The sequence below is a fragment of the Ruegeria sp. G2 genome, assembly GCF_056533505.1.
The window spans coordinates 1-54,891 of record NZ_JBQFON010000014.1 but is presented as its reverse complement, the minus strand read 5'-3'; the positions used below and the strand labels follow the sequence as shown (position 1 = coordinate 54,891).

General features: G+C 55.9%; 60 protein-coding genes (1 of these 60 only partly in view). 35 read left to right on the top strand and 25 right to left on the bottom strand.

Annotated elements, in window-relative coordinates:
* From ACR0DU_RS20005 to ACR0DU_RS19990, 4 genes are all read right to left on the bottom strand, one after another.
* A protein-coding gene (locus tag ACR0DU_RS20005; RefSeq protein ID WP_480876996.1) for a lytic transglycosylase domain-containing protein crosses the window boundary here: on the bottom strand, window positions 1-349 show its 5' portion. 329 nt of this gene lie to the left of the window's left edge; the window shows 349 of its 678 coding nt (coding positions 1-349); it begins with the start codon at window positions 347-349; its stop codon lies beyond the left edge, outside the window.
* Between the two features lie 72 nt (window positions 350-421).
* The gene (locus ACR0DU_RS20000; RefSeq protein WP_170473559.1) at window positions 422-850 is read right to left on the bottom strand and encodes an Lrp/AsnC family transcriptional regulator; all 429 of its coding nucleotides are present in this window, start codon (window positions 848-850) and stop codon (window positions 422-424) included.
* A gap of 56 nt (window positions 851-906) precedes the next feature.
* The gene (locus tag ACR0DU_RS19995; RefSeq protein ID WP_480876992.1) at window positions 907-2,226 is read right to left on the bottom strand and encodes an MFS transporter; all 1,320 of its coding nucleotides are present in this window, start codon (window positions 2,224-2,226) and stop codon (window positions 907-909) included.
* Window positions 2,227-2,229: 3 nt separating this feature from the next.
* On the bottom strand, window positions 2,230-2,487 hold the full coding sequence (locus ACR0DU_RS19990; protein ID WP_480457625.1) for a metal-sensing transcriptional repressor: 258 nt from the start codon (window positions 2,485-2,487) through the stop codon (window positions 2,230-2,232).
* Between the two features lie 133 nt (window positions 2,488-2,620).
* Here ACR0DU_RS19990 and ACR0DU_RS19985 point away from each other — a divergent pair, with 133 nt between their 5' ends.
* The 7 genes from ACR0DU_RS19985 to ACR0DU_RS19955 all read left to right on the top strand — a co-directional run bounded on the left by ACR0DU_RS19985 (window position 2,621) and on the right by ACR0DU_RS19955 (window position 7,399).
* Window positions 2,621-3,235, top strand: a complete 615-nt coding sequence (locus ACR0DU_RS19985; protein WP_480876989.1) for a ribonuclease D — start codon at window positions 2,621-2,623, stop codon at window positions 3,233-3,235.
* Window positions 3,232-4,194: a KpsF/GutQ family sugar-phosphate isomerase gene (locus tag ACR0DU_RS19980; protein WP_480876986.1), complete on the top strand. Its 963-nt coding sequence runs from the start codon at window positions 3,232-3,234 to the stop codon at window positions 4,192-4,194. The genes ACR0DU_RS19985 and ACR0DU_RS19980 overlap by 4 nt, the downstream gene beginning before the upstream one ends.
* A gap of 4 nt (window positions 4,195-4,198) precedes the next feature.
* Window positions 4,199-4,807, top strand: coding sequence for an LPS export ABC transporter periplasmic protein LptC (locus ACR0DU_RS19975; protein ID WP_170546741.1), 609 nt, complete (start codon window positions 4,199-4,201; stop codon window positions 4,805-4,807).
* A 3-nt stretch (window positions 4,808-4,810) separates the two neighbouring features.
* A complete protein-coding gene (locus ACR0DU_RS19970; RefSeq protein WP_010442513.1) occupies window positions 4,811-5,302 on the top strand; it encodes an LptA/OstA family protein in 492 nt (163 codons plus the stop codon).
* The gene (gene lptB, locus ACR0DU_RS19965; RefSeq protein WP_170473598.1) at window positions 5,302-6,060 is read left to right on the top strand and encodes an LPS export ABC transporter ATP-binding protein; all 759 of its coding nucleotides are present in this window, start codon (window positions 5,302-5,304) and stop codon (window positions 6,058-6,060) included. Before ACR0DU_RS19970 ends, lptB begins: the two co-directional genes overlap by 1 nt.
* A 252-nt stretch (window positions 6,061-6,312) precedes the next feature.
* The gene (gene hpf, locus ACR0DU_RS19960; protein WP_010442515.1) at window positions 6,313-6,876 is read left to right on the top strand and encodes a ribosome hibernation-promoting factor, HPF/YfiA family; all 564 of its coding nucleotides are present in this window, start codon (window positions 6,313-6,315) and stop codon (window positions 6,874-6,876) included.
* 58 nt (window positions 6,877-6,934) lie between these two features.
* Window positions 6,935-7,399: a PTS sugar transporter subunit IIA gene (locus tag ACR0DU_RS19955; RefSeq protein ID WP_170473601.1), complete on the top strand. Its 465-nt coding sequence runs from the start codon at window positions 6,935-6,937 to the stop codon at window positions 7,397-7,399.
* A 582-nt stretch (window positions 7,400-7,981) separates the two neighbouring features.
* Here the strand turns inward: ACR0DU_RS19955 and dalA are convergent.
* Window positions 7,982-8,497: a divisome-associated lipoprotein DalA gene (dalA, locus tag ACR0DU_RS19950; RefSeq protein ID WP_029622094.1), complete on the bottom strand. Its 516-nt coding sequence runs from the start codon at window positions 8,495-8,497 to the stop codon at window positions 7,982-7,984.
* Window positions 8,498-8,666: 169 nt separating this feature from the next.
* Between dalA and ACR0DU_RS19945 the strand changes: the two genes are divergently transcribed.
* Window positions 8,667-9,266, top strand: a complete 600-nt coding sequence (locus ACR0DU_RS19945; RefSeq protein WP_010442519.1) for a L,D-transpeptidase — start codon at window positions 8,667-8,669, stop codon at window positions 9,264-9,266.
* A 139-nt stretch (window positions 9,267-9,405) separates the two neighbouring features.
* The gene (locus ACR0DU_RS19940; RefSeq protein ID WP_010442520.1) at window positions 9,406-9,588 is read left to right on the top strand and encodes a hypothetical protein; all 183 of its coding nucleotides are present in this window, start codon (window positions 9,406-9,408) and stop codon (window positions 9,586-9,588) included.
* A gap of 76 nt (window positions 9,589-9,664) precedes the next feature.
* On the opposite strand, the gene hemH is transcribed toward ACR0DU_RS19940, so the two are convergent.
* Both hemH and ACR0DU_RS19930 read right to left on the bottom strand, forming a co-directional pair.
* Window positions 9,665-10,714, bottom strand: coding sequence for a ferrochelatase (hemH, locus tag ACR0DU_RS19935; RefSeq protein WP_480876980.1), 1,050 nt, complete (start codon window positions 10,712-10,714; stop codon window positions 9,665-9,667).
* Window positions 10,715-10,769: 55 nt separating this feature from the next.
* Window positions 10,770-11,600 carry a methyltransferase domain-containing protein gene (locus ACR0DU_RS19930; protein WP_480876977.1) on the bottom strand — a complete coding sequence of 277 codons (831 nt, stop codon included), beginning with the start codon at window positions 11,598-11,600 and terminating at the stop codon, window positions 10,770-10,772.
* On the opposite strand from ACR0DU_RS19930, the gene ACR0DU_RS19925 reads away from it, so the two are divergent.
* The 5 genes from ACR0DU_RS19925 to ACR0DU_RS19905 all read left to right on the top strand — a co-directional run bounded on the left by ACR0DU_RS19925 (window position 11,581) and on the right by ACR0DU_RS19905 (window position 14,650).
* On the top strand, window positions 11,581-12,345 hold the full coding sequence (locus ACR0DU_RS19925) for a double zinc ribbon domain-containing protein (protein WP_480876975.1): 765 nt from the start codon (window positions 11,581-11,583) through the stop codon (window positions 12,343-12,345). The two genes, ACR0DU_RS19930 and ACR0DU_RS19925, sit on opposite strands and share 20 nt — an antisense overlap.
* A 37-nt stretch (window positions 12,346-12,382) precedes the next feature.
* A complete protein-coding gene (grxC, locus tag ACR0DU_RS19920; protein ID WP_010442524.1) occupies window positions 12,383-12,640 on the top strand; it encodes a glutaredoxin 3 in 258 nt (85 codons plus the stop codon).
* The gene (locus ACR0DU_RS19915) at window positions 12,640-13,470 is read left to right on the top strand and encodes a carbon-nitrogen hydrolase family protein (RefSeq protein ID WP_480876971.1); all 831 of its coding nucleotides are present in this window, start codon (window positions 12,640-12,642) and stop codon (window positions 13,468-13,470) included. The genes grxC and ACR0DU_RS19915 overlap by 1 nt, the downstream gene beginning before the upstream one ends.
* A 15-nt stretch (window positions 13,471-13,485) precedes the next feature.
* Window positions 13,486-13,926, top strand: a complete 441-nt coding sequence (locus tag ACR0DU_RS19910; protein ID WP_010442526.1) for a MarR family winged helix-turn-helix transcriptional regulator — start codon at window positions 13,486-13,488, stop codon at window positions 13,924-13,926.
* Between the two features lie 91 nt (window positions 13,927-14,017).
* The gene (locus ACR0DU_RS19905; RefSeq protein WP_480876968.1) at window positions 14,018-14,650 is read left to right on the top strand and encodes a hypothetical protein; all 633 of its coding nucleotides are present in this window, start codon (window positions 14,018-14,020) and stop codon (window positions 14,648-14,650) included.
* A gap of 74 nt (window positions 14,651-14,724) precedes the next feature.
* Here the strand turns inward: ACR0DU_RS19905 and ubiG are convergent, their stop codons facing one another.
* On the bottom strand, window positions 14,725-15,471 hold the full coding sequence (gene ubiG, locus ACR0DU_RS19900; protein ID WP_480876965.1) for a bifunctional 2-polyprenyl-6-hydroxyphenol methylase/3-demethylubiquinol 3-O-methyltransferase UbiG: 747 nt from the start codon (window positions 15,469-15,471) through the stop codon (window positions 14,725-14,727).
* 48 nt (window positions 15,472-15,519) lie between these two features.
* Here ubiG and pip point away from each other — a divergent pair, with 48 nt between their 5' ends.
* The 6 genes from pip (at window position 15,520) to infB (ending at window position 22,808) form a co-directional block, all read left to right on the top strand.
* Window positions 15,520-16,497: a prolyl aminopeptidase gene (gene pip, locus ACR0DU_RS19895; protein WP_480876962.1), complete on the top strand. Its 978-nt coding sequence runs from the start codon at window positions 15,520-15,522 to the stop codon at window positions 16,495-16,497.
* Window positions 16,494-17,312, top strand: coding sequence for an ABC transporter substrate-binding protein (locus tag ACR0DU_RS19890; protein ID WP_480876959.1), 819 nt, complete (start codon window positions 16,494-16,496; stop codon window positions 17,310-17,312). The genes pip and ACR0DU_RS19890 overlap by 4 nt, the downstream gene beginning before the upstream one ends.
* A 160-nt stretch (window positions 17,313-17,472) precedes the next feature.
* Window positions 17,473-18,063: a ribosome maturation factor RimP gene (rimP, locus tag ACR0DU_RS19885; protein WP_010442531.1), complete on the top strand. Its 591-nt coding sequence runs from the start codon at window positions 17,473-17,475 to the stop codon at window positions 18,061-18,063.
* Window positions 18,063-19,676, top strand: coding sequence for a transcription termination factor NusA (gene nusA, locus ACR0DU_RS19880; protein ID WP_010442532.1), 1,614 nt, complete (start codon window positions 18,063-18,065; stop codon window positions 19,674-19,676). Before rimP ends, nusA begins: the two co-directional genes overlap by 1 nt.
* Before the next feature lie 22 nt (window positions 19,677-19,698).
* Window positions 19,699-20,322 carry an RNA-binding protein gene (locus ACR0DU_RS19875; RefSeq protein ID WP_170473632.1) on the top strand — a complete coding sequence of 208 codons (624 nt, stop codon included), beginning with the start codon at window positions 19,699-19,701 and terminating at the stop codon, window positions 20,320-20,322.
* 8 nt (window positions 20,323-20,330) lie between these two features.
* Complete coding sequence (infB, locus tag ACR0DU_RS19870; protein WP_010442534.1) at window positions 20,331-22,808, top strand: translation initiation factor IF-2; 2,478 nt, start codon at window positions 20,331-20,333, stop codon at window positions 22,806-22,808.
* Window positions 22,809-22,870: 62 nt separating this feature from the next.
* On the opposite strand, the gene ACR0DU_RS19865 is transcribed toward infB, so the two are convergent.
* The 5 genes from ACR0DU_RS19865 to ACR0DU_RS19845 form a co-directional block, all read right to left on the bottom strand.
* The gene (locus ACR0DU_RS19865; RefSeq protein ID WP_480876954.1) at window positions 22,871-23,701 is read right to left on the bottom strand and encodes an alpha/beta hydrolase; all 831 of its coding nucleotides are present in this window, start codon (window positions 23,699-23,701) and stop codon (window positions 22,871-22,873) included.
* A 3-nt stretch (window positions 23,702-23,704) separates the two neighbouring features.
* On the bottom strand, window positions 23,705-24,586 hold the full coding sequence (locus ACR0DU_RS19860; RefSeq protein ID WP_480876952.1) for a tryptophan 2,3-dioxygenase: 882 nt from the start codon (window positions 24,584-24,586) through the stop codon (window positions 23,705-23,707).
* A 63-nt stretch (window positions 24,587-24,649) separates the two neighbouring features.
* Window positions 24,650-25,678 carry an L-threonine 3-dehydrogenase gene (gene tdh / locus ACR0DU_RS19855; protein WP_480877121.1) on the bottom strand — a complete coding sequence of 343 codons (1,029 nt, stop codon included), beginning with the start codon at window positions 25,676-25,678 and terminating at the stop codon, window positions 24,650-24,652.
* Window positions 25,679-25,692: 14 nt separating this feature from the next.
* The gene (locus tag ACR0DU_RS19850; RefSeq protein ID WP_480876949.1) at window positions 25,693-26,877 is read right to left on the bottom strand and encodes a glycine C-acetyltransferase; all 1,185 of its coding nucleotides are present in this window, start codon (window positions 26,875-26,877) and stop codon (window positions 25,693-25,695) included.
* A gap of 109 nt (window positions 26,878-26,986) precedes the next feature.
* Window positions 26,987-27,550: a helix-turn-helix domain-containing protein gene (locus tag ACR0DU_RS19845; RefSeq protein WP_480876946.1), complete on the bottom strand. Its 564-nt coding sequence runs from the start codon at window positions 27,548-27,550 to the stop codon at window positions 26,987-26,989.
* Window positions 27,551-27,667: 117 nt separating this feature from the next.
* Here ACR0DU_RS19845 and ACR0DU_RS19840 point away from each other — a divergent pair, with 117 nt between their 5' ends.
* Window positions 27,668-28,843: an acetyl-CoA C-acyltransferase family protein gene (locus ACR0DU_RS19840; RefSeq protein ID WP_170781808.1), complete on the top strand. Its 1,176-nt coding sequence runs from the start codon at window positions 27,668-27,670 to the stop codon at window positions 28,841-28,843.
* A gap of 96 nt (window positions 28,844-28,939) precedes the next feature.
* On the opposite strand, the gene ubiB is transcribed toward ACR0DU_RS19840, so the two are convergent.
* Together ubiB and ubiE are read right to left on the bottom strand one after the other, a co-directional pair.
* Window positions 28,940-30,469 (bottom strand): 2-polyprenylphenol 6-hydroxylase, encoded by a 1,530-nt coding sequence (ubiB, locus tag ACR0DU_RS19835; RefSeq protein WP_170781809.1) that lies wholly within the window; start codon window positions 30,467-30,469, stop codon window positions 28,940-28,942.
* Window positions 30,470-31,222 (bottom strand): bifunctional demethylmenaquinone methyltransferase/2-methoxy-6-polyprenyl-1,4-benzoquinol methylase UbiE, encoded by a 753-nt coding sequence (ubiE, locus tag ACR0DU_RS19830; protein WP_170473657.1) that lies wholly within the window; start codon window positions 31,220-31,222, stop codon window positions 30,470-30,472.
* Window positions 31,223-31,308: 86 nt separating this feature from the next.
* Here ubiE and mutM point away from each other — a divergent pair, with 86 nt between their 5' ends.
* From mutM to recF, 6 genes are all read left to right on the top strand, one after another.
* Window positions 31,309-32,160, top strand: a complete 852-nt coding sequence (mutM, locus tag ACR0DU_RS19825; RefSeq protein WP_480876942.1) for a bifunctional DNA-formamidopyrimidine glycosylase/DNA-(apurinic or apyrimidinic site) lyase — start codon at window positions 31,309-31,311, stop codon at window positions 32,158-32,160.
* A 66-nt stretch (window positions 32,161-32,226) separates the two neighbouring features.
* Window positions 32,227-33,003, top strand: coding sequence for an enoyl-CoA hydratase (locus ACR0DU_RS19820; RefSeq protein ID WP_010442544.1), 777 nt, complete (start codon window positions 32,227-32,229; stop codon window positions 33,001-33,003).
* A gap of 230 nt (window positions 33,004-33,233) precedes the next feature.
* Window positions 33,234-33,497, top strand: a complete 264-nt coding sequence (gene rpsT / locus ACR0DU_RS19815; protein ID WP_142638226.1) for a 30S ribosomal protein S20 — start codon at window positions 33,234-33,236, stop codon at window positions 33,495-33,497.
* A 542-nt stretch (window positions 33,498-34,039) separates the two neighbouring features.
* Window positions 34,040-35,416, top strand: coding sequence for a chromosomal replication initiator protein DnaA (gene dnaA / locus ACR0DU_RS19810; RefSeq protein ID WP_010442546.1), 1,377 nt, complete (start codon window positions 34,040-34,042; stop codon window positions 35,414-35,416).
* A gap of 222 nt (window positions 35,417-35,638) precedes the next feature.
* Complete coding sequence (dnaN, locus tag ACR0DU_RS19805; RefSeq protein ID WP_170473666.1) at window positions 35,639-36,760, top strand: DNA polymerase III subunit beta; 1,122 nt, start codon at window positions 35,639-35,641, stop codon at window positions 36,758-36,760.
* Between the two features lie 39 nt (window positions 36,761-36,799).
* On the top strand, window positions 36,800-37,897 hold the full coding sequence (gene recF / locus ACR0DU_RS19800; RefSeq protein ID WP_480876939.1) for a DNA replication/repair protein RecF: 1,098 nt from the start codon (window positions 36,800-36,802) through the stop codon (window positions 37,895-37,897).
* Here the strand turns inward: recF and ACR0DU_RS19795 are convergent.
* Complete coding sequence (locus ACR0DU_RS19795; RefSeq protein WP_480457597.1) at window positions 37,894-38,460, bottom strand: carboxymuconolactone decarboxylase family protein; 567 nt, start codon at window positions 38,458-38,460, stop codon at window positions 37,894-37,896. The genes recF and ACR0DU_RS19795 overlap by 4 nt on opposite strands.
* Window positions 38,461-38,558: 98 nt before the next feature.
* Here ACR0DU_RS19795 and ACR0DU_RS19790 point away from each other — a divergent pair, with 98 nt between their 5' ends.
* Together ACR0DU_RS19790 and gyrB are read left to right on the top strand one after the other, a co-directional pair.
* Complete coding sequence (locus ACR0DU_RS19790) at window positions 38,559-39,131, top strand: TetR/AcrR family transcriptional regulator (RefSeq protein ID WP_480876936.1); 573 nt, start codon at window positions 38,559-38,561, stop codon at window positions 39,129-39,131.
* Between the two features lie 102 nt (window positions 39,132-39,233).
* Entirely contained in the window at window positions 39,234-41,651 is a 2,418-nt protein-coding gene (gene gyrB / locus ACR0DU_RS19785; RefSeq protein WP_480876933.1) for a DNA topoisomerase (ATP-hydrolyzing) subunit B, read from the top strand.
* Between the two features lie 238 nt (window positions 41,652-41,889).
* Here the strand turns inward: gyrB and ACR0DU_RS19780 are convergent, their stop codons facing one another.
* The 4 genes from ACR0DU_RS19780 to ACR0DU_RS19765 all read right to left on the bottom strand — a co-directional run bounded on the left by ACR0DU_RS19780 (window position 41,890) and on the right by ACR0DU_RS19765 (window position 44,940).
* Entirely contained in the window at window positions 41,890-42,159 is a 270-nt protein-coding gene (locus ACR0DU_RS19780; RefSeq protein WP_480876931.1) for a hypothetical protein, read from the bottom strand.
* A gap of 147 nt (window positions 42,160-42,306) precedes the next feature.
* On the bottom strand, window positions 42,307-43,218 hold the full coding sequence (locus ACR0DU_RS19775; protein ID WP_480876928.1) for a PhzF family phenazine biosynthesis protein: 912 nt from the start codon (window positions 43,216-43,218) through the stop codon (window positions 42,307-42,309).
* 54 nt (window positions 43,219-43,272) lie between these two features.
* Window positions 43,273-44,253: an alpha/beta fold hydrolase gene (locus ACR0DU_RS19770; RefSeq protein WP_480876925.1), complete on the bottom strand. Its 981-nt coding sequence runs from the start codon at window positions 44,251-44,253 to the stop codon at window positions 43,273-43,275.
* Window positions 44,254-44,313: 60 nt separating this feature from the next.
* Window positions 44,314-44,940 (bottom strand): pyridoxamine 5'-phosphate oxidase family protein, encoded by a 627-nt coding sequence (locus ACR0DU_RS19765; RefSeq protein WP_480876922.1) that lies wholly within the window; start codon window positions 44,938-44,940, stop codon window positions 44,314-44,316.
* Window positions 44,941-45,058: 118 nt separating this feature from the next.
* Here ACR0DU_RS19765 and ACR0DU_RS19760 point away from each other — a divergent pair, with 118 nt between their 5' ends.
* Entirely contained in the window at window positions 45,059-45,988 is a 930-nt protein-coding gene (locus ACR0DU_RS19760; RefSeq protein ID WP_480876919.1) for a LysR family transcriptional regulator, read from the top strand.
* 19 nt (window positions 45,989-46,007) lie between these two features.
* Here the strand turns inward: ACR0DU_RS19760 and ACR0DU_RS19755 are convergent, their stop codons facing one another.
* The 4 genes from ACR0DU_RS19755 to ACR0DU_RS19740 form a co-directional block, all read right to left on the bottom strand.
* Window positions 46,008-46,577, bottom strand: coding sequence for a carboxymuconolactone decarboxylase family protein (locus ACR0DU_RS19755; protein WP_480876916.1), 570 nt, complete (start codon window positions 46,575-46,577; stop codon window positions 46,008-46,010).
* Window positions 46,578-46,714: 137 nt separating this feature from the next.
* Entirely contained in the window at window positions 46,715-47,200 is a 486-nt protein-coding gene (locus ACR0DU_RS19750) for a YHS domain-containing (seleno)protein (protein ID WP_113789121.1), read from the bottom strand.
* A gap of 48 nt (window positions 47,201-47,248) precedes the next feature.
* Window positions 47,249-48,115 carry a cysteine hydrolase family protein gene (locus tag ACR0DU_RS19745; RefSeq protein ID WP_058282012.1) on the bottom strand — a complete coding sequence of 289 codons (867 nt, stop codon included), beginning with the start codon at window positions 48,113-48,115 and terminating at the stop codon, window positions 47,249-47,251.
* A gap of 161 nt (window positions 48,116-48,276) precedes the next feature.
* Window positions 48,277-49,287: an AraC family transcriptional regulator gene (locus ACR0DU_RS19740; protein WP_170485340.1), complete on the bottom strand. Its 1,011-nt coding sequence runs from the start codon at window positions 49,285-49,287 to the stop codon at window positions 48,277-48,279.
* A gap of 194 nt (window positions 49,288-49,481) precedes the next feature.
* On the opposite strand from ACR0DU_RS19740, the gene ACR0DU_RS19735 reads away from it, so the two are divergent.
* Window positions 49,482-50,354, top strand: coding sequence for a bile acid:sodium symporter family protein (locus ACR0DU_RS19735; protein WP_480876911.1), 873 nt, complete (start codon window positions 49,482-49,484; stop codon window positions 50,352-50,354).
* Window positions 50,355-50,873: 519 nt separating this feature from the next.
* Here the strand turns inward: ACR0DU_RS19735 and ACR0DU_RS19730 are convergent.
* Window positions 50,874-51,455: a TetR-like C-terminal domain-containing protein gene (locus ACR0DU_RS19730; RefSeq protein WP_480876908.1), complete on the bottom strand. Its 582-nt coding sequence runs from the start codon at window positions 51,453-51,455 to the stop codon at window positions 50,874-50,876.
* Between the two features lie 124 nt (window positions 51,456-51,579).
* Between ACR0DU_RS19730 and ACR0DU_RS19725 the strand changes: the two genes are divergently transcribed.
* The 4 genes from ACR0DU_RS19725 to ACR0DU_RS19710 form a co-directional block, all read left to right on the top strand.
* Window positions 51,580-52,170 (top strand): YceI family protein, encoded by a 591-nt coding sequence (locus ACR0DU_RS19725; RefSeq protein ID WP_010443186.1) that lies wholly within the window; start codon window positions 51,580-51,582, stop codon window positions 52,168-52,170.
* Between the two features lie 65 nt (window positions 52,171-52,235).
* Window positions 52,236-52,775 (top strand): luciferase domain-containing protein, encoded by a 540-nt coding sequence (locus tag ACR0DU_RS19720; RefSeq protein WP_480876905.1) that lies wholly within the window; start codon window positions 52,236-52,238, stop codon window positions 52,773-52,775.
* A 478-nt stretch (window positions 52,776-53,253) separates the two neighbouring features.
* Entirely contained in the window at window positions 53,254-54,618 is a 1,365-nt protein-coding gene (locus tag ACR0DU_RS19715; protein ID WP_480876902.1) for an alpha/beta fold hydrolase, read from the top strand.
* Between the two features lie 49 nt (window positions 54,619-54,667).
* A partial coding sequence (locus ACR0DU_RS19710; protein ID WP_480876899.1) for a hypothetical protein occupies window positions 54,668-54,891 on the top strand: 224 nt, incomplete at its 3' end.

Genomic DNA, 54,891 nt, shown 5'->3' with positions numbered 1-54,891 from the left:
AGGCCTTGCCGTGCCAGCGGTAATTAATCTGGAAGCATCCCACATCAAAATTGCGAGTGCCGGATTTGAAGATGTCGAACACGTAAGATTTTGCTTCGACCTCAGAGGCGAACCAATAGCCTTGCCCCTCGCGATTGACGGTCCAGGGCCAAGGTTCCAGTCTACCGTCCAGCGTACGGCCTGTTTCGACCCGAGCAATTGCCCTGAGGACGTCAAGAGGAACGCCCTCGGCCTGAGCTGCGCGGCGCGCGGCGTGATCGCACAGCGCGGCTGTCGATGTTGCATGTCCGGTGTGGGCTAGAAAGACATGCGCCAAAAGCGCAGCAATGAGAAGTTTATGAATTGGCATTCTGCCGGTCCGGGATTCTGGTCAGTCCCTCTCAAGCTAGCCAATTATCTGTTTACAGAGGGTTAGCGCATCTCAGTTTCGATCAATCTTACGGCCGAAAACAACGCTGGTGTTAGTGCGCAAAACACCGGGGATGCGCGCGAGCTCGTCAACCAGAATATCAAGGTCCTCGATTCGTGGGGCTTCGGCTGACAGCAACAGGTCAAACTCACCATTGATCGACAAGCACAGCTTCACCTCGGGATAGGCTTCAAGCCGTTTGATGATGCGCGTGGTTTCCTTTTGCTGCACTTCTAGCAGCACAACGATCTGTACCTTCGGAGTGTCTTCGTTTTCTCGCAGCACGACGGAGTAACCAGCAATGACACCTCGCTCTTCCATGCGATTAATGCGTTCATGCACAGTTGTCCGGGCAACACCCAGCATTGCCGCGATGCGCGTAGTCGAGTCGCGCGCGTTGTGTTGGAGAGCGGCGATGATGCGTCGGTCAAGCTGGTCCATGCGGTCTCCGGGATGAGGCAGGTGTGTCCGGGTTTAAGGTAGATGCCGGGCAAAGCTCAAGGTTCATGAGGAATGCGAGGGTGCAACTCGTCAATGATGATCGGATGGGCATGCGGTTTGGGTCCAGCGAGATGCGGATGATCCGGCGGCAGTTCCGGATGGTTGTGGACCACAGATTTTGCGTCGGTGCGAGGCCAAACCCTCATCACGAAGATAAGGCCCAAAACGGCAGCGGTGGCCATCCCGGCCATGGCGACCGTCGAACCAAACCAGGTCATCAGCGACCCGGCTAAGGGATACAGCACCAACCAGCAGGCATGAGACAGTGTGAATTGAGCGGCGAAGACTGCCGGGCGATCTTCGGGATGTGCAGATCGGGTCAGCAGGCGGCCCGATGGTGTCAGTGTGCTGGAATATCCAAAGCCAACCAGTATCCAGATCGCAGTCAGCACGCTTAGAGTCATCGGTATGGTAGCGGTCAGAATAGCAGCCACCGCCATGGTTCCGGTTGCCATTGCGGCACCACTCAGCATGACACGCCGATCAGGGATCCGATCCAGCAGGCGTGGCAGCGCGAACGCGGCCAACATTGAACCACCACCAAAACCGGCCAGTGCAATGGCAACAGCGCTTTCAGACAAGTCGAGATCACCACGCACGATCACCACGGTATTAACGATCACCATCGAACTGAGGGCCGCTGCGCTCCAGCTCAGAGCCAACAGGCCACGTAAGCGGGGGGTGTTGAGGTATATTCTGATACCACGGGTGGTTCGGTCATAGATGCCGCGTGGTTTTTTCGGTTTTGGGGAAGGCAGTGTTGCAGACACCACAAGCAGGGCGGAAGCGACAAAGCCTATGCTTGTGCCCAGGAACAGACTGTCGAAACTGACGATCAATAAGAGTGCGGCGGCCAGTATCGGGCTTAGAAGACTTTCCAGATCGTATGCCAGACGCGACAGAGACAGGGCTTTGGTATAGTCCTGTTCGTTTGTCAGAACGTCGGGAATCGTCGCCTGAAAGGCCGGAGTGAACCCGGCAGAAGCCGATTGCAGGACGAAGATCAGCACATAGACCTGCCAAATTTCAGTGACGAATGGCAAACACAGAGCGACGATTGCGCGCACGATGTCCAATGCCACAAGCATTCTACGCCGGTCCAAACGTTCGGCAAAGGCTGCGGCAAGAGGAGCCACAGTGACATAGGCTACCATCTTTATGGTTAGCGCGGTGCCTAGAACCAACCCTGCTGAATCTCCGGCCAGATCAAATGCTAAAAGCCCCAGCGCCACTGTCGCCAGACCGGTGCCTGTCAGGGCCACAATCTGGGCAGCGAGCAGATGCCGATAGGTGCGATTTGTCAGGACGCTGAGCATTGGTCAGAGGTACTTGGTTATGGTTTTGAAGTCTTCGATGGCAGTCTGATCCGCTTCACCAGACAGGCAGTGATCAACATGATCATGGATCAGCACGCGCTTTGCGTTTGTGATAGCTTTCTCCACCGCAAAAAGCTGCTGAGCGATGTCAGCGCAGGGGGCTTCATCTTCGAGCATGGTGATCACCTTGGCCAAATGCCCGTGCGCGCGTTTCAGGCGCGCGGTGATCTGCAGGTGAGAATTATGAGTATGGGATGTCATGGCGTATCCTTATCCCCCCCATAGGGATATTGTCAAGATAGTCGCGACGCTGTCGCCGCGCGCGTGCCGAGGACGTTGAGTTTGGCTGCGAAACCTCCTATCTCGGGGTCGAGACCGCACAAAGGAAGTCGGCGTGGCGAATTACCTCTATAAAAACGATCTGCCCGGAGGGTTGGATATGGGCCCGGTCGTGGCCATCGATTGCGAAACCATGGGGCTGAACCCGCACCGGGACCGGCTGTGTGTCATCCAGATGTCGGGTGGGGATGGAAACTGTCACATCGTTCAGGTCGAAAAGGGTCAATCATCAGCTCCGAACCTCTGTGCGATGCTTGAAGACCCCAATGTGTTGAAGCTGTTCCATTTTGGCCGCTTCGATATTGCAGCCATGTATCATGCGTTCGGTGCGCTTGCAGCGCCGGTCTATTGCACTAAGATCGCCAGCCGGTTGGTGCGCACCTACACCGACCGCCATGGCCTGAAGAACCTGTGTCAGGAATTACTGGGTGTCGATATCTCGAAACAGCAGCAAATGAGCGATTGGGGTGCGGACACCCTGACCGATGCTCAGCTGGACTATGCTGCATCGGATGTATTGTATCTGCACCGCCTGCGCGATGCGCTGGACGGTCGGCTTGCCCGTGAAGACCGTACCGAGATGGCACAGGCCTGTTTTGAGTTCCTCCCGACGCGTGCGAAGCTTGACCTCGCAGGCTGGCCCGAAACCGATATTTTTGCGCACTCATGACCGATATTGAGTCCTTTTTGAAAACTGCACGCCAGGTCATCACCGATGAGGCCCGTGCCTTGGACGTCCTTGCCGAAGGCTTGGACGAGCATTTTGCCGAAGCTGTGCAGCTGATCCTGCAGGCCACAGGCCGCATCATCATTAGCGGTATCGGTAAATCCGGGCATATCGGCCACAAGATCGCGGCGACCTTGGCTAGTACCGGTACGCCAGCCTATTTCGTCCACCCGGCCGAGGCCAGCCATGGTGATTTGGGCATGGTCTCGAAAGGGGATGTGGTTCTGGCTATCTCGAACTCAGGTGAAGCGCCGGAACTTGCCAATCTGCTGGCCTTTACGAGGCGTTTTGGAATTCCGCTGATTGGTCTGTCCAGCAAGCCCGAAAGCACGTTGATGAAGCAGGCTGACGTGCACCTGCTTATTCCATCGATGGGAGAAGCCTGCGGATTTGGTATGGTTCCCTCGATCTCGACCACTCTGACACTGGCGATGGGCGATGCGCTGGCGATTGCGCTGATGAAATACCGCGATTTCAGGCCTGAGGATTTTCGTGCCTACCACCCAGGAGGCAAACTGGGGGCGCAATTATCTACCGTGCGCGATTTGATGCACAAAGATATGCCTCTGGTAACTGCCGGTACTCCGATGAGCGAGGCACTGCTGGTTATGAGCCAGATGAGCTTTGGGGTCGTTGGCGTTACTGATGAGGCCGGATGTTTGCTGGGCATTATCACGGATGGTGACCTGCGTCGGAACATGGACGGGCTACTGAACAAAAACACCACCGAGGTAATGACCGAAAATCCTCTAACCATCGCGCCAAACGCAATGGCAGAAGAGGCGGTTGCGATCATGAATGATCGCAAGATCACTTCTCTTTTTGTGGTGGATCCCGAGACCAATGGTCCGACATCGGGGCTGTTGCATATCCACGATTGTCTACGTGTGGGGCTGGGTTAGGGAAATGGCCGAAGTGGATCGCCATTCCCGTTGGGTGCAGTTTCTGAAAGTTCTGCTACCACTGGCGGCGATTCTTATATTGTCCTCTGTGTTTTTGCTGTCCCGCAGCATCGACACCAATGTGTCGGTGCCCTTCAGTGATCAGGATATTGGAGAGCGACTGACAGATCAGGTCGTTACCCGCCCCGACTACAAAGGTGTAACCCGCAAGGGCGAAGGGATTCGGGTCGAGGCTCGTCGTGCCAGCCAAAGCGGTGAACTAGAAACCCCAACGGCGTCTGAGGTTCAGGGGCGATTTGAGTTGAGCAGCGGTGGCGAGATTACACTTGAATCGAATACAGGCATGATCCGGCCAGACAAGGGCACCGCGACATTTGTGGGCGATGTAGTCATCACGACGGCGGATGGTATTCAGGTAACGACTGATCTTTTGAATACATCTTTGGATGAAATCCGCGGCGACAGCCCAGGTCAGATTGACGGAACGGGTCCGATTGGCGACTTTACCGCAGGGCGAATGATTTTTGGGACTGTAAAAAAGGACGGTCCGGTCCATATTCTTTTTACAGGCGGCGTGAAGCTGATATACGAGCCGCAAAAAGCAGAAAGATAACTTGTGTTCGATTTACGTGTCGCCGTTTTGTGTTGTGCCATCGCAGTTGGGGCCACGCCTGCATTTGCGCAGGAGGCTCAGGTGGCATTTGGATCGGTCAACGCTGACCCGACCCTGCCGGTTGAAGTCACGTCCGAGACTCTGAACGTAAATCAGGAAGACGGCTCTGCCGAGTTTATCGGCAACGTGATCGTCATACAGGGTGAAATGCGCCTGACCGCAGATCGCGTTCTTGTCATATATAACGAAGAACGTTCGGCCATTGATCGGATGGAGGCGACGGAAAATGTCGTTCTGGTCAGTCCACCTGACGCTGCCGAAGGTGATTGGGCGGAATACACCATCGATTCCGGTGTGATCGAAATGAAGGGCAATGTGCTGCTGACTCAGGGGCCCAGCATTATCAGCGGTGATCAGATGATCGCAAATCTGACGTCCGGAACCGCAACGATGTCGGGGCGCGTCAAGACGATCCTGCAGCAAGGTGGCAACTGATGAACCGTCCCGAATTGTCCATCGCTGAAGGCTCTTCCGGTCTGAAAATCGAGAAGCTGCGCAAGTCTTATCGCAAGAAGACCGTCATCCGTGACGTGTCTATGGAGCTGAACCGATCTGAGGTCGTGGCGCTGCTGGGGCCGAATGGATCGGGCAAGACCACCACGTTCTATTCCGTCGCAGGGCTGGTTTTTCCCGAGGCAGGTACCGTGACCATTGACGGGCAGAACGTCACGACTCTGCCAATGTATCGCCGTGCGCGGTTGGGTATTGGTTATCTGCCACAGGAAATGTCAATTTTCCGCGGTATGAGTGTCGAGGACAATATCGCCTCGGTTCTGGATATCACGGTCAAACACGCTCATCGCCGGAAAGAGCGGCTTGAAGAGCTGTTATCGGATTTCTCGATCGAACATCTGCGCCGCGCGCCAGCGCTTGCTCTCTCTGGTGGAGAGCGGCGCCGGGTTGAGATCGCGCGCTGTTTGGCTGCCGATCCGAATTATTTGCTGTTGGACGAGCCCTTTGCAGGGGTCGATCCGATCAGTGTCGGTGATATCCGGCATTTGGTGGCTGATCTGAAGAAACGGGGTATCGGGGTTTTGATCACGGATCACAACGTCCGGGAAACGCTGGAAATTGTGGATCGCGCCTACATTCTGCATGATGGTCAAGTTCTGATGTCCGGCACCCCAGACGAGGTGGTGGAGAACGAAAATGTGCGTCGGGTCTATCTGGGCGAAAACTTCCGTATTTCATAAGATTACGCGGAAATGCGCCGGGCGCATGGCGGAAATCTCGCATAAACACATCTGTTTTGATTGACTCTCCCGTCGTCCCTTGCATCAATTGGGACATGGCATTGCTTCGGTTCCAGTCAGGATCTCGATGTCCCTTCTTGGAAGGGCAGGATCAGCGGCAACCGCAGAAAATGCCGATACCCCCCACCCGATAAAAACAAGTCAGTCGCGTTACGCGGCGTCAGAATGGGTGTGAATTGTGAAGGAGATCACATGCGTTACCAAATCAGCGGAAAACAGATCGACATCGGTGCGGCGCTGCAGACCCACGTGCAGACCGAACTGGGCGAGGTCGTGGGCAAATACGCCCAGCGACCGACTGACGCCAACGTCGTCTTTTCCCGTTCGGCGCATGAATATGTATGCGAAACCACTGTGCATCTGTCGACTGGCCTGACCGCTCAGGCTAAGGCTCATGCAACCGAGATTTATGCGGCGTTTGAAGGCTGCTGTGACAAGATGGAGACACAACTGCGGCGTTACAAACGGCGCCTCAAAGACCACCATAAGGATCGATCCGAGCCGGTTGAACTCTTTGGCGCGTCCTCTTATATCCTCGCCTCTGACGAATCGAACACGGCGGATGAACCCGAATCGCTGCAGCCAATGATTGTGGCTGAGATGGAGACCAAGATCCCATCGCTCAGTGTTGGGGAAGCTGTTATGCAAATGGAACTTGCCGGTGCCCCGGTGCTGGTGTTCCGGAATGAGAACAAGGACGGATTGAATGTCGTATATCGTCGTGAGGACGGCAATATTGGCTGGATTGATCCGTAACAGGCAAGAATAGTCGGAACGCCCCCTCGCAGAGGGGGCACGGCTTAGGAGCAGATTGATGGAGCTTTCGAGTATTCTAAAGCCCGAAGCGGTGCGTGTATTGTCCGCTGCGTCCAGTAAGAAGCGATTGTTTCAGGAAATTGGCGACGTAGGTGCTGCGACGCTTGGGCTGGATGCGCAGGCCATCGTTGAAAGCTTGCTCGAGCGGGAGAGCCTTGGCCCGACTGGCGTTGGCCATGGTGTTGCGCTTCCACACGCTCGGTTGTCGGAACTGGAATCGGTCTCGGGTGTGTTTGTCATGCTCGAGAAACCCATCGACTTTGGCTCGGTCGACCGTCAGCCTGTTGATCTGGCGTTTTCGCTGTTTGCCCCTGAAGAAGCCGGGGTCGAGCATCTGAAGGCGCTGGCGCTAGTCTCGCGCACATTGCGTGAGCAATCGGTCTGCGCGAAGTTGCGGGCAAATCCTGATCCGGTAAAGCTGTATGCTATTCTGACCGAAGCTCAGTCGATGCAAGCGGCTTAAGGTACTAAGAAACGAAGAATGCGTTGAGCGACGGCAAGGTAATCATCTTTGGCGCCGCCTTTTGCGGGCAATACACGGCTGATCAGTCCAACTAAAGATGATCCCAAAGAAAACTGAATATGGCGGCTAGGTAGAGGCCGGCGATCACATAGATTTTGTGTCCTTCATCCACCCATTCCTGCATTGTTAATGTAAAGCACTTTAGGCGACATGCGTCGTGCGAACCTGTAAACTCGCCGCCGAGCATCAGGAATGTCGCGATTCCGCCGAACAAAATCAGCGATATCCATTTTCTGTTTTGTCTGGGTATCTTAATTCGCATTGGGATTGCTTAGAGGAACACGATGGATATCACCGTGAACTATGTCACGCTTTAGCAGATGCCGAGTAAGCAGCGTTAAAACCCAATGCAAGTTGCTATCCAACGCCACCACCTTTTTCGGATTGCCCTCTGTGCTCACTCATTATTTTGACCAAAATAGCGTCTCTGAAATGACAGCACCCTCGCAAAAGTCTGCGAGGGTGCTCGTTTCGCAAGGGTGATAGACAGTCAAAGGTTCGTTCGGCCTGCGACCGGAATACTCAGCCGCCGGTGCCCATCTCCAATGTCCACCAGATTTTACCGCCTTTTTCCTGATGCCAGGCAAAGCCCATCTGTGTGGCTTTAGGGTCCATTATTACCGCGCGCGATCCAGGTTCCTGCATCCAAGCAGCTAGCGTTTCCGTCTCGGTCTCATAGGTCTCCGAGATCGCTTCGCCCAGGAAGGTGCCATAATACCCAACCCGCGAAGCCCGATCCAGGGGGGAAGACCCATCCGACCCAAAATGCCAGGGCCGATTTTGGCGGGCCATGTCCTTCGAGTGAGTCTCGGCGGCTGCGTTCAGCTGTGCGTTCAACTGAACTTGCTGCAAACCCGAGGCTTGCCGCAGTGCGTTTACTGAATCCAGCATCCGGAACTGCAACTTCTCTGGGTTGCCGCGGATTTTATAGACGCTCGGCAATGGCCTGCCATCTGCACCAAGAGTTGTCGTACCCGAATCAGTACATGCGGCAAGTGCGACTAAACAAATCGCTAGAAGAGAAAGAATACGTGTCATGATGGGCCTGAATTTAGTGTCGACCACGGAAATAGCCTGCCTGAGCGCCCAGAGCAAACGTTCAAAGGTCCAACCTTGCGTGATTCTGCCGGTTTGATTTGCGACTGAAGCATTCTGGCCATAAAATATCACAGAAATTGCATTTACCCATAACAAAGGACCGCACAACATGGTCAAGAAAACTCTTTTGTCTCCGACGCGTCGCGGCTTTCTGGCGGCTGCCACCGCCAGTTTGGCTTCGCCTGCGTTAGCCCAATACATTCCCGGTGATCCGTTGCGCCCTGCGCCCGAACCTGAGCCTCAGGTACGACGCAATGTATCCGGATTCAGGGCGTTGGATTGGCAGCCTTACTTTTCCAATACCAGAAACGGGGCCATTCTAGTCGATACGGTATCCCGAGCGCTGCATTATTGGTCAGATGATCAATCCGTATACAAACTGTACCCCTCGTCAGTGCCATTGACCGAAGAACTGACCCGTCGTGGGCGCACCAGTGTCATTCGCAAAGTCGAGGGTCCAAGTTGGTCACCGACGCCATCGATGAAAAAACGCAACCCCGAATGGCCTGATTACATCCCGCCGGGGCCCGATAACCCATTGGGAACGCACGCTTTATATCTGAGTTGGAAATATTATCGCATTCACGGCACCCATGATACACGCAAAATCGGCCGTCGGTCTTCGAACGGGTGCATTGGTTTGTTCAACGAAGATATCGCTGAGTTGTTCTCAATGGCCAAGGTTGGCACGCAAGTGTTGCTAATTTGACGACATTTTCGCGCACGAACCTGCCATTTACGTAAGTTGCAATTGCAATCCATGGGGATAGCTGATTAGAAAAACTCACGAGGTAAGTCTTAGATGTGCGGTTTCGCTATTGGGAATCGCGCAAATTCTGGAGGTTAATATGAAGAAACTCGTTCTCGCTGCTGCTCTGACTGCTGCTGCTTCGACCGCATATGCTGGCAACCTGGAAGAGCCGGTTGTTGAAGCACCTGTTGTTGTCGAAGAAACCCAAGGTTCGTCGCAGGGCATCATCCTGCCGCTGATCCTGCTGGTTGTAGTTGCCGCAGCTGTTGCAGCAAGCTAAGTCGACGAGACTTTATCAATTTAAAAAGGCGGTGGTGCAAACCACCGCCTTTTTTTGTGCTTGGTTAAGTGGGCCGTCATTCCAACCAGCCGCGCAAATTGTCTTGGATCACCTTGCTCAGTGCCGCGATATGCGAATCATCATCGTTGAGGCACGGGATATAGGTGAACGATTCGCCACCCGCATGTTCGAAGCTTTCCTTGATCTCTTCGTTGATCTCTTCCAGCGTTTCGATGCAGTCGGCAGAGAATGCAGGCGCGATAACGGCGATATTTTTCTTACCTGCCCGAGCAAGATCGGCCACATGATCGACGGTGTAGGGTTTCAGCCACTCTTCCGGCCCAAATCGCGATTGGAAGGTTGAGACAAGCTGGTCATCTGACCAACCCAGACGCTCTTTCAGAAGTCTTGAGGTTTTGACGCACTGGCAATGGTAGGGATCACCTTGCTGCAGATAGCGTTCCGGCATGCCGTGATAGGAGCAGACGAGAACATCCGGTTTGGTCTCCATCACTGCATAGACCCGCTCGACCGAACTTGCCAGTGCGTCGATATAAGAGGGTTCATCGAAATAGGCCGGCACAGTCCGGCTGGCCGGCTGCCAGGCCTCTTTCATCAATGCACGGAAGAACTGATCATTCGCTGTGGCGGTCGTAGCCCCGGCATATTGCGGGTAGAGCGGGAAGAAAAGGATGCGATCACAGCCTTCTTCCACCATCTGGCGCACCTTTGAAGGGGTCGAAGGATTGCCGTAGCGCATACAGAATTCGACAATGACCTGATCGCCGTACCGTTCGTGCATCGCCTCGCGTATCTTGGCGGTCTGGTCCTTGGTGATCGTCATCAAAGGGCTTTCACCCTTGTCGTGATTCCAGATCGACTTGTACGCTTCGCCCGAACTGAAAGGGCGTTTGGTCAGGATGATGCTTTGCAGAATGGGCTGCCATTTCCAGGCTGGATAGTCGATCACGCGCTTATCCGACAAAAATTCGTTCAGATAACGCCGCATGGGCCAATAGCTATAATCGTCAGGTGTGCCCAAGTTGGCCAGCAGGACACCGACACGTCCCATTTTAACCTTGGGGTGCTCTGCGGGCGCGTGGGTAGGACGAGTGGCATCAAACATGTGAAGCTTCCTGAATTTATGTGTCTGGCCTGAGATAACGGGAAAAGGCCGGTCGTCAATCGGGCAGTTTGCCCTCATCCGTGCCCAACGCATCGGCAAGGCGCATTTGGGCCGATCCCGGACGCAAAGGTTTGGGCTGACTGTCATCAGGGGACCAGCCTGTCAGGCAGACCAGTTCGTAAGTTCCCCTCAAACGGCCTTGGGAGGTTGTGAAATGAGCGGCATAGATTTCCTGCGCTTTCTCGAAAACAGCCCGCCGGGTCGGTTGTTTCAGACGATCTTGCAGCGCATTGGTTTCTCCCATCGCGCGCAAATCATGCATCAGATGGTTAAGATCGCGGTATTCGGCAGATAACGTTGCCTTGTCTGCAACGGGCAAAGCCAAACCAGCCCGTTGCAGCAACGCGCCCAGATCACGTAATTCTGCCATCGGTGCAATACGCGGGCTTAGACCGCCCGTAACCTCAATCTCCGCCTGACCCAGTGCCGCACGCAATTCCTGAAGGGTGTCACCTCCCAAGCAAACGACCAAGAGCAAACCATCGGGCTTCAACGCACGATGGCATTGGATTAATTGGCCAACCGGGTCGTTTGCCCAATGCAACGCCATCGCGTGTATCGCCAGGTCATGCGCGCCTGGCGTCAGGTCCAGAACCTCATCATCCAGGACGATCCGGGTCTCGGTCCATAACTCTTCCCAGATGTGTGGGAACGGGGTCACGACGACAGGCGCCTTAAAGATTTTATTAACCATCGATAGACGATCCTGCACCTCGTCAACGGCGGCGCGATGCAGAAACAGCGCCTCATCCTGCGCGCGGCTGCGGTGGAGCGCGAGGGCAGCGCGGTCAAACAGAGAGGGTGCAGTGTCGGACGGCAGTTTCATAAGCCGCAAGTATCGCATTCGTCAGGGGATTCAAACCGTTGTCGAGATGATCTATCCCCCGCTTTGCCTTTCATGCGGTGCGCTGACCGAATCCGACTTCGGCCTCTGCGGTCCATGCTGGCGAGACACACCATTTATCGGCGGCTCAGTTTGCGAAAGTTGCGGCGTGCCGGTCCCCGGCGCACGGGATGGGTACAGAATCGAGTGCGACGACTGCCTCACAAGGCCGCGCGCTTGGCAGGACGGTCGGGCAGCTCTGTTGTATCAAGGGGGCGCCAGATCTCTGATACTGGCGTTGAAACATGGGGATCGTACGGAATTGGCGCGCCCGGCTGCGCGCTGGATGGCACGAGCCGGGTCCGAAGTGTTTCGCCCCAACATGTTGATCACGCCAGTCCCGCTGCATTGGTCCCGAATGATCCGCAGGCGATATAACCAATCCGCACTGCTTGCGCATCATCTGGGTCAGGAAACGGGTCTGGCCGTATGCCCTGATCTCTTGGTTCGAACCAGACGCACGCCTGTCCTGGATGGCAAAACAGCGGTTGAACGCGCGGCAGCACTCGCCGACGCCATAGCTGTACATCCGAAACGGGAACGTATGACACAGGGCCGTGATATTCTTCTGGTCGATGACGTTATGACCTCGGGTGCGACACTGGAGGCCTGCGCGCGTGTCTGCCGTGCTTCAGGAGCAAATCATATTTTCGTGTTGGTACTGGCGCGCGTTGCCAAGGATGCCTAATTCGCCCAAGAATGTGCGAAACCCAAAGGGATGGAATATGAAGCCCGTAGAAATCTACACCTCGCCGCTGTGCGGCTTTTGCCACGCTGCCAAACGGTTGTTGAAGCAGAAAGGCGTCAAGTTCTCGGAAGTCGACGTGCTGATGCATCCCAAACGCAAACCCGAAATGATTCAGCGGGCGGGTGGGAAACGCACTGTGCCGCAGATTTTCATCGGCCAAACTCATGTTGGCGGTTGCGATGACCTCTACGAGCTTGAACGTCAGGGCAAGCTGGATCGTCTGCTCGCGGCCTGATGCAGACCGCTCTGCTGCAAATCAACTCGTCGGACGACCCGGTCCAGAATCTGGACATGGTGCGCGCCATGATGGCCGAGGCTGCAGAGCGGGGTGCGGGCTTTCTCCTGACGCCCGAGGTGACGAACTGCGTCTCGACCAGCACCACGCGGCAGCGCGAAGTTCTGCAGCATGAAGAGGATGACATCACCCTGGCTGGCCTACGCAAGCAGGCCGCTGATTTGGGTGTTTGGCTGCTGATCGGCTCTTTGGGGATCAAGACCCACGATGCCGATGGCCGCTTTGCCAACCGTAGCTTCATGATCAACCCGCAGGGGCAGATCGTGGCGCGATACGACAAGATCCACATGTTTGACGTGCAGGTCAGTGAGACCGAGACGTTCCGCGAATCGAAGAACTATCGCCCCGGCGAGAATGCCGTGATCGCAGATACGGATTTCGGGAAAGTTGGTATGACGATCTGCTATGATATCCGCTTTCCGCATCTTTATGCAGCGCTGGCGCAGGCTGGTGCGCAGATTCTAACCGTCCCGGCAGCGTTTTCGCCGGTCACAGGTGCTGCACATTGGGAATCCCTGCTGCGCGCGCGGGCGATTGAAACCGGCTGCTGGGTGCTTGCCCCGGCGCAGGCTGGCGCGCATCCAAAGACGCGCGGCAAGACCCGATATACCTATGGCCACAGCATGGTCGTGGCCCCTTGGGGAGAGGTCGTCATCGACGCAGGCACCGATCCGGGCATTCACTTTTTCGAATTGCGTGATAGTTCTGTGTCCGAGGCGCGCCGACGCGTGCCCTCATTGACCCATGTACGGCCTTTCAAAGGTCCCTGATCCAGAACCGGGCTTATGACGGACGAGAAAAATGCCCTGGCGGTCACGCTGTTCAGCGAAATCCTGACCGCCGACCAGCTATTGCGCAACCGGCTCAGCCGGGTGCTGCCCAAGGGCATGGAAATCTCACATTTTTCGGTGCTGAATCATCTGGTCTTTGTCGGAGACGAGCGCAGCCCGGCGCAGCTGGCCAACACGTTCCACGTGACCCGAGGGGCGATGACCAACACTTTGGCCAAGCTGGAATGGGCCGGATACATTCACATACGCCCCGACTGGGACGATGCCCGCCGCAAAATGGTCGCCATCAGCCCCGCCGGTCGCCGCGCGCGCGATCAGGCGATTTCCTCGATTGCCCCGCTGATCAACCGCGTGGTCGGAGAGCTGGGGCTGGAGCGCGTCCGCAGCACGCTGCCGGTGCTGCGGGATTTGCGGTTGCAGTTGGAGGGGGAGTAGGGTTTCTTCCATTTGATTGATTTGATCAAGCGGAGGATCAACCTCGGCGGGAAGAATTAGGTTGAGATTTTATATAGTTTTATTCGCTGTCATGGCCGTTGCGTTGACCGGCTGCGCCAAAAAAGCGGACTGGCATCAGAAAATGGTGCTGTATTTCGATACGCCTAACGGTCCCATGACCGCGTCGAGCGTTATCCGCGTGGATTTCACCGGTGCTATGGAATGGGCTGGCGATCTGGATCATGATCACACTGACCTGACAGGTGAAGCAGTGGTCGCTGATCTCGGCGGTCGGTATTTGTTTGCGTTGATAGAAGAAGACGCAGGCAGGATGATTGTGCGTACGCTGCCTCCAGACAAAAAGGGGCAGTCATTTAAAAGCTCTATTCGCTGGATTACAAAACAGACCGAGCCCTTAGATTTGCACATGAAGCTTTGGCCGCGAATGGTGACTTACAAAGATATTAACGACCCGAAGTCGGTTCAGCTTGTCAGTCCTGAAGATATCGTGACGAAATTTGGTGAAGGTTATGCGCTCAAGAAAGTTACAATTCAGTCGACTAACGAACCGGTGACTGGAGGCCGTGTGGAAGCGGTGTTAGGTGAGGGCTTCTTTAAGGCTGGAGCTGCAACGAGAAAAGCGGCTCTGGCGCGCGCGTCCAATGACAAATATTTCTATTCGATTGCTGCCGAGTTGACGCGAGACAAATTCATTCGAAGATAACAGCGAGAATAGGAAGGGTGCTTGCACCTATCGCGCCCGATTTGTCGTCGGAAATATGGGTGCAAGCACCCATCCTACCCCGGCTTCACACTCGCCGTCACGTAATTCACGCTCAGATCCCGGTCCGAGATCGACCAGCTCAACAGGATCGGGTTGAAGACGAACCCCTTGCGGTCCACCGGCTCCAACCCGGCCTGGCGCAGCAGGTCGAACAGCTCGTCAGGCGTGATGAACTTGTTCCATTCATGCGTGCCGCGCGGCAGCCAGCGCATGATGACCTCGGCCCCGAAAATGGCCATCGCATAGGATTTCGGGTTGCGGTTGATGGTCGAACAGATCAGCAAGCCGCCGGGTTTCAGCAAATGCTGCGACGCGGTCAGAAAGCCCAACGGATCGGCCACATGCTCGACCACCTCCATGTTTAGCACCACGTCGAATTGCTCGCCCGCGGCGGCCATGTCCTCGGCGGTGGTGTGGCGATAGTCGATCTGCAAGCCAGACTGCTCGGCATGGATGCGTGCGACGGGCAGGTTGCCCTCGGCGGCGTCGGCCCCCACGACCTCGGCCCCCAAACGGGCCATCGGTTCGCTCAGCAGCCCGCCGCCGCAGCCGATATCCAGCAGGCGCAGGCCCTCGAACGGGTGCGGGGCCTTAAGATCACGGTCAAATTCGCCCGCAATCTGTTGGGTGATATAGTCCAGACGGCACGGATTCAGCATGTGCAAAGGTTTGAATTTCCCATGTGGGTCCCACCATTCGGCGGCCATCGCCTCGAATTTTGCGATCTCGGACGGGTCGACCGTGTTCGGATGCGCTTGCATTCCTGTCTCCGTGTGCTCTTTTACGCTTAAGGACTATATAGGGCCGTAATGGATAAGTACCCGGACCAAAAGCGCGCAGTTCAATATCTTTACCCGCCGATCGATCCGTTCGATCAGCGCGTCGTTGATATGGGCGATGGGCACCGCATTTATGTGGAACAATGCGGTAATCCCAATGGGATACCGGTCGTGGTGCTGCATGGTGGGCCGGGTGGCGGTTGCAGCCCCGCGATGCGGCGCTATTTCGACCCGGATGTCTACCGGGTGATTCTCTTTGATCAGCGCGGTTGTGGCCGTTCAAGGCCCACGGCCTCGGTCGAAGACAATACGACCTGGCATCTGGTCGCGGATATCGAACGGTTGCGAACGCTGTTTGGTATCGAGGACTGGATTGTCTTTGGCGGCAGCTGGGGTGCAACACTGGCTTTGATTTACGCGCAGACACACCCGGATCGGGTCAATCGTTTGGTGTTGCGCGGCGTGTTTCTGGCGACACAGGCCGAGCTCGATTGGTTTTATGGTGGCGGTGCGGGCAAGTTTTGGCCGGAACAGTGGGCCAAGTTTGCATCCCTGTTGCCCGAGGCCGAACAGTCTGACGCGATCAATGCCTATCACAAGCGCCTCTTTTCGGGCGATCGTGCGACCGAGATCCTCTTTGCGCGCGCTTGGTCTCATTGGGAGAACGCTCTGGCCTCAATCCACACCAACGGATCGGTTGGGGAAAGCCCCGGGGAATACGCCCGTACCTTTGCACGGCTGGAAAATCATTATTTCAGGAACGGCGCGTTTCTCGAGTATGATGGCCAGATCCTAGACCAGATCGACCGTATCGCACATATTCCCGGCCATATCGTGCAGGGAAGGTATGATATGATCTGTCCACCGCAAGCGGCCTGGAACCTGGCGCAGCGATGGCCTGGCGTTGACTTGAAAATGGTGCGCCAGGCAGGGCACGCCTTGTCAGAACCGGGTATAAGCGTTGAGCTGGTCCGGATTATGGACCGCGTGGCGGAGGGTACGGCATGACCAGGATCGACCGTCGTGCATTGTTTGCCTCGGGTGCTGCCGCCGCCTTGCTGGCGGCGACGGGCGGGTCGCTGGCGGATACACCAAAGACAGGTGGCAAGCTGCGGCTTGCGGTTCCGCGCGATGAGAGTTTGGAAATATTAGCGCGCGGGGCCGTGTTCGACACCCTGACCGAAGTCGCATCAGATGGGACCTTGCGCGGCGAACTGGCAAAAGCTTGGCAGGCTGAAGAACACGCGCGTGTATGGAGCTTTGATCTACGCGACGACGCGATGTTCCATGATGGATCCGCCATGCATGCAGACGATGTAGCGGCGGTATTTTCAGACATCGGACGCGCGGAGGCCCTGGCCCCTGATCGCGTTAGGTTGGAACTGGCCGCGCCCAATCCTGGTTTGCCCTTCTTGCTGGCCGACAGTCGGTTTGTCGTGACACGTAACGGGCAGGGAGTTACCCCATTGAACACGGCAACGGGCACGGGGTGCTATCGTGTGGAACGGGCCGAGGATTCTCGCCATTTCCTTGGGTGCAAGGTGGCGGGCCACTACAAAAATGGCCACGCGGGTTGGGCTGATGCGTTGGAAATCATTGTGATCCCTGATGCGCGTGTGCGGGCCGAGGCTTTGCGGGATGGCTATGTGGACATTGCCGCCCTGCCCGAAGGTGATGAGCTTAAGGATCAACGTGGCCTCAGATACCATCCAGGTAAGACCGACATGGCGCTGGCGGTGGCCGCGCATGTCGGCATGCCGCGTCAGATTGGCAAGGGGTCGTTGGACGATGGGCGCATCGCCGAGCGGTGGTGGCTGGCCTAAATCCGATCACGATTTTCGCCGGGGGTTGCAGACTCGGAAAAGCCTGCGTATATGCAGTTGCAACAGCGGCGCGTTGGACTTCTGGTCCGAGGCTCCACCGGAAATTTCGACGGGCCGCGCGCCCGTTTTTTTGTGCCCGATGACAGGGTAGAGAATCTGAATGACAAATGACCTGATAGCCAAAGCAGCCATTGACCGGCGACTGGCCGAGATCATCACACCCGTGATCGAGGATCTGGGGTATGAGCTGGTGCGCATCCGCCTGATGAGCGGCAAGACCACCACGATGCAGATCATGGCCGACAAGCCCGATGGCGGCATCGAAGTAGATGACTGCGCCGAGATTTCGAACGCAGTGAGTGCCACGCTGGACGTCGAGGACCCGATTCTTGATGCCTATACGCTTGAAGTGTCCAGCCCCGGCATCGACCGCCCTCTGACCCGTCTCAAGGATTTCGAGACCTTCGAAGGATACGAGGCCAAGATCGAGACCGCTGAACTGATCGACGGCCGCCGCCGCTTTAAGGGTGAACTGGCCGGGATCGAAGGGGATGAGGTACTGATCAATATCCCCGAAGGGGACGAGACGATCACCATCGGTCTGCAATTCGACTGGCTGAGCGACGCCAAGCTGGTCCTGACTGATGACCTGATCAAGGAAATGCTGCGCCAGCGAAAAGACGCCGGCGCCTTGAACGAAAACGCTTTCGACGAGATAGAGACCGAAGGGTCCGAAGAGGAGACGAACTGATGGCAATCACCTCAGCCAACCAGCTGGAGCTGCTGCAGACCGCCGAGGCCGTGGCCCGCGAAAAGATGATCGACCCCGGTCTGGTTGTCGAAGCGATGGAGGAATCGCTCGCCCGTGCCGCCAAGAGCCGTTACGGCGCGGAGATGGATATCCGCGTGTCGATCGACCGCAAAACCGGCAAGGCGACCTTTACCCGCGTCCGTACCGTGGTTGAAGATGAAGAACTTGAGAACTATCAGGCTGAGTTCACCGTTGAGCAGGCCAAACAATATATGGAAAACCCTGAGGTCGGTGATGTCTTCGTTGAAGAGGTTCCGCCGGTTGAGATGGGCCGTATCGCGGCACAATCCGCCAAGCAGGTGATCTTGCAGAAGGTTCGCGAAGCTGAGCGTGACCGTCAATACGAAGAATTCAAGGATCGCGCGGGCACCATTATCAACGGTGCCGTCAAGCGCGAGGAATTCGGCAACGTCATCGTCGATCTGGGCGGTGCCGAAGCCGTTCTGCGTCGCAATGACAAGATCGGCCGCGAAAGCTATCGCCCGAATGACCGTGTGCGCGCCTATATCAAGGAAGTCCGCCGTGAGGTGCGTGGTCACCAGATCTTCCTGTCGCGCACCGCGCCGGAATTCATGGCTGAGCTGTTCAAGATGGAAGTGCCCGAAATCTATGATGGCATCATTGAGGTCAAGGCCGTGGCTCGAGACCCCGGCTCGCGCGCCAAGATCGCTGTGATCTCGTATGACGGCTCGATTGATCCCGTGGGTGCCTGCGTTGGTATGCGCGGCAGCCGCGTGCAGGCCGTTGTGAACGAGCTGCAGGGTGAAAAGATCGACATCATCCCGTGGAACGAAGATCAGCCGACCTTCTTGGTGAACGCACTGCAGCCTGCAGAGGTTTCTAAGGTGGTTCTGGACGAAGAAGCCGGTAAGATCGAAGTGGTTGTACCCGAAGAGCAGCTTTCGCTGGCCATCGGTCGCCGCGGTCAGAACGTGCGTCTGGCCAGCCAGCTGACCAACCTGGACATCGACATCATGACCGAAGCCGAAGAATCGGCCCGCCGTCAGAAAGAGTTCGAAGCCCGTACACAGCTGTTCATGGAAACGCTGGATTTGGACGAATTCTTCGCGCAACTGCTGGTTTCGGAAGGATTCACCAACCTCGAAGAAGTGGCCTATGTCGAAATCGAGGAACTGCTGGTCATCGACGGTGTTGACGAAGGCACTGCGCAAGAACTGCAGACCCGTGCGCGCGAATTCCTGGAAGCACAAGCCAAGGCGGCGTTGGATGCGGCCCGTGCGCTGGGCGCCGAGGACAGCCTCATTGAATTCGAAGGCCTGACACCCCAGATGGTAGAGGCGCTGGCCAAGGACGATGTGAAGACGCTGGAAGACTTCGCAACCTGTGCCGATTGGGAACTGGCCGGTGGCTGGACCACAGTTGATGGTGAGCGCATCAAGGATGATGGTGTTCTGGAACCTTTCGGCGTTACGCTGGAAGAGGCTCAGGACTTGGTCATGACGGCGCGCATCATGTTGGGCTGGGTTGATCCGGCTGAATTGGAGCAGGCCGAAGAAGACGGCGAAGCAACCGATGAGGAGGTCGAGGCCTGATCTCAGGCCTCGGGTGGCTGACATGGGTCGCGGTGGCGTCCAAAAGGATCGGTCGGAAGGCCCTGAACGCAAGTGCATCGCCACTGGCGAGATTCAGCCTAAATATGGCTTGATCCGCTTTGTGGCAGGGCCGGACGGTCAGGTCTTTCCCGATGTTGCGGCTAAATTGCCGGGGCGCGGGGTCTATGTGGCGGCGGATCGCGCCGCGCTGGACAAAGCAGTGAGTAAGAAACTGTTCTCGCGTGGGTTCAAGGCGCAGGTGAGTGCGGCCAAGGATCTAACAGATGAGGTCGAAAAACAGGTGGCGCGCCGGGTGATCGAGCTGATCAGTTTGGCGCGCAAGTCCGGAGATGCGGTCGCCGGGTATGAAAAGGTCAAATCGTGGCTGGACCGGGAAGAGGCCCAGGTGTTGATTCAAGCCTCGGACGGATCGGGGCGCGGTAAGTCGAAACTCAGCACGCCGCACTTTGGAAAATACATCGGCTGGCTGACTGCGGATGAGCTTGGGGCGGCATTTGGGCGCCAAACCGTGATTCATGCGGCCATGGCCTCTGGCGGACTCGCCAAACGTGTTGTAGAGGAAGCGCAGCGCCTGCGTGGCTTGCGCGAAAAGGATGACGGCGGCAAGGGCCGCTCGGAAGGGTAAGAAGCTTAATGAGCGATAGTGACGGCAAAAAGACATTGGGTCTTCGTGGCGGGGCACGCCCCGGAAATGTGAAACAGAGTTTCAGCCACGGACGCACCAAGAATGTCGTGGTGGAGACCAAACGCAAACGCGTGGTCGTACCCAAGCCGGGCGCGACCAAACCAAGTGGTGGTGCGGCACCTTCGGGTGATCCTTCGCGTCGTCCGGCGGGTATTTCCGATGCGGAAATGGCGCGCCGAATGAAGGCGTTGCAAGCTGCCAAAGCGCGCGAGGCTGAAGAGGCCGCTGCGCGCGAGGCACAAGAGAAGGCTCGTGAAGAAGAACGTGCGCGCCGCCGGGCCGAACAGGAAGCCAAGGAACGCGAACAGCGTGAGGCTGAAGAGCGTGCTCGTGCCAAGGCCGAGGAAGAAGAACGCAAGCGCAAAGAGGCGGAAGAAGCTGCCAAGCGCGCTGCTGCGGCACCCGCGCCCGAAGAACAACCGCGTACGGCACGCGGTCCGGCCAACAAACCGGCGCCAGCGGCTACACCCCGCAAGCAAGACCGCGAGCGCGAGCAGCGTGGCCGCGGCAAAGGCCGTGACGACAACCGCCGTTCGGGCAAGCTAACACTGGGTCAGGCTACCGGTGGTGAAGGTAATCGTCAGCGTTCAATGGCTGCGATGAAGCGCAAGCAGGAGCGTGCGCGCCAGAAAGCCATGGGCGGCCCGGTCGAGCGGGAAAAGGTGATCCGCGACGTTCAGTTGCCCGAGGCGATCATGGTTTCGGAACTGGCCAACCGTATGGCCGAGCGCGTGGCTGACGTTGTCAAATCGCTGATGCAGATGGGCATGATGGTCACGCAGAACCAGACCATCGACGCTGATACCGCTGAGCTGATCATCGAAGAGTTTGGGCACAAGGTGACCCGCGTCTCTGATTCGGATGTTGAAGACGTCATCAAAGAAGTCGAAGACAGCGATGACGATCTGCAGCCGCGTCCGCCGGTCATCACCATCATGGGCCACGTTGACCATGGTAAGACATCATTGCTGGATGCGATTCGTGACGCGCGCGTTGTGGCGGGCGAAGCCGGTGGCATTACCCAGCATATCGGCGCCTATCAGGTGAAAACCGATGGTGGCACCACGCTGACCTTCCTTGATACGCCGGGCCACGCGGCCTTTACTTCAATGCGGTCGCGCGGTGCTCAGGTCACAGATATCGTGGTCCTGGTTGTGGCTGCCGATGATGCGGTGATGCCGCAGACGATCGAGGCGATCAACCACGCCAAGGCGGCCGAAGTGCCGATGATCGTGGCGATCAACAAGGTCGATAAGCCGGATGCGAACCCGGACAAGGTGCGGACCGATCTGCTGCAGCACGAAGTCATCGTCGAAAAGATGTCAGGTGAGGTTCAGGACGTCGAAGTGTCCGCCATCACCGGTCAAGGTCTCGATGAACTGCTGGAAGCCATCGCGCTGCAGGCCGAGATTCTGGAACTGAAAGCCAACCCCGACCGCGCCGCCCAAGGTGCCGTGATCGAGGCGCAGCTTGATGTGGGCCGTGGTCCCGTTGCCACCGTTCTGGTTCAGAACGGCACTTTGCGTCAGGGCGATATCTTCGTCGTGGGTGAGCAGTATGGTAAGGTCCGCGCGTTGATCAACGACAAAGGCGACCGCGTCAAAGAAGCCGGCCCGTCGGTTCCCGTTGAGGTTCTTGGTCTGAACGGTACGCCTGAAGCGGGCGACGTTCTGAACGTGACCGAGACCGAAGCGCAGGCCCGTGAGATTGCTGCCTATCGTGAGCAAGCAGCCAAGGACAAGCGCGCCGCAGCTGGTGCCGCGACCACCCTTGAGCAGCTGATGCAGAAGGCCAAGGAAGACGAGAACGTCACCGAGCTGCCGATCTTGATGAAAGCTGACGTGCAGGGTTCTGCCGAAGCCATCGTTCAGGCGATGGAGAAGATCGGCAATGAGGAAGTGCGCGTACGCGTTCTGCACTCAGGTGTTGGCGCGATTACCGAAACGGATGTCGGGCTGGCCGAAGCCTCGGGCGCTCCGATCTTTGGCTTCAACGTTCGTGCAAATGCGTCAGCGCGAAACACTGCGAACCAGAAAGGCGTCGAGATCCGGTATTATTCGGTGATCTATGACCTCGTGGACGACGTGAAAGCAGCCGCATCCGGCCTGCTGAGCGCTGAAATCCGCGAGAAGTTCATCGGCTACGCCGAGATCCGCGAAGTCTTCAAGGTTACCGGCGTTGGCAAAGTTGCCGGCTGTCTGGTCACCGAAGGCGTGGCGCGTCGTTCCGCAGGTGTTCGTCTGCTGCGCGACAACGTGGTGATTCACGAAGGCACGCTGAAGACGCTCAAGCGTTTCAAGGACGAAGTGACCGAAGTTCAGTCGGGTCAGGAATGCGGTATGGCATTCGAGAACTACGACGATATCCGCGCAGGCGACGTGATCGAGATTTTCGAGCGCGAAGAAGTGACCCGGACGCTCGACTGATCTGGCTTCCAGCGAGAGATTTAAGACAGCGGCTCAATTGGGCCGCTGTTTTCTTTTTGGGGCTATTCGCCGCGCGACGACAAAAACGAGCCCGAGGGCATGATGATGTCGAAGTGATGTTTACCCTGTTGAAGGTCGAAACTGACCGAATGCCCTGCTTTTCGTAGCAACTCCGCATAGTCACGGCTTTGTCGAACAAATTCTGGTGTATCTCTTTCAGCAACCGTTACCCTGTAGCGCGGCCCCGGCGCGGGCAGATTGAGGCATGGGGAAAGATCGTGAATCTCGACCTTAGTCAGTTGCAAGGGATCATTTACCGAAGTTAGGCTAATCGGCTCCAAATCGTAAACGCCACTGATCAGAAATACGTTACGCACTCTTAGACCCGCCTGCGCCAACGCGCTGGATGAGGTGGCCATGACCATCGCTACCAGATGCGCACCTGCGCTATGACCTGACAGGGTGATGTTTGATGGATCGAAGCCCAATAACTCGGCCTGTGATGCAAGCCATAGCAAGGCATCGCGACATTCTTCGACCATCTGCCCCAACCTAGCTTCAGGGGCGAGTGTGTAGTTCAGGGTCGCAAAGGCCTGCCCGTTTTCGTGTAGCACCGGTGCCATCGGGGCGGATTCGCGCTGGCTGAGCGCCTGCCAATACCCTCCGTGAATGAACACATGCAAAGGTGCGTTGGCGTCTGAGGAGGGGAAGAAATCCAGAACCTGCGCCGGACTGTCGCCGTAAGCAAGGTTTTCGCGCACATCCATCCGTGCCCGCGCCTGAGCGCTGAGCGCAATATAACTGTCTAGATATGGTGTCAGATCGCCACCAATCATCGAGCTGGGGGAGTATTCCTGTTCAAGTTGATCTTGGGTGAACCCGCGATAAAGCATGCCTCAGTTTCCCGCATACATCAGCTCGGTGCGCATATCGTAGAGGTCGTGGAAGAAGCGCAATTCCAGCGCCTTGCGCAGAAAGGCCACGCCGCTCGAGCCACCTGTTCCGGGTTGCATCCCGATGACCCGTTCGACTGCCGTAGCGTGGTCGAAACGCCAGCGCTGGAACAGCGATTCGACGTCCATCAGCTTTTCAGCCAGAGCATAGAGGTCCCAATACTTGCCGGTATCCTGGAAAATCTCGCACCAGATTTTCACGACGCGCGGGTCGCCGGAATAGGATTGTGAATAGTCACGTTCGATCAGGTCTTGCGGTACGTCAAACCCTTGCCGTGCCAGCATGTGCAGCACTTCGTCATAAAGGGACGGCTTGGTTAGCGCTGCGCTCAGCATCTCCATGACCTCCGGATCGTGTTCATGCACCTTGAGGGTCGAAGCATCCTTGTTGCCCAATATGAACTCGATCTGGCGATAACCGTAACTCTGAAAGCCTGACGAACTACCTAACGCATCGCGAAACGTCATGTAGTCGGCGGGCGTCATGGTCAGCAGCGTTTCCCAAGCGGTGATCAACTGCCGCTGGATCGCCTTGATCCGGTCGAGATTTTTCATCGCCGGGCCGAAATCATCTTGCTGCAGGAAGCGCCGCACTTCGACCAGTTGGTGATGCATCAACTTCAGCCATAGCTCGCTGACCTGATGGATGATGATGAATAACATCTCATCGGGCTGAGCAGGATCCTGAAAGGTTTTTTGCAGATTCAACAGGGTTTTGAGTTGCAGAAAGTCGCCATAGCTTTTGCGATGCGTCTCAGCGAAATCGGTGACCAGAGAATCCTCGATTCCGCGTTCCAGCAGTCGGTCATCTTTCGTGCTGCCCATCTTGCTCCTCCGGTTGGTTGCTCGATCCCTGTGTATGGGCCAGTTTTGCAACTATCCAGAGGGTCAGGTCCAGTCCAGAACAACTTTGCCGGACAGGCCCGACTTCATTGCTGCGAAACCTTCGGCAAAATCGTCAACACCAAACTGATGGGTGATCACGCGGCTTACGTCCAAACCGTTCTGCAGCATAGCAATCATCTTGTACCATGTTTCAAACATCTCGCGGCCGTAGACGCCCTTGATGGTGATGGCTTTAAAGACAATGCGGCTCCAGTCGACCGGAGATTGGCCCGGTGGGATGCCCAGCAGGGCGATCTTACCGCCCATGACCAGCGCTTCGACCATCTGATCCAAAGCTGCCTGCGAGCCCGACATCTCCAGACCTACGTCAAAGCCTTCTTTCATCCCCAGTTCGGTGATGACATCGGACAACTCTTCTATAGTTACATCGACCGTACGTATCGACGGCACCACATGTTCCGCCAGTTTCAGCCGATCTGCATTGATATCGGTGATTACGACGTTTCGAGCACCTGCATGGCGTGCGACAGCTGCTGCCATTATGCCGATCGGGCCTGCGCCTGTTATCAGAACATCCTCGCCCAGCAGATCGAAGCTCAGTGCGGTATGAACCGCATTGCCCAGCGGGTCGAGGATCGCACCAATCTCATCCGGCACATCATCTGGCAAAGGTATCACGTTGAAAGCGGGCAGCTTTAAAAATTGCGCAAATGCACCTTGTTCGTTTACGCCGATGCCTCGCGTTCCGGGGTCCAGATGGAACTTGCCAGCGCGACTCTGGCGACTTTCGGTTCCGATCAGGTGCCCTTCGCCCGAACAGCGCTGGCCGATCTCAAGCCCGGTAACATTACGACCAATCTCGACTATTTCGCCTGCGAACTCGTGGCCGGTGATCATCGGCACTGGTACTGTGGCTGCGGCCCAGTCATCCCAATTCCAGATATGAATGTCTGTGCCGCAGATGCCGGTTTTGTTTATGCGGATCAGTACCTCGTCCGGTCCAATCTCGGGCACTGGGGCCTGAACCATCCAAAGACCTTCCTCGGGCTTGGATTTTTCCAGTGCTTTCATCGTGTTGGGTCGCATCAAATCACCCCCAACTCTTTGCCGACTTTGCCAAAGGCCGCGAGCGCGCGGTCCAATTCATCCTTTGTTAGAGCCGCATTCATCTGAGTTCTGATCCGCGCTTGACCACGCGGGACTACCGGGAAGAAGAAACCCGAAACATAGACGCCTTCATCAAACAACCGCGACGCCATGTCTTGCGCAAGCGTTGCGTCCCCCAGCATCACCGGGATGATTGGGTGCTCACCGGGCAACAGATCAAAGCCCAGTTTCTCCAAACCGGCGCGCCAGTATTTGGCGTTGCCGAACAGTTGCGCGCGTAGCATGTCGCCCTCTTCAACCAGACGGATTGCTTCCAGACCGGCAGCGACGATGGACGGCGGCAGCGAGTTTGAGAACAGATAGGGCCGCGCCCGCTGCCGCAGCAGGTCGATCACTGGCTGCGGCCCGGCGATGTAGCCGCCGATTGCCCCCCCAAGTGCCTTGCCCAGAGTTCCCGTCAGAATGTCCACGTCGACGCCGAAGTGATCCGGCGTACCCGCACCGTTTGGCCCCATGAAGCCCGTGGCGTGGCAATCATCGACCATGACGATGGCGTCGTACTTGTCGGCCAGCTCGCGTATTTTCGGCAGATTGGCCAGATAGCCATCCATCGAAAAAACGCCGTCGGTGGCGATCATGATATGCCGCGCCCCGTCCTCGCGTGCCTGTTTCAACCAAGCTTCGAGGTCGTTCATGTCATTGTTTAGATAGCGATAGCGTTTGGCCTTGCAGAGCCTTACGCCATCGATGATTGACGCGTGGTTCAGACTATCCGATATGATTGCGTCTTCAGGCCCTAACAAAGGCTCAAACAGCCCGCCATTGGCATCGAAACAGGCAGCGAACAGAATTGAATCATCTTTGTTCAGGAACTTGGCCAGCCGTTGCTCAAGCTCGCGGTGAATATCCTGCGTGCCGCAGATAAAGCGGACCGAGGCCATGCCGAACCCTTTTGGTTCCATGGCGTTCTTGGCGGCGTCGATCAGGGCGGGGTGATCGGCCAGGCCCAGATAGTTGTTGGCGCACAGGTTGATGACCTGTTTTCCGCCCACAATAATCTCACCGCCCTGAGGCGAGGTGATCATTCGTTCACGCTTGTACAGACCTTCGGATTCGATCTGCTTAAGGGTGTCCGTGATGTGGGACAGGAATGCATCTGCCATGGCGATCTCCTTAGCTCTGAGTCGCACTTCTAACATAACGGACGAATATCCCAAATAGGGGATTTACGAAATTACGGAAAAATATCCGTGAAGGCGGATTATCGCTGAGTCAGGCGTTCTTTACAATTAGGAAAACACGCGCAGGGCTGTCGGCAGAAATGGAATGCGCGACGTCAGCGGCGTACCGGGCTGTATCACCCTGCCTGAGTTTGCTCACTGCCGCGCCTGAAGTAACTCGAACTGCCCCTTCCAACACGGTCAATTGTTCCCTTGCACCGCGCGCATGGGGTTGGCTGTTCAGGGCGCCGTTTTTATCGAGCTGAATGTCATAGACCTCGTGACCGCCGGCCTCTTCTGGCGGTGAGAGGATCCGGATGCGGCAGTTCTCCCCCATGTTATCGATGCTTGGCACTTCGGAGTTTTTGAGAATCTCGATCTGGTCGGTTGTCTTCGTGTCTTCCAGCAACCCGGCAAAATCCACCTGCAGAGCTCGGGTCAGGTTCCACAAGGTCGAAATTGTGGGGCTGCTCTCTCCCCTCTCGATCTGGCTGACCATGGATCGCGATACGCCACTGAGATTCGCAACCGCTTCGAGGGAAAGGCCCTGGGCCCGGCGCGCCTCTTTAAGGCGTGTCGGAAGGCGTGTCAGGATATCGTCTGTCTTGTCCGTCATGGCGGAATTTGATGCGCCTTGAATCAATAGATGTCAATTCCGTCTGTGACGGGACGTCTCAGGCGACAGAGAGTTTCTGCGGGTGCATACTACGGCCAACCTCAGGAGGAGTGATCCATGACCGATATCGTTATTCTGGATGGCGCACGTACTGCCATCGGTACTTTTGGCGGTGCGCTGGCTTCGACAGCGCCGATTGATTTAGCGACAGTGGCGACCGAAGCCGCGCTTGAACGGTCGGGTGTCGAAGGCGGGCAAATCGGACATGTGGTTTTCGGTCATGTGATCAACACTGAACCCCGCGATATGTATCTGTCGCGCGTAGCAGCGATGCAGGCGGGCATTCCGAACGGGACACCGGCAATGAACGTAAATCGTTTGTGTGGCTCCGGCGCGCAGGCGATTGTGTCGGCGGTACAGTCTCTGATACTGGGCGATGCCGATTTCGCAGTGGCTGGAGGAGCCGAGAGCATGTCACGCAGCCCCTACATCGTGCCTCAGGCCAGATGGGGCGCTAAGATGGGCGACGTCACCTCACTGGACATGATGTTGGGCGCGCTGAACTGTCCTTTCGGAACCGGTCATATGGGTGTGACGGCTGAGAATGTGGCCGACGAACATCAGATCAGTCGTGAACAGATGGATGCGTTTGCCTTAACCAGCCAGAGCCGAGCGGCAACAGCGATCGACGCTGGATATTTCGAAAGCCAGATCACGCCTGTGCAGGTGAAAGTCAAACGCGAGATGGTTGACTTTAAGGTGGATGAGCATCCCAAGGCCACCACAGCTGAGGCGTTGGCGGGCCTTCGTCCAGTGTTCAAGAAAGAAGGACGCGTCACGGCCGGGAATGCATCGGGTATCAACGATGGGGCTGCGGCGATGGTTCTGGCGACGTCAGATGCTGCTGAAAAGGCCGGATTGAAACCAAAGGCACGGATATTGGGATATGCGCATGCCGGAGTGCGGCCCGAAGTAATGGGAATTGGACCGGTTCCTGCAGTGCAGAACTTGTTCAAGAAGACAGGGCTGTCGGCAGGTGATTTCGATGTGATCGAGAGTAATGAGGCCTTTGCCGCACAAGCCCTGGCCGTCAATCAAGAGCTTGGATTGGATGCCGCTAAGGTCAATCCAAATGGCGGTGCGATTGCGTTGGGGCACCCTGTGGGGGCAACTGGGGCGATTATCACTCTGAAAGCGCTGTATGAGTTGGAGCGTGTTGGTGGTTCCAAGGCGCTTATCACCATGTGTATTGGCGGTGGGCAGGGGATTGCTCTTGCCATCGAGCGGCTCTGATTGAGGTCGGTAGGGGGGCTGTCTGCCCCCCCCATCGCGCAGGTGGCGCGATTCCCCCGAAGATATTTGTGGCCAGATGAAGCAGGCGGATTGTTGTCAGCTGAATGTCATCACGACAAGTGTGGCTGCGATTCCAACGGCTGCGCCAAGGGCGGCGGGTAGCAGCAAGGTTGTCTTGCCGGAAGTTTGCTGGTCATCTTTCGTGGTTTGCGCAATCAGGGCGTTTTCTACCAGCGCAGGTAAGCGTGGGCCGAAACGGGCCAGCACCATTGCGGTCTTACCAAAATCTCTCAGGGCGGCCCGGGGGCCGATGGAGCTTTTGATATAATCCTCGACGACCGGGCGCGCGACTTCCCAGATATTCATATGATCGTCGAGTGATCGGGCAACGCCTTCGACCACGACCATGGTGCGCTGCAGAAGAATCAGTTCGGTTCGGGTTTCCATGCCGAAGCGCTCTGTGACCTCAAACAGATAGCTGAGCAGTCGGCCCATTGAGATATGGGTCGCGTCCATGCCGAAGATGGGTTCTCCGACTGCGCGCAAGGCGCGGGCGAATTCGTCGACGTCCTGGTTGGCAGGGACATAGCCGGCCTCGAAATGGACTTCGGCTACGCGTTTGTAGTCGCGGCGGATGAAGCCGAAGAGGATTTCGGCATAGACCCGACGGGTGTATTCGTCGATATGCCCCATGATGCCGTAGTCATAGGCAATAATGTCTCCATTCGCGGCGACCTTCAGGTTCCCTTGGTGCATATCCGCATGGAAATAGCCATCGCGAAGGGCGTGCAGCAAGAAAAGGCGCAACACACGTTCTGCCAGATCGCTGCGATTGTGGCCTGCAGCGTCCAGCGCGTCATTGTCGCCCAGCGGGATTCCATCGGCCCAGCTGAGTGTCATCACCCGGCGTGCGGACAAGGACCAGACGACCGGAGGCAGCCAGAACCCGGAATCATCCTTGGTGTTGGCGGCGTATTCCGAAGCAGCAGCGCTTTCCAAGCGCAGGTCCAACTCGCCGCGGACAACTCCGTCAAAATGCTCGATCACCTCCATAGGGCGCAAGCGACGAGCACCGGGGGCAAACAGGTCGACAATTCGGGCGGCGAAATAAAAGGCGTCTACATCTTTACGGAAGGCGCGTTCAATTCCGGGGCGCAGGACTTTGACCGCAACATCTTCACCCGTGCTGGCCAGCTTAGCTTTGTGGACCTGAGCGATTGAGGCTGCGGCAATGGGCTCGCTGAAATCGCTGAACATTTCTGAAAGGGGTTGGGCCAGCTCCTTCTCGACCTCGGCCATGGCTTCGGCCTTAGAGAATGGCGGAAGCTTGTCCTGCAAAACACGCAGTTGCTCAGCCAGTTCATTTCCGACCACGTCGGGGCGAGTCGAAAGGACTTGTCCGAACTTGATATAGGCGGGCCCAAGAGCAGTTAGGGCGCGGGTCGCAGGCGGCATCTGAGGATCCCCTTTGTACCCCAGCCACTGGAATGGTTTGCCCAGAACATGTGCGAGGATGCGGATAGCCCGAGGAGCTTCAAACGCGTCTAATACCACGTTCATGGCACCCGTGCGCTCGAGCGTTGCGCCTGTGCGGATCAGGCGGATAATGTTGTGTGGGCCGCGCATCTAGATCTTCCAGCCGGAATGCAGTGCCGCGATACCCATGCTGAGATTGCGGTACTTGGCGTTTTCGAACCCGGCAGCGCGGACCATGCTCAGGAATGTCTCCTGATCCGGGAACTTGCGGATCGATTCCACCAGGTATTGATAGCTGTCGTAGTCATTGGCGATTAGTTTGCCCATGCGTGGAATGACGTTGAAGCTGTAGAGGTCATAAAGCTTTTGCAGTCCGTCATTGGGCAGTTGGCTGAATTCAAGCACCATCAGGCGGCCACCGGGTTTCAGCACGCGATAGGCCTCGTTCAATGCCTCTTGCGGGCGGGTAACATTCCGGATGCCGAAGGAAATTGTATAGACGTCGAAAGTATTGTCCTCGAACGGCAGGGACATCGCATCGCCCACCACCCAGTTCAGGCTGTCGGACATCTGGTCAGCCTCGGCGCGCTGGCGGCCTTCGACCAGCATAGGCTCTGTCAGGTCCAGAACCGTGGCATGGCCGTGGCCCGCGCGTCTCAGGAAGCGAAAAGAGATATCTCCGGTCCCACCTGCAACGTCCAGCAACCGTTGACCGGGGCGCGGGGCAAGCCAATCCATCATTGCGTCTTTCCAGACCCGGTGAATGCCCATCGACATGACATCGTTCATCACATCGTATTTCGAGGCGACCGAGTTGAACACGCCCTGTACGCGCCCGGCCTTGTCGGCCTCGCGCACGGTTTCAAACCCGAAATGAGTGGTCTTGTCGCTGTTGTTGGACATTTGCCTTGCCGTTCGTCGAATTTCGCCTCTGTTATAGGGCCATAAGAGGCGGGCACAATGCGGCCCTTTGGAATAGGAGCCATCTAATGCCCGAATTGCCCGAGGTCGAGACAGTAAGACGCGGTCTATCCCCGGCGATGGAAGGCGTCGTAATCCAAAGGGCGGACGTAAACCGCCCCGATTTGCGCTGGCCTTTCCCCGAGCGGATGGCTGAACGACTGACTGGGCAGCGCGTCGACCGATTGCGTAGACGATCGAAATACATTCTGGCCGATCTGAACAGTGGAGAAACACTGCTGATCCATCTTGGCATGTCCGGGCGTATGACCGTATCTGGTGATCCTCTAGGGCAATTTGCCCACAAACACCCGATGCCGGAAAAGCATGATCACGTAGTCTTTCATATGGCCAACGGCGCCCGTATCACTTTTAACGATCCGCGCCGGTTCGGAGCCATGGACCTGCTGCCGACGGTCACGGCAGAGGATCACAAGCTGCTGTCAGTTCTGGGACCTGAACCATTGGGTAACGATTTCCACGAACAGCACCTCATTGAGGCGTTCAAAGGTAAGAATAGCCCGGTCAAATCCGCGTTGCTGGATCAGGGAATCGTTGCCGGATTGGGAAATATCTATGTCTGCGAAGCGCTTTATCGCGGCAAGGTGTCGCCACGTCGCAAAGCCGGACAAATTTCTGCGTCGCGTGTTGGAGCACTGGTTCCGATCATCCGCCAGGTGTTGCAGGACGCGATTGAAGCGGGCGGGTCATCGCTGCGCGATTTCCGCCAAGCCGATGGAGAACTTGGATATTTTCAGCACAGCTTCGACGTCTATGGCCGCGAAGGCGAGCCCTGCAGAACCGAAGGTTGTGGCGCCGAAATCAAGAGAATCACCCAGTCGGGTCGCTCATCCTTCTACTGTGCGCAATGCCAAAGATAACTTGATCCAGCGAATTCGCGTGGTAAGGAATCGTACTTGAACGGAACAACCGGAAGCTTACACCTCATGGCTTTTGAGACGATCATCGTCGAAATCGAAGACCACGTCGCCCTAATCAAGCTCAACAGACCAGATGCGATGAATGCGCTGAACACCCAGTTACTGGGTGAGTTGTGTGATGCGCTGGAAGAAGCAGACAGCAACGACAAGGTGCGCTGCATCGTCATCACCGGCTCGGACAAAGCCTTTGCGGCTGGTGCGGACATCAAAGAGATGTCCGAGATGAGCTATGTCGATGTCTTCAACATCAACCTTTTTGCCGACGCGAATGACCGGGTTTCGGCGATCCGCAAACCGATCATTGCCGCTGTTGCGGGTTATGCGCTGGGCGGAGGTTGTGAGCTGGCAATGCTGTGTGATTTCATCATCGCGGCGGATACGGCCAAGTTCGGCCAGCCCGAGATCAATCTGGGCGTCATCGCAGGGCTCGGCGGCAGCCAGCGCCTGACAAGGTTTGTCGGCAAGTCCAAATCAATGGATATGAACTTGACCGGTCGGTTTATGGACGCGGAAGAGGCCGAACGTGCGGGGTTGGTCAGCCGCGTCGTGCCTGCCAAGAAGCTGATCGAAGAAGCAACCGGTGCAGCGCAGAAGATCGCTGAGAAGTCGCAGATCACTGCAATCGCGGCCAAGGAAGCCGTGAACCGCAGCTATGAGTTGCCGCTGAGCGAGGGCATGCTGTTTGAGCGCCGGGTGTTCCATTCGATGTTTGCAACTGAAGATCAGAAAGAGGGCATGGCCGCGTTTCTGGAAAAACGTGCGGCTCAGTTCCGCGACAAGTGACGATAACGGACATTCAGTGAATTCAGGCGGGCTTGGTCCCGCCTTTTTGCTACTGAAGCTCTTTTGAAGAATCAGCTTGGCAAAACCTTTAAACTTGGGTAGAGACCGCCGCTATACATGCGCGTGCGGCCCGCCTGGCCCGACTCACACTCGTGATTTCTGATCCGGTGCGGACAATTCCGTGGCGCGCAACCCAAGATAACCGTACCGAACACGAAGGTCAGAGACACATGGCAAATTCGCCCCAGGCAAAGAAGCGCGCCCGTCAGAACGAAAAGCGTTTCGCCGTAAACAAAGCACGCCGTTCACGCATCCGCACCTATCTGCGCAAAGTTGAAGAAGCGATCGCATCCGGTGACAAGGACGCGGCCACCGCAGCCCTGCGCGCCGCTCAGCCCGAGCTGATGCGCGGCGTCACCAAAGGCGTCTTCCACAAGAACACCGCATCGCGCAAGATGTCGCGCCTGTCGGCACGCGTCAAAGCGCTGGGCTGATTCTTTGGGAAAACGCGTCAAGCGTTGATTTGCGAAAAAGGCGTCGCGCATAGCGGCGCCTTTTTCATTGTTGCCGGAAAGCCGCGTCTTCACGAAGCCGAGAGATTCTTTCGCCCTGAACCCCGAGTCAATATCAGAGTTTCGTTGCCCGGACCCATGGGCTCTTGCTACGACTGAGTCAGCGATTCACTCGCTTTGGGGGGACAGGCTGTTCTGGGTATCTGACTGACGGGCATCAGCAGGAATCCGGAACGAATGTTCGAAAATCGGCTTCGGTCGATTGGACGATCTGCTCTGGGTCTCGGGTTTTCCGATGATCTCGGCCCTGTCGAAAAATTGGATTGTGACGCGCCCCCCTGTTTTCGGGGTTGTACCGACCGTTGGACAATGCGGTATCGGATTGCGCTGAACGTCAAAATGACCCGCCAGACCTTGTGGCCTGGCGCATGGGTATCCTTGTGGGTGGACGCAATAATCCGGTATACCGGACTATTTTGATAAGGCTGACAGGCCAATAAAGAATGGGATGCGTGAGGCGCCGAATGACACAAGAGAAATGGGGACAGTTGCGGAACAAGTTGATGAAGGCTGTTGGTAAGAACAACTTCACGACCTGGATCGAACCTTTAGAGTTTCAGGGATTGCAAGATGGCGTCGCGGTATTTTCTGTGCCGACCAACTTCATGGGAAACTACGTAAGTCAAAATTTTGCTGACCTCATTCTTTATGAACTAAACACGGCGGGCGAGCCTGTTCAGCGCCTTGCATTCCGCACCGCTGCTAATTCTCCGACCCGTCCGGCGCAGGCTGAGACCCCAAAACCCCAAGCCGTTCCGCAGCCCGTTGTTGTTGAGGCCTCGCATGATGCGCTTGAGGCGTTACAGGCGGCACCGCTGGATGCGCGCTTTACCTTTGACAGTTTTGTTGTTGGTAAGCCGAATGAGCTGGCTCACGCCGCCGCGCGCCGCGTTTCCGAAGGCGGGCCCGTAACATTCAATCCGCTGGTGCTCTACGGGGGTGTCGGCCTTGGTAAGACGCACCTGATGCACGCCATTGCTTGGGAGCTGAAAACCAAGCATCCCGAACTAAACGTTCTGTACCTGTCGGCAGAACAGTTCATGTACCGTTTTGTGCAGGCCCTGCGTGAGCGCCGGATGATGGATTTCAAGCATCTGTTCCGCTCGGTTGACGTGCTTATGGTTGATGACGTGCAGTTCATCGCGGGTAAGGATTCGACGCAGGAAGAATTCTTTCATACCTTCAACGCGCTAGTGGACCAGAACAAGCAGATCATCATTTCGGCCGATCGCGCGCCGGGTGAGATCAAGGATCTTGAAGACCGGGTAAAGTCGCGCCTGCAATGCGGCCTTGTCGTCGATCTTCATCCCACAGACTACGAATTGCGTCTGGGAATCCTGCAGAACAAAGTGCAGCAATACAGCAGCACTTATCCCGATCTGACCATTGCTGATGGTGTATTGGAATTCCTTGCACACCGCATCTCGACCAATGTGCGCGTGTTGGAAGGGGCGCTGACCCGCCTGTTCGCGTTTGCCTCGCTGGTTGGGCGTGAGATCGATATGGAGTTGACGCAGGATTGTCTGGCCGATGTGCTACGCGCATCCGAGCGCAAGATCACTGTCGAAGAGATTCAGCGCAAAGTCTCGGACTATTACAACATTCGCCTCAGCGACATCATTGGCCCCAAGCGTCTCCGGTCTTATGCTCGCCCGCGTCAGGTGGCGATGTATCTGTGTAAGCAACTGACAAGCCGGTCTTTGCCGGAAATCGGCCGTCGTTTCGGTGGGCGCGACCACACCACAGTCATGCACGGCGTCAAGCGCATCGAAGAGTTGAAGCTGACCGATGGCCAGATCGCCGAAGACGTCGAGATGCTGCGCCGGGCTTTGGAAGCCTAATCTGCGACCGTACTGGAAATGCCCCGCGCCCGTCTGGCCGGGGTATTTTCATGTGCGCAATAATCCACGATTGCGCGCGAACTGGCGGTGGGATGGCCGGTTGGCCTTGACGGTTTGATCATTCCAACCCAGAAATTCACAAAAAATCCTTGTGCCTCAGGGCGGAACCGGTAACTTGCCAGTCCCGCCCATGTACGCACTCAAGTCAGAGGAACTGAGGGTATGAAGATCAGCATCGAACGCGGCACCCTTCTCAAGGCCGTTTCGCAGGCCCAATCTGTTGTTGAACGTCGCAACACCATTCCGATCCTGGCCAATGTGCTGATCGAAGCCGAAGGGGATCAGGCTCTGTTCCGTGCGACCGATCTGGATATCGAGGTTGTCGACAAGGCCCCTGCGCAGGTTGAGAAAGCGGGCGCGACAACTGTCGCCGCCACAACGCTGCATGAGATTGTGCGCAAGCTGCCCGATGGGGCGCTGGTGACACTGACTGCCGACAGTGCGGCGGGGCGACTGACGGTTGAAGCAGGCCGTTCGAACTTCTCACTGGCGACGCTGCCGAAAGAGGATTTTCCGGTTATGGCGTCCTCGGAATACCAATCGAACTTTACGGCGTCGGCTGCGCTGCTGCGGCGGTTGTTCGACAAATCGAAGTTCGCCATTTCTACCGAAGAGACCCGTTATTATCTGAACGGTGTCTACATGCATGTCGCTGATGGTTCTGAGGGCGGCAAGGTGCTGCGCTGCGTGGCGACCGATGGCCACCGTCTGGCGCGCATTGATGCGGATTTGCCGGACGGTGCGACGGATATGCCGGGTGTAATTGTTCCCCGAAAGACCGTGGGTGAACTGCGCAAGCTGTTGGATGATGATGAGATGGACATCGCCGTCTCGGTCAGCGAAACCAAGGTGCGGTTTGCAACGCCAGACATCACGCTCACCTCGAAAGTGATTGATGGGACTTTCCCTGACTACACTCGCGTCATCCCTCAGGGAAATACGCGCAAGCTAGAGGTTGACGCTGCCGAATTCGCGCAGGCCGTGGATCGTGTGGCGACCGTTTCGTCCGAACGGTCACGAGCTGTAAAACTGCAACTGGATGCGGACAAGCTGGTTCTGTCAGTGAATGCACCCGACAGTGGTGCGGCTGAGGAAGAGTTGGCTGTCGCCTATGGGGATGAGCGTCTCGAAATTGGTTTTAACGCGAAATACCTGCTCGAGATCGCTTCTCAAGTGGACCGCGAGAACGCTGTCTTCATGTTCAATTCCGCTGGTGATCCGACGCTGATGCGCGAGGGCAACGACCAAAGCGCTGTTTACGTCGTAATGCCGATGCGCGTCTGATTGCCCCGACCGGGTGATCTCTAACGAAAGGGAGGGGTCATGGGATTGGCCCTGACCGAACTTACGGTTTCGCATTTTCGGTCTCATAAGCTGGCGCGGTTGTCCTTGGACGGGCGACCCGTGGCGATCCACGGGCCGAACGGGGCCGGCAAGACCAACATTCTGGAAGCAGTCTCGTTATTTTCACCCGGGCGCGGGATGCGACGGGCAAGTGCCGCCGAGATGACGCGGCGGCCCGAGGCATTGGGGTGGAAACTGTCCGGTTTGCTGGAAGCTCAGGGTCAGCGGTATGAGATTGAAACGTGGTCCGAAGGTGGCGCAGCACGTCAGGTTCGGATTGATGACAAGGCGGCCAGTCAGATTGATCTGGGCAAGTTGGCGCGCGTTGTTTGGCTGATCCCCTCGATGGATCGCTTGTGGATTGAGGGTGCCGAGGGTCGGCGGCGGTTTTTGGACCGGATTGCGCTGAGTTTTGATCCGTCTCATGCCGAAGCCTCACTGTTCTATGAAAAGGCGATGCGCGAACGGAACCGATTGCTGAAAGAGCAGGTTCGAGACGCCCATTGGTATGCGGCGCTGGAAGGACAGATGGCAGAGACGGGGCACCGTATCCACGCGGCACGAAGGGCGGCTCTGGAGCATTTGCGCGCGGCTCAGGATCAAGCGGAAACGGCGTTTCCTTCGGCAGAGTTGGAACTTGTCCAGACCGAAGGAGCGATGCCTGAAACTACGGAAGATTTGCGCGAAGCGTTGAATGAAAGCCGGTTTCGGGATTTGGCAGCGGGCCGTACGTTGGTTGGGCCGCATCGTTCAGATCTTTATGGAGTGTTTGCGGCCAAGGGTGTGCCCGCCAAAGACTGTTCCACCGGAGAGCAAAAAGCGCTGTTGGTTTCGCTGATCCTGTCGAACGCGCGGGCGTTGGCGGGCATGGTCGGGGCGCCACCGATTGTGCTGTTGGATGAGGTCGCTGCTCATCTGGACGCGGACCGTCGCGCCGCGCTTTACGATGAGATTTGTGCGCTGGGCGCTCAGGCCTGGATGACGGGCACCGGGCCTGAGCTATTTGCGGAATTGGGCGACCGGGCCCAAACATTGGTTGTAACCGAGGGCGACGAAGGCTCGGTTGTAACTGCTTAGGCAGGCTCGCTGACTTTACGCTCCCACAGGAAGCCGCGCATAACCTGGTCGACCGGTGTTTTTGCCATGTGATTCACGTAGTTCGACATGGTTTTCTGCGCCAGTCCCAGAACCACGTCCAAAACCGCGCGGTGGGAATAACCTGCGTCGAAGAACGCCTGCAGTTGTTCTTCGGTCGGGTTGCCACGGGTTTCCATCACCTGCAGGGTGAAAGTGCGCAGTGCCTCAAGCTTTTCCGAGGGAAGCGGAGTTTCGTTGCGCAGTGCCTCTGTGATCTCGTCCGAGACTTTCATCATCTTAGCGATTCCAGTGTGGGCGGGCACGCAGTAATGGCATTCGTTTTCTACGTTAATTGTCTGCCAGACAACGGTCTTTTCGTCATTGTCGAAGTCGGTCTGCAGGAAAAGGCCGTGCAGAACCTGATAGCCTTCCAGGTGCTGTGGGCTTTCGGCCATTACTTTGTGCAGACCGGGCAGGCGCCCGAATGCAGCCTGAGATTTCTCAAGCAGCGGCTTGGATCCTTCTGGGGCAGATTCGTGGTCGTGGGACGGGAAATTGGCCATGTCAAACTCCTGTTTCTGGCGAGATGGGTCGTATTTAGGGTTTCTTGAGCGATCGCTCAAGTATATATTTGAGCGAACGTTCAAGTATTGGTGAGACCATGCCTCGCAAGCCCTCATACGACCGAGACGCACTAATCGCGCAGGCTCGTGATATTTTTTGGCGCCACGGCTGGGCAGGAACGTCGCTGAAAGACCTTGAGCGCGAGCTGAAGCTGAAACCGGGCAGCTTCTACGCGGCGTTCGGGTCGAAAGATACGCTCTACGCCCTGGCGTTAGAGCGGTATGCGCAGGATGGGGTTGCCAGCATGAGGACCTTGGCCGAGGAACTGGGGCCGCTCGGCGCGCTCAAGGCGCAGCCACGTCGCGTAATCGAGGCATCAGAGCTGCCGACCAAAGCCTGCATGTTGGCGAAAACTTTTGCCGAGTTGCAGGCCAAGGATCACGATCTGGCCGCTCAGGCACGTACTCATATGGTTTCGATGAAGACTTGTTTTGCAGACCTGTTTCGCCGCGCGCAGGATGCCGGAGAAATCGCCCCTGATCACGACCCGGACCGCCTTGCCTCGCGCTATCAATCTGACCTTTTAGGGCTGCGATTATCGGCCGAACGCGACGATGTGAACGCAACAGAGATCGCCGAAGATATTGCAGCGGACCTCGATCGGCTTTGATCTGCAAATAAAGCGGATCAGAACCACAAAATGTTGGGGGATCGCGTGACATTCCCCACCAGAAAACGTATAAGTTACCAAAATAATATAGGTACTAACGGCATGTCCGAAGACGCACAGGCACCCCAGGAATACGGCGCAGATTCCATCAAAGTTCTCAAAGGCTTAGAGGCGGTTCGCAAGCGCCCAGGCATGTATATCGGGGACACGGATGATGGCTCGGGTCTGCACCACATGGTATACGAGGTCGTGGACAACGGAATTGACGAGGCGTTGGCCGGTCATGCCGACCATGTGACCGTGAAAATCCACGCCGATTCCAGCGTTTCGGTCAGCGACAACGGTCGCGGTATTCCGGTCGATATTCACCCCGAAGAAGGCGTTTCGGCTGCCGAGGTCATCATGACCCAGCTGCACGCAGGCGGTAAGTTCGACAGCAACTCGTACAAAGTGTCGGGTGGTCTGCACGGTGTGGGTGTATCGGTGGTGAACGCACTGTCAGATTGGCTGGAGTTGCGCATCTGGCGTGCTGGTAAGGAGCATGTGGCGCGGTTTGAAGGTGGTGAGACTGCAGAACATTTGAAAGTTGTGGACGAGTGCGGCGATCGCACTGGAACCGAGGTGCGCTTTCTGGCCTCGACCAATACGTTTTCGAATCTCGAGTATTCATTCGAGACGCTGGAAAAACGTCTTCGCGAGCTGGCCTTCCTGAATTCGGGCGTGCGGATCATCCTGATCGACGAGCGCCCGGCAGAGCGGTTGGAAACCGAGCTGTTCTATGAAGGCGGTGTCAAAGAGTTCGTCAAGTACCTTGACCGGTCGAAAACTCCGGCCATGCCCGAGCCGATTTACATCAAGGGTGAGCGCGACGATATTGGCGTCGAAATCGCGATGTGGTGGAATGACAGCTATCACGAGACGGTTCTGCCGTTCACCAACAACATCCCGCAGCGCGATGGCGGCACCCATGTGGCGGGCTTCCGGGGCGCGCTAACTCGGACGATCAACAACTATGCCCAGTCGAGCGGCATCGCGAAGAAGGAAAAGGTCAGCTTTACCGGCGATGATGCGCGTGAAGGCCTGACCTGTGTGCTGTCGGTGAAAGTACCTGACCCCAAATTCTCATCCCAGACCAAAGATAAGCTGGTGTCGTCCGAAGTGCGCCCAGCGGTCGAGGGTCTGATGAACGAAAAGCTGTCCGAGTGGTTCGAAGAAAACCCGAACGAGGCAAAGGGCATCGTCGGCAAGATCATCGAGGCTGCCCTGGCCCGAGAAGCCGCCCGTAAGGCGCGCGAACTGACCCGCCGCAAGACGGCGATGGATGTGAATTATCTGGCCGGAAAGTTGAAAGACTGTTCCGAGAAAGACCCATCCAAGACCGAAGTTTTTCTGGTCGAAGGGGACTCGGCGGGCGGCTCCGCCCAAACGGGCCGAGATCGACTGACTCAAGCCGTTCTTCCTTTGCGGGGGAAAATCCTGAACGTCGAACGCGCTCGGTTTGACCGGATGCTGTCGTCGCAGGAAATCGGGAACCTTGTAATGGCGTTGGGTACTGGCATTGGCCGTGATGAATTCAACATCGAAAAACTGCGCTACCACAAGATCGTCATCATGACCGATGCGGATGTGGATGGCGCGCACATCCGGACCCTGCTGCTGACCTTCTTCTATCGGCAGATGCCGGAATTGATCGAGGGGGGGTATCTCTACATCGCGCAACCGCCACTCTATAAAGTTTCTCGAGGTAAATCTGAGGTTTACCTGAAGGACCAGGCTGCGCTTGATGAATATCTGGTAAATCAAGGTGTCGAAGGTGCGGTTCTCAAACTTGGTTCCGGTGAAGAATTAGTTGGCCAGGATCTGACCCGCGTCGTCGATGAAGCGCGTCAACTGAAACGTGTGCTGGATGCGTTCCCAACCCATTACCCGCGTCATATCCTTGAGCAAGCCGCCGTCGCCGGTGCATTTGTGCCAGGTGCTGTGGATGCTGACCTGCAAGGTGTGGCTGACAAGGTTGCGGCCCGTTTGGATCTGATCGCACTGGAGTATGAACGCGGCTGGCAAGGCAGGATCACACAAGATCACGGCATCCGCCTGGCTCGTATCCTGCGCGGCGTGGAAGAGGTTCGCACCCTGGACGGCCCCATGCTCCGCTCGGGCGAAGCGCGCAAAACCGGCAGCTTCACCCAAAGCCTGCAAGAGGTTTATAACACTCCAGCGACCCTGATCCGCCGCGATCGGTCCCAAGTCATCCACGGCCCGCTGGATTTGCTGCGCGCGATTCTGGAAGAAGGCGAAAAGGGCCTGTCGCTGCAACGCTACAAGGGTCTGGGTGAGATGAATCCGGACCAATTGTGGGAAACCACACTCGATCCAGATGCCCGGACACTATTACAGGTTCGAGTTGACGATATGGTGGAGGCCGATGACCTGTTCACCAAGCTTATGGGCGACGTTGTGGAACCACGTCGAGAATTCATTCAGAAGAATGCGCTAAGCGTCGAGAATCTGGATTTCTGATCTAGTTGTAGGTGCGCCCATAGCTTTGCATTTCGCCTAAAGATTTGCATCTTTGGCCCAAAACTTTGGGCGCAATTGACACCCACTGAATTTGGCATCCAAAGATAATTGTGCACAGTGCAAATTTTAGTTAGATCCATGCCATGATCGTGGCTCCCGTGAAGCTTTAAGTCTGCCGCTTCCAACCCAATGCAGCCACTTGTTCTTCAACCGACATCAGATTCGGCCGCTAACCAACTTACCAAAGTTTCAGAAGAACGTCTCTGACCACGGCTAGCGTGATATCTAGCGTCGGAATTGCTAATAGTAAAATTCCGGCGACACCCAGACTTAGTGACACGAAGCGCGCAAAACGGAATTTATGCATCTCGCGGGTCCACCATTCTCGCGAAAGGTAGCTGATGTAGTCGCCATGCTTGTTGAACATGAATGTTCGCACATCAGGCCGGTAGCCTGAAACCAGCGGCTTCTTGTTCCTCAACTTGTCGTGCACTTGAGCCGAGAACACAAAGTGCTTCTCCGTGCCGTAAGGTCAGCGATGCGCAGGAATCCGGACTTTGCAAAATTCAGCGGACGGCCCAATTCGGACGTGGCCCGATGGGCGTCGTTGCTGCGGTGCAGCCCGCCAAGCCCGCCATTCGCCGCGAGCGCAACGCTAGAAACTAATTCGACGCGAGCACATGACCTTGCCGAAACCACCTGCCAAGAGGCCAGAGATTGTTCCATTGTCGATTTCCAGATCGACTTTTATCAGGCTCGGACTCGCCGGGTTCATAAACACCCCTTGTTCGATTTGAAATGATCGTTGAGATGATACGACAAAGTCGTGCAATACACATGCTAAGGGCCCCGCAGCCATCCCCGTCGCGGCTTCTTCCTCAATCGCGTATCGGGGCGCAAACATGCGGGTTGTAGCGTCTCGGTCGGTCGCCGATGGGTCTCTTGTGAAGACGTAGTAGCCGATCAAATCCAGTCGTTCGCTGATTTGCGTGATTTTGGCAAAATCTGGTTTCACATTGGCAAGACCATCGGCATCAGCGAGGCCGATGACAATGAAACTGTTACCGGTATTGACTAAAACCGGTGGTATTTCTTGATCAAGATGATGTCTGTTGATCCCAAGGGAGTTCAGTACATCGTCGATGCTTACACCTTTTTCCACCCATTCCTCTGGTATCGCGTATTTTGGGGCCAGCTGTTCCATATAGGCGGCACCCTCTTTCATTAGTATGCGCCTTGGCCCATCAACTGTCTCCTTCGAGGTGTTGGGATTGGGAATCCGGCCCAGCGCGTCAAGGTGAGAGAAGGCGGCAATTGTTGCATGACCGCAATGAGCGATGCGCCTGTTCGGTGTGAAGAAATCCAGTTTGAAGCCCTCTGTCTTGGACTGCGACACAAAGGCCGTTTCGGACAATCCAACCCTTGCCGCGACGGTTTGCATATCCTGTTCGCCCAATTCATCAGCATCCAGGACGACGCCTGCGGGATTTCCACCGGCGCCACCGTCGACAAAGCCGTGTACGATTTCAACCGTTACCTGTCTGACAGTATTTGCTTGCGTATTCATTGGTTTTCTCCATGCGTCGGCCGCACCTTTGAGCATGGTGCGGCCAGTTTTACGTCAGTTGCTGGCGGCGGTGATGCGGTTCAGAAAGTCGGTCATTTGCGCCGCAATCTCGGGCCCATATTCTTCCAGCGCGAAGTGACCCGTATCGAGCAGATGAAAATCGAGATCATTCAGATCGCGTTGATAGGGATAGGCGCCTTCGACCGGAAAAATGTGATCATTCTTACCCCACATCAGCAGTGCCGGGGGTCGATGCTCGCGAAACAGCGCTTGCCATTTTGGGTACTCGGCAACGTTGGTGCCGTAATCCAGGAAGAGTTCGAGTTGCACCTCCTGATTGCCTTCGCGGTCGAGCAGGTATTGGACATGCCAATAATTGTCGGGACTGACCAGTTCCGGGTTTTTAACACCGTGGGTGAACTGCCATTTGGTTGCATCCAGAGTGAGGAATCCACGAAGCTGGTCGCCGTTCTCTTGCGATGGCTCGGCCCAATAGGCTTTGATTGGATTCCAGAACTCGCGCAGCCCTTCCTCGTAAGCATTCCCGTTTTGAATGATAAAGCCGGTTACCCGCTCGGGCTGTTCCGCAAACATACGGAAACCAACCGGGGCACCGTAATCCATCAGATAGACCGCATATTGATCGACACCCTTCCGGTCGAGCAGAGACGTCATAATTTCGGCAATGTTCGCAAAGGAATACTCGAAATTCTCGGCTTTTGGCATGTCCGACGCTCCAAATCCGGGAAAATCGGGTGCGATCACGTGGTAGTGCTTGGCCAGTTCAGGGATAAGGTTGCGGAACATATGTGATGAGGTCGGAAAGCCGTGAAGCAGCAGGACAGTAGGTCTGTTTGAATCTCCGGCTTCACGATAGGCGATAGCTATGTCGCCGATTTCTTCCGTGCGGAAGCTGACGGCTTGCGCAGCTTCAACTCCAGTCTCTGCGGCGATTGCAGGCGCCGGAGCAAATGGCACAGCAATGGAAAGTGCGAGAATGCTGGCGTTCAGGACGGATTTCAGATTGCGCGACATGGATGTTTCCTTTCTTCAGGTTACGGCGTGCGCGCTTGAACGCGCGGGGCTTGATATCGGTCAGCTTTGCTGATCCAGTGCCTCTTCGAGCTTTGCGTTTTGAGCTTTCAGTGCTTCCAGCTCAGTGCGAAGCGGGACGAGTTGATCTTCAAATTCTTCAAGGGTCAGGCGTTGGGGGATGTGCTGCGGGCAGTTCCAGTCCATTGCCTCAAGCTTGATCACAATCGCCCGCTCAGGATGAGCGCGATAGCCCGGCTCACTCAGGCGTTGCATCAGCGCCGGATCGGCATCGGCATCAATGAGTTTCGCCCGACCCCAGATCTTGAGGCGTCGCTGATTGGGATAATCCATCAGGATCAGCGAGATTCGGTCATTGTCCAGCAGATTCCCGGTGCTGAGATATTGCCGGTTGCCGCGGAAATCGGCGTAGGCAAGTGTCCGTTCATCCAACACTTTTAGAAAACCCGCAGGTCCACCGCGAAATTGTACATAGGGCCAGCCGGTTTCCGAGACTGTTGCCTGATAGAAGCCGTCTCTTTGCTCGATGAACCTGGCCTCGACCGGGCTGATAGAGTCCTCCTGACGCGTGCCGTCCAGAAACTTCGCGTAGCCGTTAGCTGACCCGTTTTTGGCCTGCGTTTTGCGAACGGAGGGCTTGAAGCTGATCTCTGCAAAGGGTCGTGCCATTGAATTCTCCATCTCGGCCTGGGCGATGCCCTGGGACTGAGGTGAAGTTAATTGGAGCTTTCAAGTTGCGGAATTTGGATACTTGGCAATATATTATTCGAAAATATGGAATAGTGTCTTGGACAGATTTCACGCGTTAAAAGTCTTTGTGAAGGTCGCCGAACTAAAAGGTTTCGCTGCCGCGGCCCGCGACCTCAACATGTCACCACCGACAGTGACCCGAATGGTTTCTATGCTTGAGGACAGACTCGGGCTACGTCTTTTTGTACGCACAACGCGCTCAGTGATGCTGACTGATAGCGGGCAAAGGTTTTTTGAGGATGCCAGACGTATTCTGGCTGACCTTGAAGAGGCCGAGCGCGCCGCTGTCGGTTCCTATGCCGAACCGACTGGGGAAATTAGTGTTACTGCATCAGTCCTGTTTGGCCGTATGTTCGTCACTCCAATTTTGGGCGATTTTCTGGATTTGTATCCAAAGCTCTCGGCGCGCACGCTCTATGTGGACCGCGTGGTCAATCTGATTGATGAGGGTCTCGACGTCGGGATCAGAATTGGCAACCTCGCTGATTCCAGTTTGATGGCTGTCAGGTGTGGTACGGTGAGGCAGGTCGTTTTTGCTTCCCGTAAATATCTTGACCGATATGGCGAACCAGATACGCCCGACGATTTATCCTGCCATGCAATCATTAATTCAACTGCCTTGAATGCATCGGCCCAATGGCATTTTCAACGGGGCAGAAAGACTATCACCAAACGCATGAGCCCACGCATCAGCATGAACACAAATGACGCTGTGATCGAGTTGGCCTTGCAAGGTCATGGTGTCGGGCGGCTTCTGTCCTATCAAGTCGCACCCTACATTGCAGATGGGCGGCTCAAGACTGTTCTAAAGTCGTATGAACCACCCGAAGTCCCCATCCATCTTGTGCATCAAGAGGGACGAACCGTGTCTGCGAAGGTGCGCACTTTTGTTGACTTTGCTGTCGGACGTCTCAAATCAGATCCCCTTCTTGTCGGGAACCAAACACAGATCCAAAAGCAAGATTAACAAATGGGCGGGCGTCGCGCTATTCAGCCACCGCCGCGACCGGGGCGATCCATGCATTTGGGACAAAGGCATCATCCAAAGCTGTGTCCGCCACATGGTTCGTATAGTTCGACAGGGTTTTCAACGCTGTGCCAAGGATGACTTCCAGCATAGATTGGCGTGTGTAACCAGCCGTCAGAAACGCCTCGACCTGCGCGTCGCTGGGCCAGCCCCGGCTTTCGTTGATCACGATGGCGAATTTGCGCAGTGCTTCCAATTTGGGGTCGGCGATAGGGCTGCCATCGCGTAACGCTGCGATCACGTCTTCGGGGACACCGGCCATCTGTGAAAGAGTGGTATGGGCGGCCATGCAGTACTTGCACCCGTTCAACCGGTTGTTGGTCATAAGGATGATCTGGCGCTCAGTCTCTGACAGGCCGGTCTTTCCAAAGATGTTGGAAAGTGTCGTATAGCCTTCCAAAATTGCGGGCGCTTCGGCCATGGCCGCATAAAGGTTGGGCACAAAACCATATCCTTTCAGCGATGCTTCCAGAATTGGTTTCGCGGCATCAGGGGCTGAGGCGATTGTATAGGTCTCAAAATCAGTCATGTCTGGTTTCCTTTGGGAAGAGTTTTCGACGCACGCGAATTGTCATTGCGGACAGGGCGTCTTGGAGAAATGCCGGCCTTTTGGGGAGGGGAGAGGCAGCGGTGGCTCCGACCGGCAAAAGCCACCAAATTCCTCGATCAAAGGCTGCCGACAGGCGTGTGGTGGATGTCTGCCCACTTGGCATGGGCGCCTTGGATCACGGTCTCTTTGTCCTCAAGGTACTTCTTGAAGATGTCCTCATTCACAAAGAGATAGAGCTTGTTGTCCACGATATCGGCATACCGAACATCGCCATCAAGCTTCTTGCCTACATAGACGCCAAAGGCGCAGAACCCGCCGAATTGAGGCAGATGTGCCGTCGGATCCGCCTCGAATGTGGCTTGCGCTGCCTGCGACGCAAAATAGTAGTCCACTCCATCATGGGCCGATGTAAAAGTGGCGTTGCCCATTTCGGGTTTTTCGGCTTCAAACATCGATACAGGATCGACGCCATGCATGCCGAGGGGCTGCCCAGTCAAGGTAAGACTGTTCGAAACGTTGTATTCATCGTCAGCCAATGCCGCCGCCGCCAGGGCGAGAGTCAACGCTGTTGTAAGTGCGGGAAATGTGAAGATGCGTGTCATGATATGTCCTTTCAGGATGTCAGGATCAAATTTGAAGATCGATTTGCGTCAGGCCGATTGGCCAATGCGCTCAACCGCGTCGTCGGTCCACCAGACGCCGTTGGCGACCATTCGGAAGTTGATGATGGCGGCGAGATACCCGTCACCTTCAGGCACCTTGGCCCCGGCTGTGGCATCGCGAACGACAGCGACTTCGTAGCCCAGCTCCAGCAGCTCGTAGAGATGCGCCTGCGTACACAGGTTCGCCGACATCCCCGCGAGGATCACCTTGTCGATCTTGCGTTTACGCAATTGCAGGTTCAGGTCATTCTGAGCAGGGCTGTAAACCTTGTGTGGCGAGCAAATGATGGTTTCGCCATCCTCGATGTACTTCTTGTATTGCGGCATCCAGTCGGCACCTGAGCCCTCGAAGTTGTCCAAATTGAGCGGTCCCAGGCGGTCAAACATGCCGATGCTGTGCATCGTGGCTTCCAGAGTGCCCTCGAACTCCCACTTGTGGTCATGTGGGTAGTAATAGTGGGGCGAGATGAAGACCGGCATCCCCGCAGCCTTGGCGGCAATGAAAAGCCGTTCGATATTGTCGACCGTGCCCTGTTCGGTCACGCTTTCGCCAACGACACCCCACGTCACACCGTCCTCTGACAAAAAATCAATCTGGGGGTCGGTCACCACAAGCGCAGTACGCCCCGGCTCGATGGTCATGTCGATTTGGGGAAGGCCTGGATTTTCCGGGTCAGCATAGTAGGCGCGTGCTTCGTCGGTCGCGGCAAGGGCCTGCCCGCCAGCCACTATTGTTGTACCTGCCGCGGCCGCACCGGCGGCTTGTTGCAAGAGTCGCCGGCGCGCCATATCAACGCGTTCGGGCGTGACGTCGCAAGCGCAGCTTGCTCCATGTTTGTGGTCATGATTGCTCATTGCAAATTTCCTTTGTCTGAGAGGGGCAAATTGGTTTGCTTTACTCGGGAGCGCCCCAGGTGGATCTGACAAAGAAGAAGTTAGGCGCCACATCGTTTGAGGTATCGGCCCGCCCTGCCAAGGTTTTGGCCGAACCTGCCATGTGGTCTTGAGGTGTGTGCCTAGTCGGAGGTCGCCTGCTGCCGGAATCGTGCCGGAGCCTGGCCAACCCAGCGCTTGAAGGCGCGGCTGAACGTGCTCTGTTCCGAAAACCCGGTCATAAATGCGATCTCGGCTATGGAAGCCTTACCGTCACGGAGCAGGTCACGAGCGAGTGCAACTTGTGCCTGACCAAGAACGTCGCGATAGGTCAGCCCTTCTTCGGCCAACCTGCGGTAAAGAGTGCGCTCGCTCATTCCCATCTCTTGGGCGACATGCGCTGCCTGCGGTGCGCCGTTACTCAGGGCCGGTGTAAGCCGGTGGACAATTGCTTGGCTCAGTGAGGTGTCGTCATCGCGAGAGTTGAACTCCTCATCCAGGTGCTTCGTCATGAAATCTGACAAGCCCGGATCGCCAAGACGATTTTCGCTTTCCAGCATAGCAGGGCGCATAGCAATGGCGTTGTGGGCGCTCCCAAATCGAACCGGGCACCCGAAATATTCGGCGTAATGTTCTGGCTCTTGTCTGCATGCATGCTGAAACGTGACATATGCGAGCGACAACCCATCACCCACAAACCGATGCATGTTCCTCGCAAAGGCCGCAAGCGCGCATTCGTTGCGCAGCTCCAAGGCGGCGCGATGTGGTGTTTGTCCTTCAAAAATCCAAAGAACCGGGTCGCCGGTTTCATCAAGTCTGTACACTGCGGTGTCCGTGACGAGACGAAAATAGCGCTCGATCCGTTGCAATGATTGCCGCAAGGTCGGAGCTGTCTTAACGGCCAGGCCAAGTACGCCGAGATCATCGGTCGCAATCGCGTTTGCATAGGCCTCAACTAACGCGGCCTCGTCCGCTTGTTGCGCACGAATCCAATCTATCAAATCGAAATACGCATCATCCGCCAATTGGCCGTGTTGAGCTTCTGGTAGACGCAGCACGACAGCGCCATTCGAAATCAGGGCGCCATCGTCGTTCAGCGTCATCCCGGCGGCGTTGGCCATCGCGCGGGCGAATGCGTAAGTTACACTTGCCATACAGTGAGATTAGCACTGGAAAGCTCTTTCACGCCAGATCGTCCAACCCCGTGATAGGTATAATAAATAGAGACAGCCTCGATCTTCGGGCGCTTGAGGATAAATGCGCCAAACTGATAACACTCGTCATCAGGTTTTCTGAACGGTATCGTCCGAAAGCGTGCGGAAGCATGCAGCCATAGAGGTCATGGTAGATGGGCGAAATTTTCATATCTGTGCTGCTGCCGCTCGCAGTTGTTGTCATCATGTTCTGCCTTGGCCTCGGACTCACAGCGGCTGACTTTCAACGCATCGGACGACGTCCACGGGCCTTTTGCGTCGGCGCTCTCAACCAGATCATTTTGCTGCCTTGCATCGCTTTGATGGTGACTTTTATCTTTGGGATTTCCGCTGAGGCAGCCGTTGGCGTCATGATTTTAGCGGCCTGTCCGGGCGGGGCGATCAGTAACATCGTGACCAAGCTTTCGAATTGGGATGTCGCTTTGTCCGTTACTCTTACAGCAGTCTTCAGTCTGACTTGTGTTGTTACCGTACCGCTCATCCTGGGGTTTTCGATGCAGATGTTCATGGGGGCAACTGCGCCCGCTATCGACATTTCTTCGACGGCTTTAGCAATGTTTTTTTTAACAGCTTCACCGATCCTAGCCGGGGTGATCGCGCGATCCTTGGCGCCGCGAATTGTAGCTGCGGTCGAACCAATCTTTAGCAAGGTCTCTATGCTACTTTTTGCGATGGTCATCGGAGGCGCTATCATTTCAAACTGGGTGGTGGTCGCGGATAACTACCTTAGGCTTGGACCCGCACTTTTTGTTGTAGGTGCGTCACTCACGTTTATTGGCATCATGAGTTCAGGGATGCTCGGATGCACAGACATCGAGGCGAAGACGATTTCAATTGAGACCGGCGTTCAAAACGGAGCTTTGGGAATCGCAATTGCCACTTTGCTGTTGCCTAACACCAATGGGTTAAGCGAATATGCCATCCCATCCGCAATTTATAGCGTGGTCTGGATCGTAACAATGTTGCCTGTCTTCGCTTTCCTTGCGCGAAGAAGCCCAATTTCATGATCCTGACGCCTATTTGCTAGCTCTGATTATGCGCTGAGCCAAGCCCCTTTGTTTCCATGCCAGAGTGCCATCTAGTCAAAGAGCGATCAAGGAGCTCCCAAGCCTTCTGTGGAACGGCCGCTTTGGCGATTTTCCTGTTGAAGGGAAAAGCTGTTGCTGCCAGTGCGGTGGATCCTGCGTCAGCGAAGGTGTAGACTCCAAGGTCAGTTTTGTCCGCAAGTCGGAATTGCAAAGTCTTGGATTAAGTGTCCGGATTGGGCTGGACCTGCCAAACATGCAAGCCGCGGAGAATGGCCGCATCGAGCCCACTTTGGCCGATGCCGCGCGTTGCCCGAATTACAGAAATGCGCAGAACGCGGACTTTGCAAAATTCGAAGAACGATCATTGCGAGTCTTTGCCGAGACCTTTTGGAGCAACCGCTATTGGGAACTAGCTGGATATGCTTTTGATCTAATTTGCTGTTCTGCCGAAATCTCGCGGCTGTTGCAGGTCGCTTTGATTGCAAAGTCAGGCGATGGTCACTGTCCCGAATTGGTTTTCGCGATACTGCAAAGCAGATCAACATGTCGATCCAACCAATCCTCGTCCAGTGCTTCGTGACGTATGAGCTTGCGGAAGTAAGGTGCCGCGACTGCTAGTTCTATAAGCTGTTCAACCGGAACGTCGGCGGTGATCTCGCCGCGGTCTATTGCGGCTGCAAATACTGCTTCAACACTTGCGAACCTGTCTTTCATGAATTCAGTGATCACCAACCGCGCTTCTTCGTCGGTGGACGCAGCAGCGACCACCTGAGGCGCGATTTGGCCCCATGGTGTGTCATTCAAGGCTCCCATCAGTACGCCGAGTAACCAGCGCAGGTCAGATCGCAGCGGGCCATCGGTTTTGGGCGGTATGTTCGGCGGTGTTGCGATGCGCCTGAATGCTGCATCACGCAGACTGCGCGCATCTGGCCAGTGCCTGTAAAGTGTGCTCCGCGAAATACCCGTTGCCTTTGAAACCGCGCCATGAGTTACGTGCAGTACGCCGTCATCCCTCAGTATCCTTTGCGCCGCATCAAGCGCGGCCTGCCGTGTGGCGATCAGCCTGGGATCTTCTTTCAATCGCCCCTCCTGTAGAACACTTTGTTGCGCTATAGAACATTTCGTCCTATAAGTATGATCAGCTAAAAACTAAAGCTCAATACTCAATTCCGCAAACAAGTCTTGTCAAAATGGGAGCGTATCAATGTTCAAAGTGGCAGCAACCCCGCTGGCGGTACTCTTATCGATGGGCGCGACAACCGCATTGTCCGAGAGTGGCACCTACGAGCTGGATCCTGGACACAGCCAGGTATTGTTCAGCTACGACCACATCGGGTTCTCTGAAACATTTGGAATGTTCTCAGGTTTTAGCGGCGAGATAGAGTTCAACGAAGATGATCCGTCTGCGTCGTCTGTCACAGTGTCTATGCCTGTAAAATCCATGATCACGGGCTGGGATGCCCGTTTGCAACACTTCATGTCCGATGACTTTTTCAGCGCGAGCGACGGTGACGTGGTCACATTCGCCTCAACCAGCATTGAAGTGACCGGGGACAATTCCGCGGATATTTCTGGCAACCTGACCATGAATGGCGTCACCAAGCCTGTTGTTCTGGAAACAACGCTTAACAAGTCAGCGCCATACCCGTTTGGCCCAAAAGAGGGCACGCCGACCTTGGGGCTGGCTGCCACGGCGACTATCGTGCGGTCTGAATTCGGACTTGGGGCCTTTGCACCTGCGGTGAGCGACGAGATAGAGCTCTTGATCAATATCGAAGCGTTAAAAGCTGAATGATGCGTGCAGGGGCACCGATACGGCGCTGAGCACTCAATCTTTGATTTTGGCGGATGGTCAACACGATGAATGTACACCTGAGAACATTGGCGGTTGCTGTGACGGTAGTGACATTGATGTGCTCGATGGCGTCCGCACAAGAGCGCTCCTTGCCGGAGCGCACCTCACCCCGTCCTGAAACGACAAGCGGCGTACCGCATACTCAGATTGGTGTCGAGATTGATGCCGAATTGGCCCAGCTATTGCTGGATCGAGTTGCGCAATTCCCAGGAGTCACACTTGGCCCAACACGCATATCATTACCTGGCGCGATTGGCTTTCAGCTTGATCCCGATATGTTGTTGTCCCAACCGAACTCGATCGTCGGTGGGTTTGAGTTTGCGCACATGCATCCTGATGGCAGCTTGCACGCCTCGCTCGACCCAGAAATGGCGCGAAGGGCAATTGAGGCTGGCTGGGCCGTAGCTCACCCTTGGGCCAAGCAACGTCCTGGGTGGAGCGGCTTTGTCATGATCTATACTCCAAACACACCCGAAGAGCTGGATGTCGTCATCGATCTGGTTGAAAGCTCGTACACCTTCATCACCAGAAACACCTTGGACTAAGCTCGAATTGCGCGAAAGTGTGCGGGGACGCCTGTTTTCTGTCAGAGAGCAGTTTCAGCCACCTTGTTTCTCGCAGTCATTTTTTTCTTAAATTGTCGCCGTGGCGAATGCTCGATACCTTCAAGCCATTCACACTAATGGTAGCTGCCGTCCGCTTGTTAGATTTTGCAAAGCTCGGGGTCGAAGTTCCGCTTCGGGCTGCCATCGGTCACAGATGAGAAGAACTACGGACTGATACCATTAGATTGGATATTTCGAAGTGAACCTTCGTTAGCGACGTGAAATGCGTTAGTCATTCACCTTAATTCTAGGTTTCGCCAGCCAATAAGACGTTTTGCTCGGCTGTGTGTTTCAGCGCAAGTTTGGGAACTTGCAGGCTTAGCAAAATGCCCAGGCACAAGTTTTGGTCACAAAAATCTATTCGTCTGTTAATTTTGGTTCAGAGGAATTGGTTTAGCTAAAAGGATCACATCGACTGATGAAGCGGAAAATTGCTGCGATCCTATGCCTCGATGTCGTCGATTATACCAAGCGCATGTCAGAGGATGCTGAGACCACGCTGAACACTCTACAACGCATTTTGGACGATGTGATCAGACCGTTGGTCCATGAAAACAAAGGACGAATATTCAAGCTGATGGGAGATGGTGCTTTGGTTGAGTTTGTTGCAGCCACAGACGCAATTAATGCTGCCAGCCAGATTTTCAATCAGATGAGAGATGAAGACGTAACACTTCGAGGAGGTCTCCACGTTGGCGACGTAATGCCAAATGGCACAGACTTGTTCGGAGAGGCCGTGAATGTTGCGTCGCGCCTTCAGTCCAGCGCGCATATTGGAAGTTGTCTCGTCAGCAAGACAGCTGCTGAAGTTGCGGGAACTTCGCTGGCGGTTGCTTTGCGACCAGAAAGCTCGATACGGTTGAAGGGAATTCCAAATCCAGTTGAAGCCTACTCTATTGATTTAGATGGTGACAAAAGACGCGCAAAGAACAAGCTGCTGGCTAGCTCTCAAGACGTCCGCTTTGCAAAATCAAAAGACGGTACAACGCTTGCCTGGACATCCACTGGAAGTGGTAGAAAGTTACTGATCACACCAAACTGGCTTAGGCATCTGGAATACGATTGGACGATGAACACCATCGCCGGGTGGTTGCCGCTGCTTTCTGAAAATCGCTGCCTTTATCGGTTTGATGGTAGAAACAATGGCTTGTCCCAGAGGGGCGTGCAGGATGTGTCTTTGAATCGGATCGTCGAAGATGTTGAGGCCGTACTGGACGCAGCCGGGATCGAAAAAGTTCCATTGTTTGGCATTTCTTTTGGGGCAACCATTGCCGCGGCTTTTGCCGCAAATAATCCTGACCGTGTTTCGGGGTTGGTTCTACTCGGTGGATTTGCACAAGGACTCGCGGTGCGTTCACAGCCCGGAATTGCCGCGCTTGGGCAAGCAATGATGGATATGAGTCTTGAAGGCTGGAACGATGAATACCCTTCTGCAAGAGACTTGATGGCGCAATCATTTGCTCCAACCGCAAGTCCGCATGACCAGCGCACTTATGCAGAATTTATGAAAGTGGCAATTGACCATCAGGATTGGCTCAAGATTGGACCACTGGTCGCAGGGGTCGACGTAACCGATCTACTTCTGCGGATCACCTGTCCGGCTCTGGTTATGCACGCTAATCAAGACAGGATGCACAGTGTTGAACAAGGTAGGATTTTCGCCTCCGGCATCCAGAAGGCGCGCTTTATTGGCCTTGAGACAGCAAACAATACGATGCCAGAGTATGATCCTGCCTGGCCTAAAGCCCTAGTGGAAATAGAGCGTTTTTTGAATTCAATTTGAGCAGTGTACGTTGTTCATCGCCAAAACTTTATTGTTCGAAGGTAAGAGGATGCCGTGCGCCCTTCGATTTTCCATACTGGAATTTGAAAACTCTAAGCTTCTCGTCATCGACCGCTTTATCCTGATCTCGGAAACTGCAAAGTCTTGTTACGAATGTCCGGTTTGGGCTGCGACCGGTCACAGATACACGTCGCAGATATCTGAGCGAACTGCCGTGTCGCAAAGCGACGTGACCTATTCTTTGACCCATGGTAGTGGCCCTGTGAAAGGGCA

What these genes read in the sequence shown, in the direction of transcription:
- ACR0DU_RS20000 (WP_170473559.1), bottom strand. Translation starts at nt 850, where the DNA reads ATGGACCAGCTTGACCGACGCATCATCGCCGCTCTCCAACACAACGCG.
- ACR0DU_RS19995 (WP_480876992.1), bottom strand. Translation starts at nt 2,226, where the DNA reads ATGCTCAGCGTCCTGACAAATCGCACCTATCGGCATCTGCTCGCTGCC.
- ACR0DU_RS19990 (WP_480457625.1), bottom strand. Translation starts at nt 2,487, where the DNA reads ATGACATCCCATACTCATAATTCTCACCTGCAGATCACCGCGCGCCTG.
- ACR0DU_RS19980 (WP_480876986.1), top strand. Translation starts at nt 3,232, where the DNA reads ATGACCGATATTGAGTCCTTTTTGAAAACTGCACGCCAGGTCATCACC.
- ACR0DU_RS19975 (WP_170546741.1), top strand. Translation starts at nt 4,199, where the DNA reads ATGGCCGAAGTGGATCGCCATTCCCGTTGGGTGCAGTTTCTGAAAGTT.
- lptB (WP_170473598.1), top strand. Translation starts at nt 5,302, where the DNA reads ATGAACCGTCCCGAATTGTCCATCGCTGAAGGCTCTTCCGGTCTGAAA.
- hpf (WP_010442515.1), top strand. Translation starts at nt 6,313, where the DNA reads ATGCGTTACCAAATCAGCGGAAAACAGATCGACATCGGTGCGGCGCTG.
- ACR0DU_RS19955 (WP_170473601.1), top strand. Translation starts at nt 6,935, where the DNA reads ATGGAGCTTTCGAGTATTCTAAAGCCCGAAGCGGTGCGTGTATTGTCC.
- dalA (WP_029622094.1), bottom strand. Translation starts at nt 8,497, where the DNA reads ATGACACGTATTCTTTCTCTTCTAGCGATTTGTTTAGTCGCACTTGCC.
- ACR0DU_RS19945 (WP_010442519.1), top strand. Translation starts at nt 8,667, where the DNA reads ATGGTCAAGAAAACTCTTTTGTCTCCGACGCGTCGCGGCTTTCTGGCG.
- ACR0DU_RS19940 (WP_010442520.1), top strand. Translation starts at nt 9,406, where the DNA reads ATGAAGAAACTCGTTCTCGCTGCTGCTCTGACTGCTGCTGCTTCGACC.
- hemH (WP_480876980.1), bottom strand. Translation starts at nt 10,714, where the DNA reads ATGTTTGATGCCACTCGTCCTACCCACGCGCCCGCAGAGCACCCCAAG.
- ACR0DU_RS19930 (WP_480876977.1), bottom strand. Translation starts at nt 11,600, where the DNA reads ATGAAACTGCCGTCCGACACTGCACCCTCTCTGTTTGACCGCGCTGCC.
- grxC (WP_010442524.1), top strand. Translation starts at nt 12,383, where the DNA reads ATGAAGCCCGTAGAAATCTACACCTCGCCGCTGTGCGGCTTTTGCCAC.
- ACR0DU_RS19915 (WP_480876971.1), top strand. Translation starts at nt 12,640, where the DNA reads ATGCAGACCGCTCTGCTGCAAATCAACTCGTCGGACGACCCGGTCCAG.
- ACR0DU_RS19910 (WP_010442526.1), top strand. Translation starts at nt 13,486, where the DNA reads ATGACGGACGAGAAAAATGCCCTGGCGGTCACGCTGTTCAGCGAAATC.
- ACR0DU_RS19905 (WP_480876968.1), top strand. Translation starts at nt 14,018, where the DNA reads ATGGCCGTTGCGTTGACCGGCTGCGCCAAAAAAGCGGACTGGCATCAG.
- ubiG (WP_480876965.1), bottom strand. Translation starts at nt 15,471, where the DNA reads ATGCAAGCGCATCCGAACACGGTCGACCCGTCCGAGATCGCAAAATTC.
- pip (WP_480876962.1), top strand. Translation starts at nt 15,520, where the DNA reads ATGGATAAGTACCCGGACCAAAAGCGCGCAGTTCAATATCTTTACCCG.
- ACR0DU_RS19890 (WP_480876959.1), top strand. Translation starts at nt 16,494, where the DNA reads ATGACCAGGATCGACCGTCGTGCATTGTTTGCCTCGGGTGCTGCCGCC.
- rimP (WP_010442531.1), top strand. Translation starts at nt 17,473, where the DNA reads ATGACAAATGACCTGATAGCCAAAGCAGCCATTGACCGGCGACTGGCC.
- nusA (WP_010442532.1), top strand. Translation starts at nt 18,063, where the DNA reads ATGGCAATCACCTCAGCCAACCAGCTGGAGCTGCTGCAGACCGCCGAG.
- ACR0DU_RS19875 (WP_170473632.1), top strand. Translation starts at nt 19,699, where the DNA reads ATGGGTCGCGGTGGCGTCCAAAAGGATCGGTCGGAAGGCCCTGAACGC.
- infB (WP_010442534.1), top strand. Translation starts at nt 20,331, where the DNA reads ATGAGCGATAGTGACGGCAAAAAGACATTGGGTCTTCGTGGCGGGGCA.
- ACR0DU_RS19865 (WP_480876954.1), bottom strand. Translation starts at nt 23,701, where the DNA reads ATGCTTTATCGCGGGTTCACCCAAGATCAACTTGAACAGGAATACTCC.
- ACR0DU_RS19860 (WP_480876952.1), bottom strand. Translation starts at nt 24,586, where the DNA reads ATGGGCAGCACGAAAGATGACCGACTGCTGGAACGCGGAATCGAGGAT.
- tdh (WP_480877121.1), bottom strand. Translation starts at nt 25,678, where the DNA reads ATGAAAGCACTGGAAAAATCCAAGCCCGAGGAAGGTCTTTGGATGGTT.
- ACR0DU_RS19850 (WP_480876949.1), bottom strand. Translation starts at nt 26,877, where the DNA reads ATGGCAGATGCATTCCTGTCCCACATCACGGACACCCTTAAGCAGATC.
- ACR0DU_RS19845 (WP_480876946.1), bottom strand. Translation starts at nt 27,550, where the DNA reads ATGACGGACAAGACAGACGATATCCTGACACGCCTTCCGACACGCCTT.
- ACR0DU_RS19840 (WP_170781808.1), top strand. Translation starts at nt 27,668, where the DNA reads ATGACCGATATCGTTATTCTGGATGGCGCACGTACTGCCATCGGTACT.
- ubiB (WP_170781809.1), bottom strand. Translation starts at nt 30,469, where the DNA reads ATGCGCGGCCCACACAACATTATCCGCCTGATCCGCACAGGCGCAACG.
- ubiE (WP_170473657.1), bottom strand. Translation starts at nt 31,222, where the DNA reads ATGTCCAACAACAGCGACAAGACCACTCATTTCGGGTTTGAAACCGTG.
- mutM (WP_480876942.1), top strand. Translation starts at nt 31,309, where the DNA reads ATGCCCGAATTGCCCGAGGTCGAGACAGTAAGACGCGGTCTATCCCCG.
- ACR0DU_RS19820 (WP_010442544.1), top strand. Translation starts at nt 32,227, where the DNA reads ATGGCTTTTGAGACGATCATCGTCGAAATCGAAGACCACGTCGCCCTA.
- rpsT (WP_142638226.1), top strand. Translation starts at nt 33,234, where the DNA reads ATGGCAAATTCGCCCCAGGCAAAGAAGCGCGCCCGTCAGAACGAAAAG.
- dnaA (WP_010442546.1), top strand. Translation starts at nt 34,040, where the DNA reads ATGACACAAGAGAAATGGGGACAGTTGCGGAACAAGTTGATGAAGGCT.
- dnaN (WP_170473666.1), top strand. Translation starts at nt 35,639, where the DNA reads ATGAAGATCAGCATCGAACGCGGCACCCTTCTCAAGGCCGTTTCGCAG.
- recF (WP_480876939.1), top strand. Translation starts at nt 36,800, where the DNA reads ATGGGATTGGCCCTGACCGAACTTACGGTTTCGCATTTTCGGTCTCAT.
- ACR0DU_RS19795 (WP_480457597.1), bottom strand. Translation starts at nt 38,460, where the DNA reads ATGGCCAATTTCCCGTCCCACGACCACGAATCTGCCCCAGAAGGATCC.
- ACR0DU_RS19790 (WP_480876936.1), top strand. Translation starts at nt 38,559, where the DNA reads ATGCCTCGCAAGCCCTCATACGACCGAGACGCACTAATCGCGCAGGCT.
- gyrB (WP_480876933.1), top strand. Translation starts at nt 39,234, where the DNA reads ATGTCCGAAGACGCACAGGCACCCCAGGAATACGGCGCAGATTCCATC.
- ACR0DU_RS19775 (WP_480876928.1), bottom strand. Translation starts at nt 43,218, where the DNA reads ATGAATACGCAAGCAAATACTGTCAGACAGGTAACGGTTGAAATCGTA.
- ACR0DU_RS19770 (WP_480876925.1), bottom strand. Translation starts at nt 44,253, where the DNA reads ATGTCGCGCAATCTGAAATCCGTCCTGAACGCCAGCATTCTCGCACTT.
- ACR0DU_RS19765 (WP_480876922.1), bottom strand. Translation starts at nt 44,940, where the DNA reads ATGGCACGACCCTTTGCAGAGATCAGCTTCAAGCCCTCCGTTCGCAAA.
- ACR0DU_RS19755 (WP_480876916.1), bottom strand. Translation starts at nt 46,577, where the DNA reads ATGACTGATTTTGAGACCTATACAATCGCCTCAGCCCCTGATGCCGCG.
- ACR0DU_RS19750 (WP_113789121.1), bottom strand. Translation starts at nt 47,200, where the DNA reads ATGACACGCATCTTCACATTTCCCGCACTTACAACAGCGTTGACTCTC.
- ACR0DU_RS19745 (WP_058282012.1), bottom strand. Translation starts at nt 48,115, where the DNA reads ATGAGCAATCATGACCACAAACATGGAGCAAGCTGCGCTTGCGACGTC.
- ACR0DU_RS19740 (WP_170485340.1), bottom strand. Translation starts at nt 49,287, where the DNA reads ATGGCAAGTGTAACTTACGCATTCGCCCGCGCGATGGCCAACGCCGCC.
- ACR0DU_RS19735 (WP_480876911.1), top strand. Translation starts at nt 49,482, where the DNA reads ATGGGCGAAATTTTCATATCTGTGCTGCTGCCGCTCGCAGTTGTTGTC.
- ACR0DU_RS19725 (WP_010443186.1), top strand. Translation starts at nt 51,580, where the DNA reads ATGTTCAAAGTGGCAGCAACCCCGCTGGCGGTACTCTTATCGATGGGC.
- ACR0DU_RS19720 (WP_480876905.1), top strand. Translation starts at nt 52,236, where the DNA reads ATGAATGTACACCTGAGAACATTGGCGGTTGCTGTGACGGTAGTGACA.
- ACR0DU_RS19715 (WP_480876902.1), top strand. Translation starts at nt 53,254, where the DNA reads ATGAAGCGGAAAATTGCTGCGATCCTATGCCTCGATGTCGTCGATTAT.